Raw genomic sequence first — 40582 nt, forward strand, 5'->3', positions numbered from 1 at the left:
GAAATCGGTCGCCAATAACGATGGCGAACGCAATCAACAACAACCGCATTTTTACCCAGTCCGGGATAGAGGCAGAAGAATATTTAAATTCCCACAAATCGCCCAGTATTTTCTTTTTAATTATCGGACATTTGTCAATTCGAATTAAAGTTCAATGAACTTTAATTGACGACGTCGGAATACTCCGACGTCACCTCAGCAACTCCCTCACTTCCTCTGAATAAACTCCACCTTATACCCATCCGGATCGGTCACAAACGCAATCACCGTAGACCCATGCTTCATCGGTCCAGCCTCACGCACCACCGTCCCGCCCTGCTCCTTGATCTTCGCGCAGGCAGCGTAAGCATCCTCAACTTCAACCGCCAGATGCCCGAACCCTGTCCCAAGATCATACGAAGCCGTATCCCAGTTATGCGTAAGCTCGATCACGGTGCCGTCGCGCTCGTCCGTGTACCCGACGAAGGCCAGCGTGAACTTGCCATCGGGGTAGTCTTCGCGGCGCAGCAATTTCATGCCGAGCAGTTCGGTATAGAACTTGATCGAGCGATCGAGGTCGCCGACCCGGATCATCGTGTGCAGAAGGCGCATGGTGTACTCCGTTATGCCGTCGTCAAAAAGCGGACTGTACCAAAAACACGCCGGCTCTGCCGACGCCGGCAAGGTGCGCCGATTTGCTCTAGCATGAACGCCATTCCGAAATTGCCCACGGTAATTTCGATAAACGCAAGCAACGAGGAGTAGACATGCGAATTCTGGTAGTCGGAGCGGGGGCGACGGGCGGCTATTTCGGCGGCCGGCTCGCTGCTGCGGGGCGTGACGTGACGTTTCTGGTACGCGAGGCGCGCGCCGCGCAATTGCGCGAGGCGGGCCTCGTCATTCGCAGTCCTGCGGGCGATCTCACATTGGGCGACGTCAAGACCGTCACGCGCGAAGCGCTAGAGTCGCAGGGCGGCGAGCCGTTCGATCTCGTGCTGCTGAGTTGCAAGGCCTACGACCTGGACAACGCCATCGATTCGTTCGCCGCAGCCGTCGGCCCGCGCACGCTGATCCTGCCGCTACTCAACGGCATGCGCCATCTCGAAATCCTGCAGGCGCGCTTCGGCACGCAGGCGGTGCTCGGCGGCGTGTGCCTGATCGCCTCCACGCTCAACGAGAAGCGCGAGATCGTGCATCTGAACGACGTGCAAGCCATCACGTTCGGCGAACTCGGCGGCGGCGTGTCGGCGCGCGCGCAAGCCGTAGCGGATCAATTCGGCGATGCCGGTTTCCACGTGAAGGCGAGCGATCACATCCGGCAGGAGATGTGGGAGAAGTGGGTGTTCCTGGCGTCCCTCGCGGGCAGCACGTGTCTTTTCCGTGCGAGCGTCGGCGTGATTCTCGCCACGCCCGACGGCGCCGCGATCGTAGAGCGTCTCTTCGCCGAATGCCGCGCAATCGCAGCCCAACACGGCCACGCCGTGCGCGAGAGCTTCGTCGAGCGTTCGCGCGGCATGTTGTTCGCCAAGGGTTCGTCGCTCACCGCGTCGATGTTGCGCGACGTGCAGAACGGTTCGCGCATCGAGGCCGATCACGTGATCGGCGACCTGATCCAGCGCGGCGGCGCGGCACAGCATGCGTCGACCGAGCTTTCGGTACTGCGCGTCGTCTATAGCCAGCTCAAGGCCTACGAGGCGCAGCGCGGCGAGGCGTCCTGAGCGAAGGCGGATGCGCCGCCGGCATGGCGGCGCATTGCTGAGACCTCAAGCGCGCATCAAGCGCCGCCTGCCCCTTCCAGCGCCTGCGCGAGGCTCACATATTCCTCGACGCGCACTTCCTCGGCACGGCGCGCCAGATCGAATCCGAGCGCGTCGAAGTCGAGGCGTTCGCGGTAATCTCCGAGCGTATTGCGCAGCATCTTGCGGCGCTGCGAGAACGCGGCCGTCACGAGTTCGCCGAGCAGAGCGCCGTTCACCTTCGGCAGTTCGTGCGGCGCGTAGGGAATCATGCGGACGATCGCGGAATCCACCTTGGGCGGCGGCTGAAACGACTCGGGCGGCACATCGATCAGCTTGTCGATCACGTAGCGATACTGAAGCATGACCGTGAGGCGGCCGAACGCCTTGCTGCCCGGCTGCGCCACCATGCGCTCGACCACTTCGTTCTGCAGCATGAAGTGCTGGTCGATCACGCGGTCGGCGAACGAGACGAGGTGAAACAGCAGCGGGCTCGAAATGTTGTACGGCAGGTTGCCGACAATGCGCAGCGTGGGCTTCTCGCCCGGCGCCGCGAGCGAGCCGAAGTCGAACGCGAGCGCGTCGCCCGCATGCAGTTCGAGCAATGGTCCGAACTTTTTCGTGAGGCGCGCAATCAGGTCGCGGTCCAGCTCTACCGCGTGCAGCGGCGATTCGGGCGTGGCGACGCGTTCGATGAGCGGCTCGGTGAGCGCGCCGAGACCCGGCCCGATCTCGACCATGCGCTCCCCGCGCTGCGGCCGAATGACGTCGACGATCGAGTCGATCACGCCCATATCGACGAGGAAGTTCTGGCCGAAGCGCTTGCGCGCAAAGTGGCCCTGGTGCTGTCTGCTGCTGTTGGACATCTTCTCTGGATTCAGTCAGATAGCGCGCCGGTGGCGCGCCATCGAAACGGCGGTGTCGAGGGCGGCGATCAGGCTGCCCGCGTCCGCGCGGCCGGTGCCGGCGAGGTCGAGCGCGGTGCCATGATCGACGGAGGTGCGCACGATCGGCAAGCCGAGCGTGACGTTGATGCCTTCGCCAAACGTCGCGTATTTCAGGACCGGCAGGCCCTGGTCGTGGAACATCGCCAGCACGCAGTCCGCGTCCTTGAGGTAGCGCGGCTGGAACAGCGTGTCGGCGGGGTATGGCCCGCGCGCATCGATGCCTTGTGCTGCGGCGGCGGCCAGCGCCGGCGAAATCGTGTCGATTTCCTCACGCCCGAGGTAGCCGTTCTCGCCCGCGTGCGGGTTGAGGCCGGTCACGAGGATGCGCGGCAGCGGCACGCCGAAATGATGACGCAGATCATGGTCAATGATGCCAAGTGTTTCGACGAGCCCTTCGACCGTGAGCGCCGCGGAAACGTCCTTGAGCGGCAAATGCGTCGTGGCGAGCGCCACGCGCAACGGTCGCGCGCCGGTGCCCGCGAGCATCATGACCACGCGCGGCGTATGCGTGCGTTCGGCGAGATATTCGGTATGACCGGTGAACGGCACGCCGGCATCGTTGATGGTGCTCTTTTGCAGCGGCGCGGTGACGATCGCGTCGAATTCGCCGGCCAGCGCACCGTCGATGGCGCGATCGAGCAACGCCAGCACATAGGGGCCGTTCGCGGCATCGAGTTTGCCGGGCTTCGCGGGCGCGGCGAGCGACACGTGCTCGACCTGCACGGGCTGGTTCGCCAGCACCGCGCCCCACTCGACGCCGGCGGCTTTCGCGCGCGCTTCGAGCAACGCGCTGTCGCCGAGCACGACGAATTGCGCGTCGGGCCAGTGCGCCGAGGCGCCCGCCAGCGCGGCGGCCGTCAGCTCCGGGCCGACGCCGGCCGGCTCGCCCGTGGTGATGGCGATGCGGATCGGCCCCGCCCTCCGCGGAGCCGGCGACGACGATGCGGAGGCGTTCATGGCTCGATCCCTCGTGACTGCGCTTAGTTGTGCGGCGGCGTCATGCCCGCGATCTTGTAATCGACGTAGGCGCTGTCGCGCAGCTCGCGCAGCCAGTCGGCGTAGGCCTGCTCGGCCTTGCGCTGGCCGATGGCCTGACGCGCGAGTTCCATCTGCTGCGCGATCGAGCCTTCGGCGTCGCGGCGGCCCAGCACCTGGATCAGGTGGTAGCCGTACTCGGTGCGAATCGGCTCGCTCAACTGGCCGTCCTGCAGCGTGTTCATGGCGCGCTCGAATTCGGGCACCGTTTCGCCCGGGCTGATCCAGCCGAGGTCGCCGCCCTGCGAGGCCGAGCCGTCCTGCGAGTAGGTGCGCGCGAACTTGGCGAAGTCGCCGCCCGCCGCGATTTCCTGGCGGATTTCGAGCAGCTTCTGGCGCGCCTGCGGCTCGGACATGCCGTCGCCCACGCGCAGCAGGATGTGGCGCACGTGCGTTTGCACGAGCTTGGGCGCGTCGGCGGCCGTACCCTGCCCCTGGCGGCGCTCCACGAGACGCACGATCTCGAAGCCGTCGCTGGTACGGATCACCGTGGGATTCACCTCGCCCGGGCGCAGCGTGGAAGCGGCCGTCACCAGCTCGGGCGGCAGCTTCGACTGCGGCACAAAGCCCATGTCGCCGCCCTTGCTCGCGTCGCTCGCCTGCGAGTTCGACTTCGCGAGGCTTTCGAACTTGCTGCCCGACTGGGCTTCCTTGAGCAGCGCGTTGGCCTTCGCCTGCGCGGCTTCGATGTCGGTTTCCGAGGCGTTCAGCGGCGCCTTGATGAAGATGTGCTGGAAGTGCAGATCGCTCGACTGGCCCGCGTTCGGTCCGCGCTGGCTCGCGATGTAGTTCGCGACTTCGGCGTCGGACACCGTGACCTTGCTGTCCACTTCCTTCTCGCGCAGCTTCGAGAGCGTGAGTTCGGTGCGCGCATCGCGCATGAACGTGGTCCAGGGCACCCCGGCCGCCTCGATCCGCGCGCGATAGGTGGCGAGATCCATGCCGTTGGCCTGCGCGAGACGCTCCAGCGTGCGCTGCACAGCGGCGTCGTCCACGGTGATGCCGTCTTCCTTGGCCTTCTGAAGCTGAATGCGCTCGAGCACCATCTGGTTGAGCACCTGCGCGCGCAACTGGTCCTCGGGTGGCACCGGCGCGTTTTGCTGCTGCAGCCGGTGAGCGATCATTTCCGCGCGGCTATCGAGTTCGCGCTGCGTGATCACGCCGTCATTGACGACTGCGGCGATCGTATCGACCGTCTGGCCGTTGCCGGCCGGGAGACCTTGAGCTTGCGCCGGCGTGGCCGGCAACACGCCTGCGACGGCGAAGAGACTCGCAGCGTACGCTGCCAGGCGAAGCTTTTTCATGATTCCCACAGATACTCCAATGTTGGCGGGCACGCTTCGCCCGTCTCTATGCAACCGACACCGCGTTGCTCCGAAGCGCCTTCGTGAGGAAAGCGAACCGGATCACGCGTTATTGATAATCCGTGAAGCGCGAATCCGGCGGCGCCTGACCCGGTAGCTGCGTATACCCCGGCACAGCGGTCCTGAACGCGGCCACCAGCCCGTTGTCGACGTTCGAGAGTCCCTTGAGCGTGAGCTGCGCGAGAAACCGCGTTGACGAATTCGGCGTGCCCGACGTATTGAGGCCGTTCGCGTAACGCTGCAGGCCGACCCCGAGCACCCAGCAGTCGGCGTCGTACTGCATGCCGACCAGGCCGTCGACGATCCGATGGCCGTTCAGATCGTAGTTGAAGCGGCCCACGGCGTACACCCGGTGCGAGAACGGCCATTGAGCCGAGACCAGGATCTGGTTGATCGGCTGGTAGTCGAGCGTGGTGTTCGCGCGCGTGTAGCGGTAGGCCACGTTCAGCACGCGGCTCGTGCCCGGGCTGTACCCAAAACCGACGCTCGCCTTCGTGAGCTGGTTGTTGTCGGCATTATATTGGAACGCCGTTTCCGAAGCGAAACCGGCCCCGATTTTGAGCGCCGCGCCCGCGATCAGGTCCGAATGCGTCGCCTGACTCGTGCTTTCGCCCGAGTTGAGCGTAACGCGCTGGTCCTGGAAGTAGTACTGCTGCGCGATCACGAAGCGCGCGCGCTCGTCGCCCGATGCCGGGTCGATGAAGCGCGTGGTGAGCGCGGCCGTGATGCGGTTCGCGTCGGCGATGCGATCGTTGCCGACGAAGGTATTCGGCGTGAAGATTTCCGCGAGGCCGAAGTCCGACTCGGCGGTATCGAAAAGGGGCGCGAACTGCTGGTTGCGGTACGGCGTGTACACGTAGTACAGGCGCGGTTCCAGCGTCTGGATGTAATCCTGGCCGAACAGGTGGACCGAGCGGTCGAACACGAGGCCCGTGTCGAAGCTGAAGGTCGGAATCGATTCCGTGAAGCTCTTCGGCGTGCCGACGGGGGAACCGAAGGTCGTGCCCGCGGGCCCGATGTTGCTCAGGTTGTACGACGCGAAGTGCCACTGAACCTTCGGCGTGACGAAGTAACCCGGCCCCATCAACGAGTACGACAGGTACGGATTGAAGACGACGCGATCGCCTTCGGTCGCGTTCTCTTCCGTGATGCGGAAGCGCGAGTAGTCGGCTTCCATGCCGTAGTCGAAGCCGCCGACGTTGTACTTCGCGTACTTCACGTTCAACTGCGGCTCGCGGCCGTACGGCGGCGTCGACGACTCGACCACCTGCCAGTGCTGGTAGCGCCCCAGCACGGACCACGGGCCGTTGTTGTACGTGAGGCCGGCTTCCTGCTGATACAGTGTCTGCGTGCCGTTCAGGAACTGGTTGGCCGGCGACGACAGGTCCGACGGATAGGTATTGTCCGAGACCTTGTTGTAGTAGACGTAACCGCCGAACCCGTTGCCGAAGTTCTGGTTGTGCTGGATGAACAGCGCGTAGCGGTTCGTCTTCGTAATCGCGTCGTCGGGCAGGAACGTCCCGGTGATCGATCCCGAGTAGTTCGTCGAGAGATACCGGTAGTTGCCCTGCAAAAAGACGCCCCGCTTCGAGATGATCTCGGGCGTGAACGTGAAATCGCGGTTCGGCGCGATGTTGAAGTAATACGGCAGCGAGATTTCGTAGCCGTTCGTCGAGCTGACCGAGAACGTCGGCGGCAGCAGGCCGCTGCGGCGGTCGCCCGAAAGCGGGAACGACAGCCACGGGCTCGCGAAAACCGGCACGTCCTGGAAGAACAGCACGGCGTTGTGCGCGACGCCTTCGTCGCTGCCGGTATCGAAATCGAACTCGCTGCCCTTGATGTACCAGGCCGGATTGGCCGAGCAGCGGCACGCGGTGTAGGTGCCGTTCGTGAGCACCGAGCGCTCGCTGTCGAGCAGGTCGGCGCGCGCGGCGCTGCCGGAGCCGCCCGTGAGCGTGAAATGGTACTTCGGCGCGGGCATGAAGCCCTCGTTCGCCTCGACCTTCAGGTGCGCCTCGGGCCCCGTGAACGTCGTGCCGTTCTGCACGACCACGACATTGCCGTAGGCATTGGCCATGTCGGTGTCCTGGTCGTAGTGCAGGGCGTCGCCCTTTACCACGTTCGTGCCCTGGCGCAGTTCCCCCGCGCCTCTCACCGCGAGGTCGGTGTCCACCGTGCCGGTCGTCGAATAGCCGAGCACGAAGGTCGCCGGGTGCTGGCCCGACGCGTTAGGGTGATCCTCGAGTTGCGGGGCGAGCCGCAGGCCCGACGGGCCGTCGATCTGCTGGGGCTGCGCGGCCGCGCCCGAAAGCTGGGCGTGCGCGAACGCGGGCACCAGACCCGGCACGGTCAGGAGTGCCGCGATGAGCCGCCGCTTGCCCGGCACGCCGTCGTCACTAGGGGAGATCGTCTGGAAAAACTGTCTGGGCGGCATGTATGGTTTTGGCGAATCGGCCCGGCCGCCTGCCCTCTCCATGATGGTGGCCCGCCTGAGCACCCGCCTCCCGATGAACCGGATCGAGGCCGGGCTGCAAACAATTAATTACAATTCATCGAACCCTGGAGCGACGATGAATGGGGCGAGCGAACCGTCATGCGGGCTTTGGCGCGAGTCGCGTCAAAAAAGTCGTGGGGTATTATATGGCAAGACGTTGATCCACTGATTTTGCCTCTGGCTTTCATGACCTTTTCCGCCGCGCATTCCTCCGCCGCTTCCCAGACCGACAGCCGCCGCGACCTGCTCGCCGCCTGGCTCGGCAGCCACGCCGGACAGTACGTCCTCGACCTCGCCACGCTCGCCCCCGCCTCGGCCGATGCGAGCTTCCGGCGTTATTTCCGCCTCGGAAGCGCGGGCGCGCACGGCGCGACGCTGATCGCCGTGGACGCCCCGCCGCCCGAAAAGAGCCGCGAATTCGCCCAGATCGCGCAGTTGCTCGAAGCGGCCGGTGTCCACGTACCGCGCGTACTCGAAGCCGATTTCGACGCGGGCTTCATGCTTGTGACCGATCTCGGCACCGCGCCCTACCTGGCAACGCTGCAGCAAGCCGGCCCCGGTGCGCGCTCGCGCGAGCTGATGCGCGACGCCATCGACGCGCTGATCCGCTGGCAACTGAGTTCGCGGCCGGGCGTGCTGCCGGACTTCGACGAAGCCTTCATGCGCCGCGAAATGGAGCTGATGCCCGAGTGGTATCTGGAGCGCCATCTGGGCCGCAAGGTGGACGAAGCCACGCGCGGCGTGCTCGATCGCACCTTTGCGCTGCTCGTGGCGAGCGCTCGCGCGCAGCCGCAAACCTTCATGCTGCGCGACTTCATGCCCCGCAACCTGATGATCGCCACGCCCAACCCCGGCGTGCTCGACTTCCAGGACGCCGTGTACGGCCCCATCACGTACGACGTCGTGTCGCTGCTGCGCGACGCCTTCCTGAGCTGGGACGAGGAGTTCGAACTCGACTGCTTCGCGCACTACTGGGAGCGTGCAAAGAAGGCCGGACTGCCAGTCGACGCCGACTTCGGCGAGTTCTACCGCCAGCTCGAGTGGATGGGCCTGCAGCGCCACATCAAGGTGCTGGGCCTTTTCTGCCGCATCAATTATCGCGACAGCAAACCGCATTACATGGCCGACTTGCCGCGCTTTCTCGGTTACGCGAGCAAAGTCGCACACCGATATCGCCCGCTCGCGCCGTTCGCGCGGCTCATCGACGAACTGCAGGGCAGCGCCGTCGAAGTCGCTTATACCTTCTGAAAAACCCTCTGAAGCGGGCCGTCATGACCCAATCGAATCACACGGCCGCCCGGGCGAGTCACGGCCGCACCGCCATGATCTTCGCCGCCGGACGCGGCGAACGCATGCGCCCGCTTACCGACACCTGCCCGAAGCCGCTCCTCGCCGTGGGCGGCAAACCGCTCGTCGTGTGGCAGATCGAGAGGCTCGCCGCGGCGGGCTACACGCGCGTCGTCGTCAATCACGCGTGGCTTGGCGCGCAGATCGAAGCCGCGCTGGGCGACGGCGCGCGCTTTGGCGTGACGCTCCACTATTCGCCCGAGCACGACGCGCTCGAAACGGCGGGTGGCATTGCGCAGGCGCTGCCGCTCATCGAGTCGAACGGCACGCCCGAGGTGTTCCTCGCGGTGAGCGGCGACGTCTACAGCGCGTACGACTTCGCACACCTGAACGCGCACGCGCAAGCGCTGGCGGCGCAAGCGCAGCCCGGCATGCATCTCGTGATGGTGCCGAATCCGCCGTTCCATCCGAAGGGCGACTTCGCGCTGAACGCTGACGGCCGGCTCGCGCTCGAAGGCGCGCCGCGCTACACGTTCGGCAATATCGGCCTTTACGACACGCGCATGTTCCGCGATCTCGCTCCCGGCACGAAGCGCGCGCTCACGCCGTACTATCGCGAGGCGATCGCGCAAGGACGCGCGAGCGGCGAACTCTACGAAGGCGTGTGGGAAAACGTCGGCACGCCCGCGCAGCTCGAAGCGCTAGACGCAGCGCTGCGAAATCCGGCTCACGCGCACCAAGGCTAAAACCGGCAAACGGCGGCGCGCTTCAATCGCCGCCCGCGGCCGGCAACTCCACCTGTCCTCGCTCGGACTGCGGCGTCCCGGCCGCCCTCTGCTGCTGAAGCGCCCACATCTGCGCATAGTGACCGCCCGCGCGCATCAGTTCCGCATGCGTGCCGCGCTCGACGATGCGCCCATGGTCCATCACGATGATCTGCTGCGCGTGCACGACGGTCGAAAGGCGGTGCGCGATCACGAGCGTCGTGCGCTCGCGCGCGATCTGGTCGAGTTCGTGCTGGATGGCCCGCTCCGAGCGCGAATCGAGCGCTGACGTCGCTTCGTCGAACAGCAGGATCGGCGGATTCTTGAGCAGCGTGCGCGCGATCGCCACGCGCTGTTTCTCGCCGCCCGAAAGCTTGAGCCCGCGCTCGCCCACGGGCGTGTCGTAGCCCTTGGGCAGGCTCTCGATGAACGCGTGAATATGCGCCGCGCGCGCCGCCGCGATCACTTCCTCGCGGCTCGCAGTGGGCCGTCCATAGGCGATGTTGTAGTAGATCGAGTCGTTGAACAGCACCGTGTCCTGCGGCACGATGCCGATCGAAGCGCGCAGCGAGTCCTGCGTCACGTCGCGAATATCCTGGCCGTCGATGGTGATCACTCCGCCGCTTCTACCAGCTTCCGCACGGTCCAGATCGTAAAAGCGGAACAACAGCCGCGCGAGCGTGGACTTGCCCGAGCCGCTATGCCCCACCACGGCCGTCGTCGTCCCCGCCGCAATCGTGAAGCTCAGGTCGTGCAGAATCTGGCGCGACGGCTCGTACGCGAAGTTCACATGCGAGAAGCGCACCTCGCCGCCGCGCACCGCGAGCGCCTGCGCGCCGGGCACATCGGCCACTTCGCGCTCGACGGTGAGCAGCGTGAACATGCGGTCCATGTCGGTGAGGCTTTGCTTGAGTTCGCGATACACCACGCCGAGAAAATTCAGCGGAATGTAGAGCTGCAGCATGAACGTGTTGATGAGCACGAGGTCGCCGAGCGTGAGCCGCCCTGCCATCACGCCCTGCGTGGCGCGCCAGAGAATGAACACGAGCCCCGTGCCGATGATCGCCTGCTGCCCGAAGTTGAGCGCGGAAAGCGAATGCTGCGACTTGATCGCGGCCTGCCGGTAGCGGTGCAGGTTTTCGTCGTAACGCCTCGTCTCCCATTCTTCGTTGCCGAAGTACTTCACGGTTTCGTAGTTGATGAGCGAATCGATCGCACGCGCGTTGGCGCGCGAATCGAGCTCGTTCATCGTGCGGCGAAAATGCGTGCGCCACTCGGTCACCTTCACCGTAAACGCGATGTACGCCACGAGCGCGATGAGCGTAACGATCGCGTAATACGCCTCGTACTTCACCACGAAGAAGCCGAGCACGAGGCCGACTTCCACGAGCGTCGGCAGGATGCTGTAGAGCGAATACGAAATGAGCTGCGTGATGCCGCGCGTGCCGCGCTCGATGTCGCGCGACATGCCGCCCGTCTGCCGATCGAGGTGAAAGCGCAGCGAGAGCGCGTGCAGATGGCGGAACACCTTGAGCGCGAGCTGGCGCACGGCGCTCTCGGTCACTTTCGAAAAGAGGATTTCGCGCAGTTCGGTGAAGAGCGACGTCGAGAGACGCACCACCGCGTAAGCCACCACGAGCAGCCCGATGCCGCCCGCGAGCACGATGCCCGGCGCGTGCTCCGCGCGACCGAGCGCGGTGAGATGGCGCACGGAAGAAAGACCGTCGACGATGTGCTTCATCACGATCGGCACGCCGAGGTTGGCCACCTTCGCGCCGATCAGGCAGGTGAGCGCGAACGCCACGCGCCATCGGTAAGCGGTGAGGTAAGGCAGCAGCGAAAGAATCGTCTGCCAGTCGTTGCGCGGCCCGGCGGCGGGCAGCGCGGGTTCGGTGGAGGCGGGAAAGCGGCGCATGGGCGAGCAGCGGGAAACGTCCGATGCGGCGCGCGAAAGGCACGGCGCAAACGGCACGGCGAGTCATGTGGGGTTGATATGCGATTCCGGGCGACGGGTTTCGCGAGGGCGCTTTCCCGTACAATTCCTGATCGACGTATTGTCGCAGAAGGCGGCGCGCGCCGCTGAGCGTCCCGCGCCGCATCGCCATCCGCCGTTCGATCCCTTTTCATGGAAGCCCGATGACCGACTCCTTCCCGCTCCCCCAAAAATCGCCTGCGCTGCGCGTCGTGCCGCAGCCCTCGGACGCCAACGTTCACGGCGACGTCTTCGGCGGCTGGATCATGGCGCAGGTCGACATTGCCGGCTCGATTCCGGCGAGCCGCCGCGCCAACGGACGCGTCGCGACCGTCGCGGTGAACTCGTTCGTGTTCAAGCAACCGGTGTTCGTGGGCGATCTGCTGAGCTTCTACGCGGAAATCGTCAAGACCGGCAACACCTCGGTGACCGTCGAGGTGGAGGTGTACGCGCAGCGTATGCGGCTTCACGAAGACGTCGTGAAGGTGACGGAAGCCACGCTCACCTATGTCGCGACGGGCACGGACCGCCGCCCGCGCCAGTTGCCGCCGATCGAGTAACACACAGGCGAACGCCCGGCCGCCGCGCCGGGTTCAAACCGCCCACGCGAGCCCGGGCGCTTCCTCGTACGACGCGCTCGCGCGCAAGAGCGCAGCCGCCTCGTCGCCGGGCAGCGGCGGCGCGAAGAAGTACCCCTGCAACTCGTCGCACGCGCGCTCGCGCAAGAAGGCGAATTGCGCCGACGTCTCCACGCCTTCCGCGATCACCTGCAACTGCAACTCGTGCGCAAGCGCGATGATGGCCGCCGTGATCGTTTCGTCGTCGCCGCTCGTGCCGATATCCGCCACGAACGAGCGGTCGATCTTGAGCCGGTCCACCGGCAGACGCTTCAGGTAGCTCAGGCTCGAATAGCCGGTGCCGAAGTCGTCGATGGCAATGCCGATACCGAGCGCATGCAGCTCGTTCAGCATCGACACGGCTTCCTCGGCATTGCGCATGAGCGTGCTCTCGGTCAGCTCGATTTCGAGCCAGCAGGCTTGCAGCCCGGTTTCCTGCAACACGTCCTTCACGAGTTGCGCGATGTCGCGCTGATGAAACGTCTTCGCCGAGAAGTTCACGGAAACGCGCACGGGCGGCAGCCCCGCTAGCTGCCAGGCGCGGTTCTGGCGGCACGCCTCGCGCAGCACCCAGTCGGAGAGCGGGCCGATCAGGCCGCTTTCCTCCGCCACGGGAATGAACTGCGCCGGCGACACGAGGCCCACCTCCGGGTCGCGCCAGCGCACGAGCGCCTCCATGCCGATGATGCGGCCGCCCTCGATCTCCACCTGCGGCTGGTAGTGCAGCAGGAACTCGCTGTCGCGCAGCGCGCGGCGCAGGCGCCGCTCGAGATTCAGGCGTGCGCCAACGTTCGCGTTCATCTCCGGCTGGAAAAACTGGAACGTGTTGCGGCCCATGTCCTTCGCGCGGTACATCGCCACGTCGGCCTTCTTCATGAGCGTTTCGGCGTCGTTGCCGTCCTGTGGGAAAACGCTCGCGCCCATGCTGCAACCCACGTACAGCTCCGTGCCGTCGATCCACACCGGCTCCGAGATCAGCGCGCGCGCCCGTTCCATCCAGCCGATCAGCGACTTCTCGTCGATGGTCTCGGTGAGCACGATCACGAACTCGTCGCCGCCGTGGCGCGCGACCGTGTCGGTCGTGCGCGTGCAGCGCTGAAGCCGCTCGGCCACCACGCCCAGCAAACGGTCGCCCACGCTATGGCCCAGGCTGTCGTTGACGTTCTTGAAGCCGTCGAGGTCGATGAACACCACGGCCACGCCCGTGTCGTGCCGCTGCGCCGCGAGCAGCGCGTGCTGAAGCCGGTCGCGCAGCAGGTTGCGGTTGGGCAGCAGCGTGAGGCTGTCGTAGTTCGCCTGATATTCGAGCTGCTCCTGGTAGCGGATCAGCTCGGTCACGTCGTTGATGATGCCGATGTGATGCGTGATGCGGCCATCGAGATCGGGCACCGGCGCGATCAGCAACTGGTTCCAGAAGAGCACGCCGTCCTTGCGATAGTTGCGCAGCACGGCGCTCACTTCGCGGTTGGAGTGCAGCGCCTTGCGGATCGCGATGAGGCCGTCCTGTTCGCGATCGTCGCGTTGCAGGAAACGGCAGTCCTGACCGATCACCTCCGCCGGATCGAAGCCCGTGATGCGGCGAAACGCCGGATTCGCGTACTCGATCAGATTGCTGCCGCCCGGACCCGGCGCGGTGATGAGAATGGCGTTCACGCACGCATCGAGCGCGCGGCTTTGCAGGCGCAGCGCGAGATCGGCGCGCTTGCTTTCGGTGGTGTCCGAGTACGAGCCGAGCACGCCGATCACGCGGCCGTCGCCGTCGAGCAGCGGCAGCTTGCTCGTGAGCGTCGTGCGGTGCAGGCCGTCGATCGTGTGGTCGTCCTCGTAGTTGATGCGCGGCAGGCCCGACTCGATCACTTCGCGGTCCTGCTCGCGCATATCCCCGGCGTAGGCGCGCCACGGCAGATCGTCGTCGGACTTGCCGATGATCTGCTCGGGATAGGCGAGGCCCGCGTCGCGCGCGAACGTCATGTTGCAGCCGAGATAGCGCGAGTCGGCGTCCTTCCAGAAGATGCGCTGCGGAATGTTGTCGATCACCGACTCGAGCATCTGGTTCGAGCGCTGCGCCTCCGCTTCGGCCTTGATCTGCTCGGTCACGTCGTCGGCGAGCACGAACACGGCGTGACGGCCAAGAAACACGAGCGAGTGATGCGAGATGTCGGCGCTGATGATCGAGCCGTCGCGGCGGCGATGGTGCCAGATGCCGGCCATCATGCGCACGTTCTGCGTGAGCGTGTCCGAGCGTGTGAGATGTTGTTCGAGCCGCGAGACGTCCTCGACGGGACGGATGTCGCGAATCGTCATCGTGAGGAACTCTTCCTCGCTGTAGCCGTACTGCTGGATCGCCGCGGTGTTCACGGCGAGAAAGCGCAGCGTCTCGCGGTCGAACACGTACATCGGCACCGGATGCGCGTCGAACAGCCCCTGAAAGCGCTCGCTGCGCAGGCGCATGCCGCTCACGGCGCGCAGCTTCTTGCGGGCGGCGCTTTCGCGAGCGCCGAACGTGTAGATGAGGAGCGTCGCGCCCGCGAGCATCGTCACGAACAACAGCACAAGGGCGCGGCCGCGCGCGCGCGCCGACTCGGCGAGCGCGGCGGCGAGCGCCAGATCCTGCGCGCGTTGCAGCGCCGCGAGCCGTGCGTCGAGCTGGTTCACGACGCTGTCGATGCGAATGTATTCGCCGGCGAGCCACGCGGCCGTGGCGGGCGACGGCGGTTGACCGGCGGTTGAGGACACTGCGGTGGAGTTCCCGGCGCTGCTTGCTGCATCATTTGCCGCGCCGTTCGCACCCCGCGGCGCCGCCGTGAGCGTATCGAGTGTCACGGCGCTTGCCGCCGCATCGGGCGCCGCGTGCATCGGCAGGATCGTGCCGGTCACGACATGGCCGGCCATGTGTGCGTCTGCGGCGCTTCCGGCTTGGTCCGCCTGCGTTTTCGCGGCGGCGTCGCGCGCGCCCCATGGGGCCGCGGGCGAACGCGCGGCGTTTGCGGGCGTCGCCGTGCCGAATTCCTCGCTCGCCGAGCCGTCAGCCGGCACGGCCTGCTCCGCCGTGGGATCGCTAGCCGCAACGGCGGCCTGCCCGCGCTCGTCGGCCACGCGCTGTTCGGCGCGCGCAAGCGTCACGTCGATCTCGCCCGCAATCGCGCTGACCTGCGCCGCCAACGCATCGAAACGGGCTGCGAGGTCGGCATCGCCGGCCAGCTCCGCGCGCAGCGCGCGAGCGGTTTCGTCGAGCAAAGCGGCGCGCGCCGCGTGCGCGGCGGCCGGCTCCGGCTGGCCCTGCGCCGCGAAACGGCCCAGCGCGCCGACGCCGCTGCCGAGCGCGTCGCGATAGCGGTCGAGGTCGTGACGGACCGTGGCAGCCTGGCTCGCGCGCAGATCGATCTGGCGCTGACCGTCGATCTGCGTCCACGCGACAAACGCGTTCGCGCCCACGGCCGCCGCAACGACGGCCAGATTGATGAGTTGGCGCTTCGAAAAAAGGAGGTTCATGAATGCCGAGCGTCGTTCGCGCCCGCGCCGTGAGCGCGGGATGATGGGTCACGACTGCGCGCGACCGGTCGGCGCCTGACGCGCCAACCCGAAATAACGGCACGGCGGCCCGTGTCTTGAGGGCAAATGGGGAGAAAGCGGCGCGAAAATACGCGCGGCGAAAACGCGGCGGCGCGCGAGGCGGCTGCGGCCAGAGAGAATCAGCGGCTGAAAATCAACGCGGCACCGCCAGCCCAAACTCGCGCATCGCGGGCGCGAAGTCGTGATTGCTCTCGGGCTTGCGCGCGAGCTTGGCCAGCACGTAACGCTGGAACGGGGCGAGTTGCGCCCAGTCTTCCAGGCCGGGCGCCTGCAGGTTGGCAAGCTCGGCCTGCAGCGCAATGCCGCGCGGCACCGCGTTCACGTCGCGCCAGGCCGGCGCTTCTTCGGGCGCGAACCATTCCGGCTCGACGTTCGCGTGCGTGCGCATCATCTCGAAGAGCGCGTGGTCGAAATTGGGCTCGATCTGCGCGTCCTCGTCCACGGGGAAACACGCCAGCAGCCGGCGGTCCTCGTAGGGCAGCAATTGCCATTGCGCGAGCGAAATGCGCAGACCAAAGCGATCCAGATTGAAGCGCACGCACATCGGGATATAGGTGAGGTTTTCCGACGAGTCGACCTCGAACCGGAAAAGCAGCGGAGCTTCGTTCAATGCCATGGCGGTATCCTCGCGAGGCGGGCGTCGGCTCACATAAGCGCAGACAAGCGCGGGCAGCCCGCTTGAGGTATTTTAGAACCTTCCGCGCGCGGCGCGGCCCCGCTGTCCCCGGCGGCGCTGCGGTCCCGCGCCGCACAAGGACAGATGGAGTTTTTCGCTTGACGACACCGACCCGCACGCCAATCGCGGCAACGAATCCCCCGGAAACCGAAGGCCAGCCCGGCGCCATCGCGTTGCGCGTGCACCGGCATCGCGGCGGCGCCGTGGAAACGCGCGAGGATCACGTGGGCCAGGAATGGCCCGTCGCGCTCGTCTTCAACGGCATTTCGCACGCGGTCATGATGTGCACGCCACGCGACCTCGAAGCGTTCGCCGTGGGCTTCGCGATCTCCGAAGGCATTGTCGGGCGCAACGCCGACATTCAGGACATCGAGGTGTACTGGCACGACGAGGCGGATCTTCCGCACGCCGAGGTCCACTTGACCGTGGTGCAGCAGGCGTTCGTCGAACTCAAGGAAAAGCGCCGCGCGCTGGCGGGGCGCAGCGGCTGCGGCGTATGCGGCATCGAGAGCATCGACCTGCTCGATCTCGAACCTGAGCAAGTGCCTGACACGGGCTTCATCGCGCGCCTGGCGCCGGACGCCGTCGCGCGGGCCGCGCGCGAACTGCCGCAGCACCAGGCGCTCACGAAGCTCACGGGCGGCCTGCACGCGGCCGCGTGGTGCGACGAAAACGGCGCGATCCTGCGCGCGTTCGAGGACGTGGGCCGCCATAACGCGCTCGACAAACTCATCGGCCAGCTCGTGATGGAGCGCGCCGACACGCAGCAAGGCTTCGTCTTTCTCTCCAGCCGCGCAAGCTACGAACTGGTGCGCAAGGCGGCGCGCGTGGGCATTCCGATGGTCGCGACCATTTCGGCGCCCTCCTCGCTCGCAATCAACATCGCGAAGCGCGCCGGACTGCGGCTCGTGAGCTTTTGCCGCGAGTCCGGTTACGTCGATTACGAGACGGCGTGAAGCACGTCGCGAAGCCGCCGGCTCACACTCAATCGAACTGACGGAAGTCCGGCTTGCGCTTTTGCAGGAAGGCCGTGAACGCCTCGCGCGCTTCGGGCGCGAGCAGCATCTTGCCGAAGTGCACGGATTCCTCGCTCATCTGCTCCCTGATCTCCTGCGTGCCCGCGCGCTTCATGAGCGACTTGGTCGCGCGCAGCGACGAAGCGGGCAGCGCGACGAGCTTCGCCAGTTGCGCGGCGACGAACGCATCGAGTTCGGCCGCCGGCAGCACGCGATTCACGAAGCCCATGCGATATGCTTCCGCCGCATCGAAAGTCTCGCCGAGCAGCAGCTTTTCCGCCGCGGCCTGGTACCCGGCGATACGCGGCAGCAGCAGCGACGAAGCCGCTTCGGGGCACAGGCCGAGTTGCGCGAACGGCATCGCGAAACGCGCCGTATCGGCGACGTATACGAGGTCGCAGTGCAGCAGCATGGTCGTGCCCACGCCGACAGCCGCGCCCGCCACCGCCGCGACGAGCGGCTTCTCGAAGCCGGAGATGGCCGCCAGAAAGCGCATTACGGGCGAATCGGCGCCCGTGGGCGGCGTCTTCAGGAAGTCTTCGATGTCGTTGCCGGCCGTGAAGATCTCCGCCTGGCCGCGCAGCAGGACAGCGCGCACGCTGGCATCTTCCTGCGCCGACGCGAGCGCCGCATTGATCGCCTCGTACATCGCGGGCGTGAGCGCATTCTTGCGCTCGGGGCGGTTGATGGTGATCGTCAGCACGCCGTTGTCGCGCGCGGTCAGGATGTCGTTGCTCATTGCGATATGTCTCCTCGAGGCTCTCGCGTCAGCGCAAGCCGATATGAAAAACGGTTCGCAAACCGCGAGGCTTGCGAACCGTGTCTTGTGCGTAAGCGCTAAAGCGAAGCGCTTACAGCCGCTCGATGATGCCCGCCGCGCCCATGCCGGTGCCCACGCACATCGTCACCATGCCGTACTTGTAGTTGCGGCGGCGCAGGCCGTGCACGACCGTCGACGCACGAATCGCGCCCGTCGCGCCGAGCGGGTGACCCAGCGCGATCGCGCCGCCGAGCGGGTTGATCTTCGACGGATCGAGGCCGAGGTCCTGGATCACCGCCAGCGACTGCGCGGCAAACGCCTCGTTCAGTTCGATCCAGTCGAGGTCGTCCTGCTTCAGGCCCGCGGCCTTGAGCGCCGCCGGAATCGCTTCCTTCGGACCGATGCCCATGATCTCGGGCGGCACGCCGCGCACCGCGAAGCTCACGAAACGCGCGAGCGGCGTGAGGTTGAACTGCTTGAGGATCTTCTCGGAAACGACGATGAGCGCGCCCGCGCCGTCCGAGGTCTGCGAGCTGTTGCCCGCCGTGACCGAGCCCTTGTTGGCGAACACGGCGCGCAGCTTCGCGAGACCTTCGAGCGTGGTGTCGGCGCGCGGGCCTTCGTCCAGTTCGATCAGGCGTTCCTTCACCTTCACTTCGCCCGTGGCGAGATCGGGGAAACGTTCGACGATGGTGTACGGCGCGATCTCGTCCTTGAACTCGCCCGCCTGTTGCGCGGCCAGCGCGCGGCGATGCGATTCCACCGAGAACGCGTCCTGCGCCTCGCGGCTGATCTTCCAGCGCTCCGCCACCTTCTCGGCGGTCAGGCCCATACCGTAAGCAATGCCAACATCTTCGTTACGATCGAAGATGTGCGGCGAAAGCGACGGCTTGTTACCCATCATCGGCACCATGCTCATCGACTCGCAGCCGCCCGCGATCATCGCGTCCGATTCACCGACGCGAATGCGGTCCGCGGCCATGGCGAGCGCCGTGAGACCCGACGCGCAGAAGCGGTTGACGGTCACGCCGCCCACGCTCTGCGGCAAGCCCGCGAGCAGCGCGCCAATACGCGCCACGTTCAGGCCTTGCTCGGCTTCGGGAATCGCGCAACCGACGATGGCGTCCTCGATCACGCTCGTGTCGAGGCCGGGCACCTGCGCCACGGCCGACTTGATCGCGTGAACCAGCAGCTCGTCCGGGCGCGTGTTCTTGAACACGCCGCGCGGCGCCTTGCCGATGGGAGTGCGGCTCGCGGCGACGATGTAGGCGTCCTGCAACTGTTTGCTCATCTCTTACTCCAGTATCTGGTGTGCGTACGTCGTGCCGCTTAGTTGCGCACCGGCTTGCCGGTTTGCAGCATGCCCATGATGCGTTCCTGCGTCTTTTGCGTGCCGAGCAGATCGACAAAGGCGCGGCGCTCGAGCTTGAGCAGCCATTCCTCGTCGACAAGACTGCCCGCTTCGACGTCGCCGCCGCACACCGCTTCGGCGATGCGGCTCGCGATCAGGAAGTCGTGGTCGCTGATGAAGCGGCCGTCGCGCATGTTCACGAGCGACGCCTTGATGGTCGAGATCGCCGAACGGCCCGCCACCGGAATCTGCGTCGCGCGCAACGGCGCGCGATAACCGGCAGCGCTCAACGCGCGCGCTTCCTTCTTCGCCGTGTCGAGCAGTTCGAACACGTTGAACACGATCGTGTCCGAAGGCTTCAGGTAGCCCATCGCGCGCGCTTCGTGCGCCGAAGCCGACACCTTCGCCATCGCCGCGTTCTCGAACGACTTTTGCAGGAAGCGCAGCAGATCGCTCGGTACGGCGCCAATCGCCGCGGCGCCTTCTGCCGCGCGAATCGCCGCTTCCTTCAGGCCGCCGCCCGCCGGCACGAGACCCACGCCCACTTCCACGAGGCCCACGTAGCTCTCGACATGCGCGACACGTTTCGCGCTTTGCAGCATGATTTCGCAGCCGCCGCCGAGCGCGATGCCCGACACCGCCGTGATAACCGGCACGTTCGCGTACTTCACGCGCAGCATCGTGTCCTGGAACTTCTTCACGAACGGTTCGATGCCCTTCGCGCCGCCCATCATGAACGCCGGCATGGCTTCTTCGAGGTTCGCGCCCGCCGAGAACGGACCGCCCGGCGCGCCGAGCTTCAGCGACGTGGGTTGCCAGATCACGAGGCCCTTGTAGCCTTCCTCGGCGATGTCGATGGCCTTCACGAGCGAGTCGAGCAGGCCCGGACCCATCGTGTTCATCTTGCTCTTGTACGAGACGATGACGACGTCGTCCTCGCCCGCGCGGTCGTCCACCCAGGCGCGCAGGTTTTCGTTCTCGAACAGCGTCTTGCCGTACGCCTTCGGATCGCGAGCGTTGCTCTCGCCGAACAGCGCCGCGCGGAACACCTGACGCTCGTACACCGGCAGATTCGAACGCGGCACGAAGCGTTGTTCAGCAGGCGACCACGAACCTTGCGCGCCATGCACGCCGCCGTTTTCGGCGACGGGGCCTTCGAACACCCAGGCGGGCAGCGGCGCATTCGACAGCGCCTTGCCGGCGTCGATGTCTTCCTTCACCCACTCGGCGATCTGCTTCCAGCCCGCGGCCTGCCAGCCTTCGAACGGGCCTTCGTTCCAGCCGAAGCCCCAGCGGATCGCGAGATCGACGTCGCGCGCGTTATCGGCGATCGATTGCAGATGCACGCCGATGTAATGGAACACGTCGCGGAAAATCGACCAGAGGAATTGCGCCTGCGGATGCTCCGATTCGCGCAGCAGCTTCAGACGCTCCGCGGGCGGACGCTTGAGAATGCGGCCCACGAGTTCGTCGGCCTTGCCGCCGCCGTCCACGTACTCGCCCGTGTTGGCGTCGAGCACCTTGATGGCCTTGCCTTCCTTGCGATAGAAGCCGCCGCCCGTCTTCTGGCCGAGCGCGCCCTTCGCGACGAGCCCCGCCAGCACGGCCGGCGTTTCGTACACGGGGAAGAACGGATCGTCCTTGAGGTTGTCCTGCATCGTCTTGATGACGTGCGCCATCGTGTCCAGACCCACAACGTCAGCAGTCCGGAACGTCGCCGACTTCGCGCGGCCAAGGCGCGCGCCCGTGAGGTCGTCGACTTCGTCGAAACGCAGGCCGAACTTCTGCGCCTCGGCGATCACGGCGAGGATCGAGAACACGCCCACGCGGTTCGCGATGAAGTTCGGCGTGTCCTTCGCGCGCACCACGCCCTTGCCCACCACGCTCGTCAAGAACGATTCGAGCTGGTCGAGAATTTCGGGCTGCGTTTGCGCGGTCGGGATCAGCTCGACGAGGTGCATGTAGCGCGGCGGGTTGAAGAAGTGCACGCCGCAAAAGCGCGCCTTCAACGCATCGTCGAAGCCATGCGAGAGTTCGGTGATCGAGAGACCCGAGGTGTTGGTCGCGAAGATCGCCTTCGGGCCGATGTGCGGCGCGACCTTCTTGTAGAGGTCGTGCTTCCAGTCCATGCGCTCGGCGATCGCCTCGATCACCACGTCGCATTCCGCGAGCTTGGCGATGTCGTCTTCGTAGTTCGCGGGCGTGATGTACTGCGCGTCGTCCTTCACGCCGAACGGCGCGGGCGAAAGCTTCTTGAGCGTTTCGACGGCCTTGAGCGCGATGGCGTTCTTCGGGCCTTCCTTCGCGGGCAAGTCGAACAGCAGCACGGGCACGCGGGCGTTGATGAGATGCGCGGCGATCTGCGCGCCCATCACGCCGGCGCCGAGCACGGCCACCTTGCGAATATTGAGGTTGCTCACGTTGTTCCTCCAGCGGGTATGCAATGTCGAGCGGATTGAGGTGTGAAGGCGGCGCGCCGCAAGTGATGCAACGTCGCCGCTTCTGGACATCGTGTTGAGCGGGCGCGCCTTTGCAAAGCGCGCCCGTTGGCTTTTAGAACAGCGCTTCGTCGACTTCCATCAGCGTCTTCGAACCCGCGCGCGCCTGGCGGATCGACGTGGCCGTTTCGGGCAGCAGCTTCGCGAAGTAGAAGCGCGCCGTGGCCAGCTTCGACTTGTAGAACGGATCGCCTGAGCTTTCCTTGTCGAGCGCGATGCGCGCCATGCGCGCCCAGAAGTACGCGAACACCAGATGCCCCGCCGTGCGCAGATACGGCACCGCAGCGGCGCCGACTTCGTCGGGGTTCTGCATCGCCTTCATGCCGATTTCCATCGTGAGCTTCTGCATCTTGTCGCCGATGTCGGCGAGCGGGTTCACGAACTCCTGCATCTCCGTCTTGATGCCTTCGGCTTCGACGAACTCGGTCACGAGCTTGCCGAACTTCTTGAGCTTCGCGCCCATGTCGCCGAGCACCTTGCGGCCCAGCAGGTCGAGCGACTGGATCGTGTTTGTGCCTTCGTAAATCTGGTTGATGCGCGCGTCGCGCACGTACTGCTCCATGCCCCACTCGGAGATGAAGCCGTGGCCGCCGTACACCTGCATGCCGAGGTTGGTGCTCTCGAACGCGTTGTCGGTGAGGAAAGCCTTGATGATCGGCGTGAGGAGCGCGACGAGATCGGCGGCTTCCTTGCGCTCGGTCTCATCGCCGTGCGACAGCTCCTTGTCGATCTGCAGCGCCGACCAGTACGTGAAGGCGCGCGCGCCTTCGGCCCAGGCTTTCTGCGTGAGCAGCATGCGGCGCACGTCCGGATGCACGATGATCGGGTCCGCGGCCTTTTCGGGCGCCTTCGGGCCGGTCAGCGAGCGCATTTGCAGGCGCTCCTTCGCGTACGTGAGCGAATTCTGGTAAGCGATTTCGGTGAGACCGAGGCCTTGCATGCCCACGCCCAGACGCGCCGCATTCATCATCACGAACATGGCGTTCAAGCCCTTGTTCGGTTCGCCGACGAGCCAGCCCTTCGCACCGTCGAGATTCATCACGCAGGTCGCGTTGCCGTGAATGCCCATCTTGTGCTCGATCGAGCCGCACTTGATGCCGTTGCGCTCGCCCACTTCGCCCGCTTCGGTCGGCAGGAACTTCGGCACGATGAAAAGCGAGATGCCCTTGGTGCCTTGCGGCGCGTCCGGCAGACGTGCGAGCACGAGGTGGACGATGTTCTCGGCCATGTCGTGTTCGCCGCTCGAAATGAAGATCTTCGTGCCGGTGATCGCGTAGGAACCGTCGCCGTTCGGCTCGGCCCTGGAGCGCAGAATGCCGAGGTCGGTGCCGCAATGCGGCTCGGTCAGGCACATCGTGCCGGTCCACACGCCTTCGACGAGCTTCGGCAGATAGGTCTTTTGCAGTTCGGGCGTGCCGTGCGCATGCAGACACTCGTAGGCGCCGTGCGAGAGACCCGGATACATGGTCCACGCCTGGTTCGCCGAGTTGAGCATTTCGTAGAGCGCGTTGTTCACGAACGCGGGCAGGCCCTGGCCGCCGTATTCGGGATCGCAGCCGAGCGCGGGCCAGCCGGCTTCGACGTACTGCCTGTACGCTTCCTTGAAGCCAGTGGGCGTGGTGACGACGCCGTCGCCGGCATACGTGCAGCCTTCACGGTCGCCGGGCTGGTTCAGCGGAAACAGCACCTCGGAGCAGAATTTGCCGGCTTCTTCCAGCACCTGGTTGATGGTGTCGGCGTCGAGGTCGGCGTGCTTCGGCATCTGCTTCACTTCGCCTTCCACGTTCAGCAATTCGTGCAGAACGAACTGCATGTCGCGCAGCGGCGCGGTGTACTGTCCCATGTCTTCTCTCCAAAAATTCGAGCTTCGGGTCCCTCGCGCGCCGCCGCGACTTCGATGTTGCGGCCTGGACGCTACTGGGTCTCGCTCTGATACGAAACAATCAGCTTCTCGAACGCGGCCCACGTATGCTCGACCGCGTCCGGCAGATGCAGGAAGCGGCCGTCATGATGCAGGCCGAGCGTCACGCTATACAGTTCGAAGAGCATCAGCGCGGGATCCGTCTCCTTGCGCAAATGGCCTTCCTCTATTGCCTGCGAAATGGCCCTCAGGAGCGCCGCGCGCCACATCGACACGCTCGCCACGAGCGTCTCGCGCACCTGGCTGTCCGCGCGGTCGTCGTACTCCACCGCGCCGCTGATGTAGATGCAGCCGGTCGTGACCTCGTGGATGCGCTTCTCGAACCATCGCGACAGCATCGCACGCAAGCGCGGCAAACCGCGCGGCTCGCGCAAGCTCGGAAAGAAGACTTCTTCCTCGAATCGACGGTGGTACTCGCGCACCACCTCGACCTGCAGGTCTTCCCGAGACCCGAAGTGAGCGAAGACGCCACTCTTGCTCATCTGCATGCGCTCGGCGAGCAGGCCAATGGTCAGTCCTTCCAGCCCATCGCGACCTGCCAGGTCGAGTGCTGCATCCAGAATGGCGGCTCGTGTCTGTTCGCCTTTTCGCATAGCTTTCTTTACCGTAACGATGTGGCCGCGATGTAGCCTTCAACTGCTTGCATCTGGGCCGGAATTAAATCGAACGGCCGTACTATTGTTGAGGACAGCCGTCCGTGAAACAAGGAATTTATTAGAAACCGATTTCTAACCGGTACTCTAATTTTCGGGGTTCGGGCGCCGCGCACAAGCCGACATTTTCTCGATTGCACTTGCGCCGATTCGTATGGCAGGGGTTCGCGCCGGGAACCGCCATGTCATCTGTGGCCGCGTTCTGTTTCTAGTCGTAGCCGCCCACGGTGATGAGCTTCATAAGCGCACGATAAAACGCCCACGCGAGCCAGTTCACGGCCCGCACCTGCCATGGGCGCGCCTCGTAGCGCGCGCGGTCGATCTGCGCGGCGTCGGCGAATGCCGTGAGAATCTCGTCGCGCAGTTGTTCGATTTGCGGATGCTGCACGAGCAGGACGTTGGCCTCGTTGTTGAGCACGAGGCTGAGCGCATCGAGGTTCGAGGAACCCACGGTGCCCCAGGTCGAATCGACCACGGCCACCTTGCCGTGGAGCATCGTTTTCTCGTACTCCGCAATCTGCACGCCGGCGCTTAGAAGCTGGTGGTACAGGAACGGCACTCCGTAGTCGAGCACCTTGAATTCCTTTCGTCCGACCAGAAGCCTGACCGCCACGCCGCGCTCCGCGGCGCTCACGAGCGCGCGGCGCAGCCGCCGGCCCGGCATGAAGTACGGATTGGCGAGCAGGACTTCCTTGCGCGCCTCGCCGATGGCGTCGAGATAGGCCTTTTCGATGGCGCGCCGGTTCACCACGTTGTCGCGCGCAACGAACGCCACGCAGGGCACGTGCGCCGTGCGCGGGTCGCGCACGCTCGCGCGCAGACGTTCGCGCAGCCGCGTGAAGATGCCCCTCGCGCGCGACGAGCGCACGGTGGGCGCCAGCGCGCGCAACGCGTCGTCGACGATCTGCGTGGGACGCCCCACCGTGTGGCCGGTGGGATGCGGCGACATGAAGCCCGCACTCGCGGGCACGCCCGGCGCAAGCTGCTGGGGCAGCGGCGGCCGGTAGCCGAGCCGGATACGCCGCCACTGCTGCTCGATCGCAAGCCGCACGTCCACGACCACGGGGCCGTGCAGTTCGACGGCGAAATCCCAGCGCGAATACGGCAGCCGGTGGCCGTCCTGCTCGAAATCGTCGATCACGTTAATGCCGCCGCAATACGCGAACTGGTCGTCGATCACGGCGAGCTTGCGGTGCGTGCGCGAAAAACCGAAGCGCCCGAAGATATGCGGGTTGTAGACGCGATGTTCGACCCCGGCGCCCGACCACGGCGCGAAGAGCGTGAGGCGCGGCGTGCCGATGCCGTCGGTGATGACGCGCACGCGCACGCCGCGCGCCGCCGCGCGCATGAGTGCCTCGGAGAGCGCGCGGCCGATGTCGTCGTCGCAGAAGATATAGGTTTCGAGCGCGACGTCGCGTTCGGCGGCGTCGATGCGTTCGATCATCGCGCCGAACAGTTGGGCGCTCGAGTCGAACAGACGCACATCGTTGCCGCTCGTGAAGCGATAGCGCGAACGATAGCGCCGGCCGAGCAGCGCCTCGCGCAGCCTCACCACGCGCTGCGATTCGATGCCGGGATCGGTACTGGTTTCGCTCATGGTCGGTTCATTTTCCGATCACCCGCGTGCCTCGCGCCCTTCGCGCAGGCGCTCGGGCAACTGCAGGATGGCCTCGCGATTCGACCACGAGAAGCACTTCGCGGCCGCCTGCTCGTAGGGCAGCCACACGTAAGCCGTATGCTCGCGCGGCGCGAGCGTGACGACTGTGCCCGCGGGCACTTCCAGGCTGAACCAGTGCTCGGTGTTGCGCACGACGCCGGGCGCATAACGATGACGCCACACGGGGTAGATTTCGTACTCGATCTCGTGATGCCAGTCGAGCAGCGCCGCCTGCGGCACGCCCGGGCCGCCGACGGCAATGCCCGTCTCCTCGCCCACCTCGCGCGCCGCGGTTTCGGCGAACGGCTCGTCGAGGCGATCCTTCGAGCCTGTGACCGACTGCCAGAAACCGGGCCGGTCAGCGCGTTCGATGATCAGCACCTCCAGTTGCGGCGTATGGATGACGACGAGTACGGATTCCGGAATCTTCGGCGGCTTCTGCATGGCGATGGAGCGTGGGGAGGAACGCGCGCTGCGCGCTTGCGGCGCGTCTAAAGGTAATTTAACGCAAAAAGCAAAAAAGGCGCACGATGCGCCTTTTCTGTTGTTGCAATGCGAAAGCCCAAGGGCCTTCGCAGCAGGGGATGGCTTACTGCGCCGTCTTCTGCTCGGGCTGACGCAGACGGATGTGCAGTTCGCGCAGTTGGCGCTCGTCCACCGGGCTCGGCGCCTGGGTAAGCAGACACTGCGCGCGCTGCGTCTTCGGGAACGCGATCACGTCGCGGATCGAGTCGGCGCCGGCCATCATCGTGACGATGCGGTCCAGACCGAACGCGATACCGCCGTGCGGCGGCGCGCCGTATTGCAGCGCGTCGAGCAGGAAGCCGAACTTCGCGCGGGCTTCTTCGGCGTTGATCTTGAGCGCGCGGAACACCTTGCTCTGCACGTCTTCCTGATAGATACGCACCGAGCCGCCGCCGATTTCCCAGCCGTTCAGCACCATGTCGTACGCCTTCGCGAGGCAGCGGCCGGGGTCCGTTTCGAGGTATTCCAGGTGCTCGTCCTTCGGGCTCGTGAACGGGTGGTGCGCGGCCACGTAGCGGTTTTCTTCCTCGTCGTATTCGAACATCGGGAAGTCGATCACCCACAGCGGCTTCCAGCCCTTCTCGACGAGACCATTGGCCTTGCCGAATTCCGAATGGCCGATCTTCAGGCGCAACGCGCCCAGGCTGTCGTTCACGACCTTCGCGCGGTCGGCCGCGAAGAAGATGATGTCGCCATCTTGTGCGCCGGTGCGCTCGAGGATCGCGGCGATCGACGCGTCGTGCAGGTTCTTGACGATCGGGCTTTGCAGACCGTCACGGCCCTTCGCGACTTCGTTGACCTTGATCCAGGCGAGGCCCTTCGCGCCGTAGATGCGCACGAATTCCGTGTAGCCGTCGATGTCGCCGCGCGAGAGTTCGCCGCCCTTCGGCACGCGCAGTGCGGCCACGCGGCCGTCCTTGCTGTTGGCCGGCGTGCTGAACACCTTGAAATCCACGTCCTTGACGGCGTCCGTCAGTTCGGTGAATTCGAGCTTCACGCGCAGGTCGGGCTTGTCCGAACCGAAACGGCTCATGGCTTCCGAGTACGGCATGATCGGGAACTTCGCGTCGAGTTCGACGCCGATCGTTTCCTTGAACACGTGACGCGCCATGTCTTCGAACAGATCGCGGATTTCCTGCTCGCCGAGGAACGACGTTTCGCAGTCGATCTGCGTGAATTCGGGCTGACGGTCGGCGCGCAGGTCTTCGTCGCGGAAGCACTTGACGATCTGGTAGTAGCGATCGAAGTTCGCCACCATCAGCAACTGCTTGAAGAGCTGCGGCGACTGCGGCAGCGCGAAGAACTGGCCCGCGTTCACGCGCGACGGCACGAGATAGTCGCGAGCGCCTTCCGGCGTGCTCTTGGTGAGCATCGGCGTTTCGATGTCGATGAAGCCGAGCGAGTCGAGATACTTGCGCACGGCCATCGTCACGCGGTAGCGCAGACGCAGGTTGTGCTGCATCTGCGGACGGCGCAGGTCGAGCACGCGATGCGTGAGGCGCGTGGTTTCCGAGAGGTTGTCGTCGTCGAGCTGGAACGGCGGCGTGACCGACGCGTTGAGCACCACGATTTCGTGGCACAGCACTTCGATCTTGCCGCTCGTGAGACTGGCGTTGACCGTGCCTTCCGGACGATTGCGAACGAGACCTTTCACCTGCACGCAAAACTCGTTGCGCACGCCCTCGGCGGTCTTGAACATTTCCGCGCGGTCCGGGTCGCAGACGACCTGAACGAGGCCCTCGCGGTCGCGCAGGTCGATGAAGATGACGCCGCCATGGTCGCGGCGGCGCTGCACCCAGCCGCACAGCGAAACGGTTTGGCCCAGCAGCTTTTCGGTCACCAGACCGCAGTATTCAGATCTCATCGACATGATGTTCGTCTTTCGTTATGCATGAATGAACGGGCGCGGCGCGCGCTCGCGCGTCGTCCGGTATTTAAAGCGGAGGATCGATGGGGCGGCGTGGAGAGGTTGCCGGCGCGACCACGCCCATCGAAACAATATACTTGAGCGCGGCGTCGACGGTCATGTCCAGCTCGACCACCTCGCTCTTTGGCACCATCAGGAAAAAGCCCGACGTGGGATTCGGCGTAGTCGGCACATATACGCTCACGTGATCTTCCTGCAAGTGGTTGACCACGTCGCCGCCGGGAATGCCGGTGAGAAACGCGATGGTCCACGAACCCTTGCGCGGGTACTCGATCAGGAGCGCCTTGCGAAATGCGTTACCGTTGCTCGAAAGCAGTGTATCGGAAACCTGCTGGATACTGCCGTACAGCGGTCCGATGATGGGAATACGCCGCACCAGCGCGTTCCACCACTCCACCAGCTTCTGGCCGATGAAGTTGTGCGTGAGCAGGCCGACCCCGAAGATGAATGCAAGCGTGAGCACGGCGCCGAGGCCCGGCAGGCGCAGGCCGAACACGCGCTCCGGCCGCCACGAATCGGGCAGCAGCAGCAGCGTCTGATCCATCGTGCCGATGACGAGGTTCAGCACCCACAGCGTGATGGCCAGCGGCACCAGCACCAGCAGGCCGGTCAGGAATACCGATTTGAACGTCGCTTTCTTGATCGTCATTTACACCGCCAAACGCGGCGCTTCTCCCCGGAAATGCAGGAATCGCGCCGCAGGTTTTTCAGGTCGAGGCTGCCGGGGTGGACGGGCTCGCCGGCGCGCTTGCCGGCGTGCTCGCGGCTGCGCCCGAGTCGCCGGAACCGCCAGCAGCGCTTTCGGCCGCCGGCTTGCTGCCTTCTCCCGACGACGCGTTTTCGCCAGCCGCCTTCGCGCCAGCCTCAGCGCCGCCGCTCTTGCCGCCGTTGCCGCTGTTGCCGCCGCGGAAATCGGTGACGTACCAGCCCGAACCCTTCAACTGGAAGCCCGCCGCAGTGACCTGCTTGCGAAATGTGTCCGCGCCGCAGCTCGGGCACTGCGTCAGCGGCGCATCGCTCATCTTTTGGAGGACGTCCTTGTCGAAGCCGCACGACTCGCAGCGATAAGCGTAGATCGGCATGATCTCTATCCTGATGAAAATCTGATAATTGCTTGCAAAGCCTTGAATTATAGCCGCAAACCAGGATCGCCCCTGGCATTTACCGGGGTTGGGCGTCGAGCGGGTAGCGTCGATGGGTTGCGGCCGCCCCCGCTCACATGAGGGCAGCTTGCGCGCGCATCAAGAGCGCGGGCGGCGGCGCGGGCGGCGAGCGCATGGCGCGCCCGCGCGAAGCCGCTCAAACGCGGCTCAAACCTGCGGCGGCGCGACGTCGTTGCGGCGCCACACGAGCCAGCGCTCGCGCCCCGCGAACACGGACAGGGAATCGGCGACCGGCCGATCGTCGGCCAGCGTGAAGTACGGCGTGAGCAAGGCGTCGAGTTCGTCGCGCGCGATGGCGAACGGCGGCCCCTTGGGCGTCTCGCCGATGAAGAAGTAGCCCGCCAGCAGCGCGCCCGGCTGCAACAGCCCGGCCATGCGGGCGGCGTAGCTCGCGCGCTGCGCCTTGGGCAGCGCGCACAGGAACGCGCGCTCGAACACCCAGGCCGGCGTGAACGGCGGCGTGTAGGCGTAAAAGTCCGCCTCTTCGACCACGTCGGCATATTGGCCCAGCGCTGCGCGCGCGCTCGCGACCGCGGCCGGCGCGAAGTCGACGGCGCGCACCGTGCGGCCGCGCTCGGCGAGCCAGCGCGCCTCCCAGGCGTTGCCGCAGCCGGGAATCAACACGGCCGCCTCGGGGTGCGCCGTGGCGAAGGCCTCGAACTGGCGCTGCACGCCCGCCTGGTCCCAAGGCGTGAAGCCGCGCTCGAAGCGCTCGTCCCAGAACGAGGGCGACGCCGGGTCGCGGGTTTCGAACTCGGGCACGTCGCCCGGTTGCGGCGGCAGGGTCGGGTCGCTCATCGCCTCACTCCTTGTTCTCGTGGTCCGTCAGCCGCCGTAGGCGAACGCGAGCCATACCCGCGCCGCCACCATGCCCACGCCCACGGCCACGCCGAACACCAGCAAGCCTTGCAGCAGGCGGTTCGTGCGGCGTTGCTCGGCGAGCATCGCGCGGATCGTCTCGTCGTTTGCGAAACCGCCCGGTTCCTGGCGGTGCAGCAGCGCCTGATGCACGAGGCGCGGCAGTTGCGGCAGCGTCTTGCTCCATTGCGGCGCCTCGATCTTGAAGCGCTCGTACCAGCCGCGCAGGCCGATCTGCTCGGTCATCCAGCGCTCGAGATAAGGCTTCGCCGTTTTCCAGAGATCGAGTTCCGGGTCGAGCGAGCGCCCAAGGCCTTCGACGTTGAGCATGGTCTTTTGCAGCAGCACGAGCTGCGGCTGGATTTCCACGTTGAAGCGCCGCGAAGTCTGAAAGAGACGAAGCAGCACCTGGCCGAGCGATATGTCCTTCAGCGCGCGATCGAAATACGGTTCGCACACGGCGCGAATCGCGCTTTCCAGTTCTTCCACGCGCGTATGGGGCGGCACCCATCCCGACTCGATGTGCAGCGTCGCCACGCGATGGTAGTCGCGCTTGAAAAACGCGAGAAAGTTCTGCGCGAGGTAGTTCTTGTCGAAATCCGACAGCGCGCCGACGATGCCGAAATCCAGCGCGATATAACGGCCGAAATGCGCGGGGTCGAGGCTCACCTGGATGTTGCCAGGGTGCATGTCGGCGTGGAAAAAGCCGTCGCGGAACACCTGTGTGAAGAAGATCTCCACGCCTTCGCGCGCGAGCTTTGGAATGTCCACGCCCGCCGCGCGCAGCTTGTCCACCTGGCTGATCGGCACGCCGACCATGCGCTCCATCACGAGCACGTTGGCGGTGCTGAATTCCCAGTACATTTCCGGCACGAGCAGCAAGTCGAGGCCCGCGAAATTGCGGCGCAACTGGCTGCCGTTGGCGGCCTCGCGCATGAGGTCGAGTTCGTCGTGCAGGTACTTGTCGAATTCGGCCACCACTTCGCGCGGCTTCAGGCGCTTGCCGTCGGCCCACAGGCGCTCGGCCCATACGGCGATGTCGCGCAGCAGCGCGAGGTCGGAGTCGATCACCGGACGCATGTTCGGGCGGAGCACCTTCACCGCCACCGGCTTGCCCGCGTGCTGCCCCGACTTCACCTTGGCGAAGTGCACCTGCGCAATCGACGCGCTCGCCACCGGCACTCGCTCGAACTCGTCGAAAATCGTGTCGACCGGCGCGCCCAGCGACTTTTCGATCAACGCGATCGCCACGTTCGAATCGAACGGGGGCACCTGGTCCTGAAGCTTCGCGAGTTCGTTGGCGATGTCGGGCGGCAACAGGTCGCGGCGCGTGGACAGCACCTGGCCGAATTTCACGAAGATCGGACCGAGGCTTTCCAGCGCGAGCCGCAAGCGCAGCCCGGGCGGGTCGTCGAAGCGACGGCCGATCGTGGTGATGCGCAGGAGCAGCGCCACCCGCCGGTCGTTGATCCGGCTCAACATCATCTCGTCCAGGCCGAAGCGGATGACGGTGAAGAAAATCTTGAGAAAACGCAGAAAACGCATGTCTGGGGGGCCTGTTGACTAGCGCGAGCCGCGCGGTGCGGCGCTCTGGCTCCCGCCGCTAGCCTGTGATTTTTGTTCGAGCCGCTCGAGGCGCTTTTCCACGCGCGCCAGCGCATCGCGTGCGCGCGACAGCTCGTCGTTAAAGCCGTCGAGTTCGGCGCGCCGCACGAGTTGCGGATTTTCGTCGAGCAGATATTCCGTGACCGAGCCGAGCACGTTGCGGCCCGTGCGCAGCGCCTGTTCGCTCGCGGCGCGCGCGAGCGTGGCGATGCGCGAAGCCGGCGCGTCGCCGATCAGCTTTGCGAGGTCCTCTTCGGGCTCCCAGCGCAGATGCTCAGCCAGCTTGCCGATGACCTGCGCGAACTCCGCATCGCCCTCGATCTTCACGTGCTTCATCACGGCCGCCTGGCCGCCCTGCACGAACGACGAAAGCGCGCCCGCGGGCAACGACAGCGTCACGTCGACGTCGCCCGCCTCGTGGTCCTCCACCGCGCCCAGATAGCCGTCCGGCTGCACGAGCAGCGTGAGCACGACAGGCGGGCATGTGAGGCGCGCCGTCTTGCCGGCGTACGGTGCGAGACGCTCTCGCGCCCACGTTTCGCGGGCGAGGAGGTGATTGACGGCAGCAGCGAAGGGCTTGGCGGCAAGAGTCATCGGCGTGGAATAAGAAAACCCGCACGGGCACCGGCCCGGGCGGGTTCCTATTGTAGCGTTCGAGCCGTAGGATCGCGCCGCCATCCTGTCCTGCACAACGCGGTGCGGCGGCTGCCTGGCGTTGCGAACTCAGTGAGAGTCGACTTGCTGGATGCCCGCGAGCAGCCAGCCTTCGCCCGACGTGCGCGACTTCGAAAGATTCCATACCTCGACGAACGGCTCGGCCGGCGCGCCCGCGGTTTCGCGAATCAGGCCAGAGAAACGCACGCTCGCAAGGTATTCGTTGCCGCGATCTTCCACGCCGAGCAGGTCTGCGTTGAGTTGCACGACGTCGGTCTGGTTGGGCTGTGCGCCGCGCCCCGCGAGGTCCACACGGATTTCGGCGAACATTTCGGGCGTTGTGAATTCGCGGATGTCGTCCATGTTCCCGGCGTCCCACGCGGCCTGCAAACGCACGAAATAGACCTTCGCGTTGCGCACGAAGGCTTCGGTGTCGAAGCCAGCGGGAATCGACGCGGGCGCGGCCGCGGGCGTCTCGATGCTCGGCGTGCTGAGCGGATTGGCTTCAGGCGCGAGGTATGGCCCGGTGGGCGGCGCGGTGTAGCGCGGCTCCTGCGGCTGATAGCCGCCCGACGACGCGTTCAGGCTGTTCGACGAACCGTAAGCGCCGCCGGTCTGGTACGCGGGTTCCACGGCGCGGCGGCGGCTCATGAACTTGCGGATCAGCCACACGGCGATAAAGGCGATGATCGCGATCACGATCATGTTGGCCATCATGCCGGCGAACGCCTCGCCGAGACCGAAGTGCGACAGCAGCGCGGCAATGCCGAGACCGGCCGCGAGGCCTGCGATAGGGCCGAGCCAGCGGTTGCGCGCCGGTGCGGCTGCGGGCGTGGGGGCCGGCGTGCCGGGCGCGCGCTGGGCGCCCGCCTGCTGGGCGGGATTGGCAGGGCTGGGCTGCGCCGGGGGCGGCGTGGTGCTGCGCTGCGTAGCCGTTGACGACTGCCTGCCGAAACTGCGGCCGCCACCCATGCGGCGAGCCTCCGCGTCGAACGACGCGAGGCTGCCCGCGATCATCACGCCGGCAAGGGCCAGTACGCCGATTCGTCTGGCCCACGATGTTGAAAGCTTTCTGGAAGCATCGATTCGGGGCTCAGACATGATGAAAAATCCTTTAAAGACAGAGAGTTGGGAACACTAATACTTTGTGCCGACGTGTAAGGCTACCACGCCAGCTGACAAATTGTAATATTTGACGGCATCGAGGCCGACTTGTTCCATCATCGTCTTGAGTGTTTCCTGGTCCGGATGCATGCGGATCGATTCCGCGAGGTACTGATAACTCTCCGCATCCTGGGCGAAGCGCTTGCCCAGCCACGGCAGCACCTTGAACGAATACACGTCGTACGCCTTCTTGAGCGGCTCCCAAACCTTCGAGAATTCGAGCACCATCACGCGGCCGCCCGGCTTGAGCACGCGGCGCATCTCGGCGAGCGCGGCGTCCTTGTGCGTCATGTTGCGCAGGCCGAACGCCACGGTCACCACGTCGAAGTAGTTGTCCGGGAAGGGAATCTTCTCGGCGTCGCACAGGAGCGCCGGCGTGATCACGCCGTTGTCGATGAGGCGGTCGCGGCCGACGCGCAGCATCGACTCGTTGATGTCGGTGTGCCAGACCTCGCCCGTCGGGCCCGCTTTCTTCGCGAACGCCATGGAAAGGTCGCCGGTGCCGCCCGCGATGTCGAGCACCTTCGCGCCCGGCCGGATGTTCGCCTGGGCGATCGTGAACGCCTTCCACGCGCGGTGCAGCCCGCCCGACATCAGATCGTTCATCAGGTCGTAGTTCGAGGCGACCGAGTGAAACACGCCGGCCACCTTCTTCGCCTTGTCCTGTTCGTCGACTGTCTGATAGCCGAAGTGGGTTTTGCTCATCGCGCTCGTCCTTTGGCGGAAAGGTGTTCTATTGAGGTGCTGCGCCGCGTCTGTCAGAGAAGCGGCGGGGCAGGATCGTAACAGGAAGCGTCAGTGGCAGTGGCCATGCGCGGCAGGGGGCGCCGCCATCGGTGCGTCGCGCTCGACGCCCGCCGCCTTCAGTCTGGCGAAATAGTCGGCCCAGAGTTCGTCCTGGCGCGTGGCCAGGTCGTAGAGCTGGTCCCACGAATAGATGCCGGTGTTGTGGCCGTCGGAGAACGTGGGCTGCAACGCGTAGTTGCCGACGCCTTCCAGCGCCGTAATCGTCACCTCGCGCTTGCCCGTCTGCAGCGTTTCCTGGCCGGGGCCATGCCCGCGCACCTCCGCCGAGGGCGAACACACGCGCATCAGCTCGAACGGCACGCGGTAGCTTTCGCCGTTCGCATACTGGAGTTCCAGCACGCGGGAGACGGCGTGCACCACGACGCCCGTTGGCACCGGCGTATCGGATTTCAGTCCACTCATGATCGTTTCCTGCTGTTGACCCTACAGTTGGCCCCACGGTTGGACCCACGGTTGGCCGCCTGCCGCCGCGCCCTCAGGCCAGCGCCTGATCCATTTCCTGGCGCACCGCGTCGCGCAGCAGCGTGGCCTGCGCGCGGCGCTGGCCCAGCATCGCCTCGGACACCGTGCGCTGGCGCGGCGCCCACACGGGCAGCGGGAAATGCGCGTCGTTCGTGAAGCGCGGGATGACGTGCCAGTGCACGTGCGGCACCTGGTTGCCGAGGCTCGCCAGGTTCACCTTCGAAGGCTGCATGACACGGCGCAGCGCACGCTCGACGGCGTAGACGGCCCGCATCAGATGTTCCCGGTCGGGCGCGCCCAGGTCCGAGAATTCGGCGACGTGCGCATTCCAGATGACCCGGCAAAAGCCCGGATAGTCGGCCTCGGCAGTCGCGAGCACGACACGCATGCGCTCGTCCTGCCACAGCACATCGCCGCCTTCCTCACTGCAGAATACGCATGTCATCGTCGTCCCCGAACCGGTTCACCGAAAATTGAGCGCTGCCATTAGACCAGCACGCGCTCGATTCCGCCATTGTTCGCGTTCTGAACGTAGTCCGCCATCCAGTTTTCGCCAAGCACGTGTCGGGCGATTTCCACCACGATGTAGTCGGCTTCGATGTTGGCGTCCTCGTTGTACCGCGACAGACCCTGGAGGCACGACGGGCAGCTCGTCAGAATCTTGACGTCCTGCGTCGTACCCTGCCCGCCCGCTTCCTGCGCCGTGGCCGGCTGCACGCCGTTGGCGCCGCTTACGCCAGTCGCCACGACCGGAATGCCGCGCAGCTTCGCCGCGCCCTTGCGGATTTCCTCTTCCTTGCGAAAACGCACCTGGGTCGAAATGTCCGGGCGCGTCACGGCCAGCGTGCCCGATTCGCCGCAGCAGCGATCGTTCTTCTCGATCCTGTAACCGTCCTTTTCCGAACCCATGAGTTCGTTGACGAGCTTGACCGGGTCGATCGTCTTGATCGGCGTGTGGCACGGGTCGTGGTACATGTAGCGCGTGCCCGACACGCCATCGAGCCTGATGCCCTTCTCCAGCAGAAACTCGTGGATGTCGATGATGCGGCATCCCGGGAAAATCTTGTCGAATTCATAACCGGCGAGCTGGTCGTAGCACGTCCCGCACGACACCACTACCGTCTTGATGTCGAGGTAATTGAGCGTGTTCGCGACGCGGTGGAACAGCACGCGGTTGTCCGTGACGATCTTCTCGGCCTTGTCGTACTGGCCCGAGCCGCGCTGCGGATAGCCGCAGCACAGGTAGCCCGGCGGCAGCACCGTCTGCACGCCCGCTTCCCAGAGCATGGCTTGCGTGGCAAGACCCACCTGCGAGAACAGACGCTCCGAACCGCAACCGGGGAAGTAGAACACCGCTTCCGAATCCACATTCGTCGTCTTCGGATTGCGGATGATCGGCACGATCTTGTTGTCTTCGATGTCGAGCAGCGCGCGCGCCGTCTTCTTCGGCAGGTTGCCCGGCATCTTCTTGTTGACGAAGTGGATCACCTGCTCGACCACGGCCGGCTTGCCCGTGGTCGCGGGCGGATGCGCCGTCTGCTTCTTCACGAACTTCTTGAGCACGTCGTTGCCGAGGCGCTGCGCCTTGTAGCCCACGCCCATCATCGCGGTGCGCGCGAGATTGATGGTCTGCGGGTTCGTGGCGTTCAGGAAGAACATGCCCGCCGCGTTGCCGGGGTTGAACTTCTTCTTGCCCATCTTGCGCAGCAGATTGCGCATGTTCATCGTCACGTCGCCGAAGTCGATCTTGACTGGGCACGGCGTCACGCACTTGTGGCAGACGGTGCAGTGATCGGCCACGTCGTTGAACTCGTCCCAGTGCTTGATCGATACGCCGCGGCGCGTCTGCTCTTCGTATAGGAACGCTTCCACCAGCAGCGAGGTGGCGAGAATCTTGTTGCGCGGGCTGTACAGCAGGTTCGCGCGGGGCACGTGGGTCGCGCACACCGGTTTGCACTTGCCGCAGCGCAGGCAGTCCTTCACCGAATCGGCAATGGCGCCGATATCGGACTGCTGCATGATGAGCGATTCGTAACCCATCAGGCCGAACGACGGCGTGTAGGCGTTGCGCAGATCGGCGCCTTCGAGCAGCTTGCCCGCGTTGAAGCGGCCCTGCGGATCGACGCGCTGCTTGTAGGCGCGGAACCCGGCGATCTCGTCGTCGGTGAGGAATTCGAGCTTCGTGATGCCGATGCCGTGCTCGCCCGAGATCACGCCGTCGAGCGAACGCGCGAGCTTCATGATGCGCGCGACCGCGTGGTGCGCGTCCTGCAGCATCTCGTAGTTGTCCGAGTTGACCGGCAGGTTCGTGTGCACGTTGCCGTCGCCGGCATGCATGTGCAGCGCCACGAACACGCGGCCGCGCAGCACTTTCTTGTGGATCGCCTGGGTCTCGTCGAGGATCGGCTTGAATTCGCCGCCGTTGAAGATCTTGCGCAGTTCCGCGCGGATTTCCTGCTTCCACGAGATGCGCACCGTGCGGTCCTGGGCCACGTGAAAGACGTTGGCGTCGCCTTGCGCGTCCACGCGGTCGGCGAACTTTTCGGCCAGCGACTCGTAGCCCAGTTGCACGAGGTAGTGCTGCGCCTCGCGCAGCGGCAGGTCGAGCTTCTCGCCCACGAAAGTCCAGCGCTCGCGCACGCGCTTGAGCAGGTCGAGCGCCTGCTGCACGCGGTCTTCGAGCAGTTCCGCCGAGGGAATTTCGTTCGCGTCGTCGGTCTTGCCGAGCGGCAGCTTGCCTGCCTTGAAAAACGCTTCGAGCGCATCGACCAGTTGCAGCTTGTTCTTGATCGACAGTTCGATGTTGATGCGCTCGATGCCGTCCGTGTACTCGCCCATGCGGTTGAGCGGAATCACGACGTCTTCGTTGATCTTGAACGCGTTGGTGTGCTTGGCGATCGCGGCCGTGCGGCTGCGGTCGAGCCAGAAGCGCTTGCGCGCCTCGGCGCTCACCGCCACAAAGCCTTCGCCGCTCTTGCCGTTGGCCATGCGGATGACTTCCGAGGTCGCGGCGGCCACGGCATCGGCATCGTCGCCGACGATGTCGCCGATCAGCACCATCTTCGGAAACGCGTTGCGCTTGCTCTTGGTCGCGTAGCCCACGGCGCGCAGATACCGTTCGTCCAGATGCTCCAGACCCGCGAGAATCGCCCCGCCCTGCTTCGACGTTTCGAACAGATAGTCCTTGATCTCGACGATGCTCGGAATCGCCTCGCGCGCCTGGCCGAAGAATTCCAGACACACCGTGCGCGTATGCGCGGGCATCTTGTGCAGCACCCAGCGCGCGGACGTGATGAGCCCGTCGCACCCTTCCTTCTGCACGCCCGGCAAACCGGCGAGGAATTTATCGGTGACGTCCTTGCCGAGCCCTTCCTTGCGAAAACGCTTGCCTTCGATTTCGAGCGACTCGGTGCGCAGCAGCTTTTCGCCCGGCGCGTATTCGCCGTCGAACCACTTCAGCTCGAAACGCGCCACGGGAATGTCGTGGATCTTGCCCATGTTGTGGTCGAGGCGCGTGACTTCGAGCCAGTTGCCCTGCGGGTCGACCATGCGCCACCAGGCGAGATTGTCGAGCGCGGTGCCCCACAGCACGGCCTTCTTGCCGCCCGCATTCATCGCGACGTTGCCGCCGATGCACGACGCGTCGAGCGAGGTCGGGTCCACGGCGAACACGAAGCCCGCGGCGTCGGCGGCCTCGGTCACGCGGCGCGTGACCACGCCCGCGCCCGAGAAAATGGTCGCCACCCTGCGGTTCACGCCCGGCAGGTCGGTCATCTCGACCGGGCCGAGCTGTTCGAGCTTTTCGGTGTTGATGACGGCCGAGAACGGCGTGAGCGGCACCGCGCCGCCCGTGTAGCCCGTGCCGCCTCCGCGCGGAATCACGGTGAGGCCGAGTTCGAAGCAGGCCTTGATGAGGCCGGCGATTTCGGCTTCCGTGTCGGGCGTCAAGACGACGAACGGATATTCCACGCGCCAGTCGGTCGCGTCGGTCACGTGCGAGACGCGCGCGATGCCGTCGAAGCGGATGTTGTCCTTCTGCGTGCGCTTGCCCAGTACCTTGACGGCGCGGCGGCGCAGGTCGGCCATCTTCTCGAATTCGCCCGCGAAAGCGTCGATGGCACGGCGCGTCGCGCCGACCAGTTTTTCCACGCGCGCGGCGCGGTCCACGCCTTCCTTGTCCGTATGCTCCCGGAGGTCGGCGCGGCGGCGCTTCTCGATTTCCGCGAGGCGGTGATTGAGCGCCTCGATCAACAGCGCGCGACGCTTCGGGTTGTCGAGCAGATCGTCTTGCAGATACGGATTGCGGCGCACGACCCAAATGTCGCCCAGCACCTCGTAGAGCATCCGCGCCGAGCGGCCGGTGCGGCGCTCCGCACGCAGTTCGGCGAGCGCATTCCACGCCTCTTCGCCCAGCAGGCGGATGACGATTTCGCGGTCCGAAAAGGACGTGTAGTTGTACGGAATCTCGCGCAGGCGCGGTTCGATGTCGGCGGCCAGGGCGGTGGCGGCGCCGTGAGGATCGAAAACTTGAGGTGCGTTCATGGTTGGACGACTCTTTGGGCCAGTTCCGCGCACGGCTCGCGGCCGCTGCGACGGATTCTGACGGGGCGCGTGGGGCGCTATTCTGAAATCGTGTCCGCCTGTGGCTGGCTACGGACGAAAGGGGTGGGGAGGCACATGGCGGCAACGCTCACGCCGATGGTTCCCCGGCGCTCGGATTTAGCGACACGATCGTGCGTGGCGGGCGTGCCGCTGCGCCGCCGGGCGGGTCACGCGCCGCGCGGGCATCAAATGGGCTGTCCGAGGTTGCCAGTGCATCATCCGATCCTTGTTTCGAAAAAGGATTTTACCGCATGATCCGCGCCCGCGCTGAGGCTGCGTGGGAAGGAGGCGAACGCGCAAGATTCCCTTGCGTTGGCGTGTGGTTAGCGCCGGATCAGGCGTGCTTTGACGATCATTTGCCTTCCCGACGGTCGGCGAATGGCGCTGGCGCGTTGCGCGCCAACCGCCTGGCCGCGCCGCCAGAGCGGGAGCCGTTGGCGCTATCATTTACGCTTTCCCGCCCTGAACCCGCGCCTGGCGCGTCCTCGCATGGCCTCCCACGACGATTACCTGAA

At 65.5% G+C, this 40582-nt stretch carries 31 protein-coding genes; 5 read left to right on the forward strand and 26 right to left on the reverse strand.

What is annotated here, in order from left to right:
- Positions 1 to 207: 207 nt before the first annotated feature.
- On the reverse strand, positions 208 to 591 hold the full coding sequence (gene gloA / locus U5768_RS21745; protein ID WP_322032451.1) for a lactoylglutathione lyase: 384 nt from the start codon (positions 589 to 591) through the stop codon (positions 208 to 210).
- 155 nt (positions 592 to 746) lie between these two features.
- Between gloA and panE the strand changes: the two genes are divergently transcribed.
- Positions 747 to 1697: a 2-dehydropantoate 2-reductase gene (panE, locus tag U5768_RS21750; RefSeq protein WP_322032452.1), complete on the forward strand. Its 951-nt coding sequence runs from the start codon at positions 747 to 749 to the stop codon at positions 1695 to 1697.
- Between the two features lie 56 nt (positions 1698 to 1753).
- On the opposite strand, the gene rsmA is transcribed toward panE, so the two are convergent.
- The 4 genes from rsmA to U5768_RS21770 form a co-directional block, all read right to left on the reverse strand.
- Complete coding sequence (rsmA, locus tag U5768_RS21755; RefSeq protein WP_322032453.1) at positions 1754 to 2581, reverse strand: 16S rRNA (adenine(1518)-N(6)/adenine(1519)-N(6))-dimethyltransferase RsmA; 828 nt, start codon at positions 2579 to 2581, stop codon at positions 1754 to 1756.
- Between the two features lie 15 nt (positions 2582 to 2596).
- On the reverse strand, positions 2597 to 3619 hold the full coding sequence (pdxA, locus tag U5768_RS21760) for a 4-hydroxythreonine-4-phosphate dehydrogenase PdxA (protein ID WP_322032454.1): 1023 nt from the start codon (positions 3617 to 3619) through the stop codon (positions 2597 to 2599).
- Positions 3620 to 3642: 23 nt separating this feature from the next.
- On the reverse strand, positions 3643 to 5010 hold the full coding sequence (locus tag U5768_RS21765; RefSeq protein WP_322032455.1) for a peptidylprolyl isomerase: 1368 nt from the start codon (positions 5008 to 5010) through the stop codon (positions 3643 to 3645).
- A 100-nt stretch (positions 5011 to 5110) separates the two neighbouring features.
- The gene (locus U5768_RS21770; protein WP_322032456.1) at positions 5111 to 7495 is read right to left on the reverse strand and encodes an LPS-assembly protein LptD; all 2385 of its coding nucleotides are present in this window, start codon (positions 7493 to 7495) and stop codon (positions 5111 to 5113) included.
- A 246-nt stretch (positions 7496 to 7741) separates the two neighbouring features.
- On the opposite strand from U5768_RS21770, the gene U5768_RS21775 reads away from it, so the two are divergent.
- A complete protein-coding gene (locus U5768_RS21775) occupies positions 7742 to 8803 on the forward strand; it encodes an aminoglycoside phosphotransferase family protein (protein ID WP_322032457.1) in 1062 nt (353 codons plus the stop codon).
- 74 nt (positions 8804 to 8877) lie between these two features.
- Positions 8878 to 9588, forward strand: a complete 711-nt coding sequence (murU, locus tag U5768_RS21780; protein WP_322032485.1) for an N-acetylmuramate alpha-1-phosphate uridylyltransferase MurU — start codon at positions 8878 to 8880, stop codon at positions 9586 to 9588.
- Between the two features lie 22 nt (positions 9589 to 9610).
- On the opposite strand, the gene U5768_RS21785 is transcribed toward murU, so the two are convergent.
- The gene (locus U5768_RS21785) at positions 9611 to 11521 is read right to left on the reverse strand and encodes an ABC transporter ATP-binding protein/permease (RefSeq protein ID WP_322032458.1); all 1911 of its coding nucleotides are present in this window, start codon (positions 11519 to 11521) and stop codon (positions 9611 to 9613) included.
- 221 nt (positions 11522 to 11742) lie between these two features.
- Between U5768_RS21785 and U5768_RS21790 the strand changes: the two genes are divergently transcribed.
- Positions 11743 to 12138, forward strand: coding sequence for an acyl-CoA thioesterase (locus tag U5768_RS21790; RefSeq protein WP_322032459.1), 396 nt, complete (start codon positions 11743 to 11745; stop codon positions 12136 to 12138).
- A gap of 33 nt (positions 12139 to 12171) precedes the next feature.
- On the opposite strand, the gene U5768_RS21795 is transcribed toward U5768_RS21790, so the two are convergent.
- Entirely contained in the window at positions 12172 to 15687 is a 3516-nt protein-coding gene (locus U5768_RS21795) for an EAL domain-containing protein (protein ID WP_322032460.1), read from the reverse strand.
- 214 nt (positions 15688 to 15901) lie between these two features.
- Positions 15902 to 16384 (reverse strand): nitrate reductase associated protein, encoded by a 483-nt coding sequence (locus U5768_RS21800; RefSeq protein ID WP_322032461.1) that lies wholly within the window; start codon positions 16382 to 16384, stop codon positions 15902 to 15904.
- 158 nt (positions 16385 to 16542) lie between these two features.
- Between U5768_RS21800 and fdhD the strand changes: the two genes are divergently transcribed.
- A complete protein-coding gene (fdhD, locus tag U5768_RS21805) occupies positions 16543 to 17400 on the forward strand; it encodes a formate dehydrogenase accessory sulfurtransferase FdhD (RefSeq protein ID WP_322032462.1) in 858 nt (285 codons plus the stop codon).
- Between the two features lie 28 nt (positions 17401 to 17428).
- Here fdhD and U5768_RS21810 read toward each other — a convergent pair whose 3' ends face one another.
- The 18 genes from U5768_RS21810 to U5768_RS21895 all read right to left on the reverse strand — a co-directional run bounded on the left by U5768_RS21810 (position 17429) and on the right by U5768_RS21895 (position 40007).
- On the reverse strand, positions 17429 to 18199 hold the full coding sequence (locus U5768_RS21810; RefSeq protein ID WP_322032463.1) for an enoyl-CoA hydratase: 771 nt from the start codon (positions 18197 to 18199) through the stop codon (positions 17429 to 17431).
- 112 nt (positions 18200 to 18311) lie between these two features.
- A complete protein-coding gene (locus U5768_RS21815) occupies positions 18312 to 19511 on the reverse strand; it encodes an acetyl-CoA C-acyltransferase (protein ID WP_322032464.1) in 1200 nt (399 codons plus the stop codon).
- Positions 19512 to 19549: 38 nt separating this feature from the next.
- Positions 19550 to 21991 (reverse strand): 3-hydroxyacyl-CoA dehydrogenase/enoyl-CoA hydratase family protein, encoded by a 2442-nt coding sequence (locus U5768_RS21820; RefSeq protein WP_322032465.1) that lies wholly within the window; start codon positions 21989 to 21991, stop codon positions 19550 to 19552.
- 133 nt (positions 21992 to 22124) lie between these two features.
- On the reverse strand, positions 22125 to 23912 hold the full coding sequence (locus U5768_RS21825; RefSeq protein ID WP_322032466.1) for an acyl-CoA dehydrogenase C-terminal domain-containing protein: 1788 nt from the start codon (positions 23910 to 23912) through the stop codon (positions 22125 to 22127).
- A 71-nt stretch (positions 23913 to 23983) separates the two neighbouring features.
- Positions 23984 to 24583 (reverse strand): TetR/AcrR family transcriptional regulator, encoded by a 600-nt coding sequence (locus U5768_RS21830; protein ID WP_028206015.1) that lies wholly within the window; start codon positions 24581 to 24583, stop codon positions 23984 to 23986.
- A 268-nt stretch (positions 24584 to 24851) separates the two neighbouring features.
- The gene (gene clsB / locus U5768_RS21835) at positions 24852 to 26240 is read right to left on the reverse strand and encodes a cardiolipin synthase ClsB (protein WP_415913954.1); all 1389 of its coding nucleotides are present in this window, start codon (positions 26238 to 26240) and stop codon (positions 24852 to 24854) included.
- Between the two features lie 18 nt (positions 26241 to 26258).
- Complete coding sequence (nudB, locus tag U5768_RS21840) at positions 26259 to 26744, reverse strand: dihydroneopterin triphosphate diphosphatase (protein WP_322032467.1); 486 nt, start codon at positions 26742 to 26744, stop codon at positions 26259 to 26261.
- A gap of 145 nt (positions 26745 to 26889) precedes the next feature.
- Positions 26890 to 28695: an aspartate--tRNA ligase gene (gene aspS / locus U5768_RS21845; RefSeq protein ID WP_322032468.1), complete on the reverse strand. Its 1806-nt coding sequence runs from the start codon at positions 28693 to 28695 to the stop codon at positions 26890 to 26892.
- A gap of 64 nt (positions 28696 to 28759) precedes the next feature.
- Positions 28760 to 29401 carry a DUF502 domain-containing protein gene (locus tag U5768_RS21850; RefSeq protein WP_322032469.1) on the reverse strand — a complete coding sequence of 214 codons (642 nt, stop codon included), beginning with the start codon at positions 29399 to 29401 and terminating at the stop codon, positions 28760 to 28762.
- A 58-nt stretch (positions 29402 to 29459) separates the two neighbouring features.
- The gene (locus U5768_RS21855) at positions 29460 to 29834 is read right to left on the reverse strand and encodes an FmdB family zinc ribbon protein (RefSeq protein WP_322032470.1); all 375 of its coding nucleotides are present in this window, start codon (positions 29832 to 29834) and stop codon (positions 29460 to 29462) included.
- A 228-nt stretch (positions 29835 to 30062) separates the two neighbouring features.
- On the reverse strand, positions 30063 to 30713 hold the full coding sequence (locus U5768_RS21860) for a methyltransferase domain-containing protein (RefSeq protein WP_322032471.1): 651 nt from the start codon (positions 30711 to 30713) through the stop codon (positions 30063 to 30065).
- Positions 30714 to 30740: 27 nt separating this feature from the next.
- A complete protein-coding gene (ubiB, locus tag U5768_RS21865; RefSeq protein ID WP_322032472.1) occupies positions 30741 to 32318 on the reverse strand; it encodes a ubiquinone biosynthesis regulatory protein kinase UbiB in 1578 nt (525 codons plus the stop codon).
- An 18-nt stretch (positions 32319 to 32336) separates the two neighbouring features.
- On the reverse strand, positions 32337 to 32972 hold the full coding sequence (locus U5768_RS21870) for an SCP2 domain-containing protein (protein WP_322032473.1): 636 nt from the start codon (positions 32970 to 32972) through the stop codon (positions 32337 to 32339).
- A 129-nt stretch (positions 32973 to 33101) separates the two neighbouring features.
- Positions 33102 to 34133, reverse strand: a complete 1032-nt coding sequence (locus U5768_RS21875; protein WP_322032474.1) for a Tim44 domain-containing protein — start codon at positions 34131 to 34133, stop codon at positions 33102 to 33104.
- Positions 34134 to 34169: 36 nt separating this feature from the next.
- Positions 34170 to 34901 (reverse strand): bifunctional demethylmenaquinone methyltransferase/2-methoxy-6-polyprenyl-1,4-benzoquinol methylase UbiE, encoded by a 732-nt coding sequence (gene ubiE, locus U5768_RS21880; RefSeq protein WP_322032475.1) that lies wholly within the window; start codon positions 34899 to 34901, stop codon positions 34170 to 34172.
- A 90-nt stretch (positions 34902 to 34991) separates the two neighbouring features.
- On the reverse strand, positions 34992 to 35405 hold the full coding sequence (locus U5768_RS21885) for a DUF971 domain-containing protein (RefSeq protein WP_322032476.1): 414 nt from the start codon (positions 35403 to 35405) through the stop codon (positions 34992 to 34994).
- 73 nt (positions 35406 to 35478) lie between these two features.
- Positions 35479 to 35910 (reverse strand): HIT family protein, encoded by a 432-nt coding sequence (locus tag U5768_RS21890; RefSeq protein WP_322032477.1) that lies wholly within the window; start codon positions 35908 to 35910, stop codon positions 35479 to 35481.
- Between the two features lie 41 nt (positions 35911 to 35951).
- The gene (locus tag U5768_RS21895) at positions 35952 to 40007 is read right to left on the reverse strand and encodes an FAD/FMN-binding oxidoreductase (protein WP_322032478.1); all 4056 of its coding nucleotides are present in this window, start codon (positions 40005 to 40007) and stop codon (positions 35952 to 35954) included.
- Between the last annotated feature and the right edge of the window lie 575 nt (positions 40008 to 40582).

The organism is Paraburkholderia sp. J76 (assembly GCF_905220295.1).
Classification (GTDB): domain Bacteria; phylum Pseudomonadota; class Gammaproteobacteria; order Burkholderiales; family Burkholderiaceae; genus Paraburkholderia.

Excerpts from the sequence above, each read along its gene's own strand:
- gloA (WP_322032451.1), bottom strand. The coding sequence starts at position 591 with ATGCGCCTTCTGCACACGATGATCCGGGTCGGCGACCTCGATCGCTCG.
- panE (WP_322032452.1), top strand. The coding sequence starts at position 747 with ATGCGAATTCTGGTAGTCGGAGCGGGGGCGACGGGCGGCTATTTCGGC.
- rsmA (WP_322032453.1), bottom strand. The coding sequence starts at position 2,581 with ATGTCCAACAGCAGCAGACAGCACCAGGGCCACTTTGCGCGCAAGCGC.
- pdxA (WP_322032454.1), bottom strand. The coding sequence starts at position 3,619 with ATGAACGCCTCCGCATCGTCGTCGCCGGCTCCGCGGAGGGCGGGGCCG.
- U5768_RS21770 (WP_322032456.1), bottom strand. The coding sequence starts at position 7,495 with ATGCCGCCCAGACAGTTTTTCCAGACGATCTCCCCTAGTGACGACGGC.
- U5768_RS21775 (WP_322032457.1), top strand. The coding sequence starts at position 7,742 with ATGACCTTTTCCGCCGCGCATTCCTCCGCCGCTTCCCAGACCGACAGC.
- murU (WP_322032485.1), top strand. The coding sequence starts at position 8,878 with ATGATCTTCGCCGCCGGACGCGGCGAACGCATGCGCCCGCTTACCGAC.
- U5768_RS21785 (WP_322032458.1), bottom strand. The coding sequence starts at position 11,521 with ATGCGCCGCTTTCCCGCCTCCACCGAACCCGCGCTGCCCGCCGCCGGG.
- U5768_RS21790 (WP_322032459.1), top strand. The coding sequence starts at position 11,743 with ATGACCGACTCCTTCCCGCTCCCCCAAAAATCGCCTGCGCTGCGCGTC.
- U5768_RS21795 (WP_322032460.1), bottom strand. The coding sequence starts at position 15,687 with ATGAACCTCCTTTTTTCGAAGCGCCAACTCATCAATCTGGCCGTCGTT.
- U5768_RS21800 (WP_322032461.1), bottom strand. The coding sequence starts at position 16,384 with ATGGCATTGAACGAAGCTCCGCTGCTTTTCCGGTTCGAGGTCGACTCG.
- U5768_RS21810 (WP_322032463.1), bottom strand. The coding sequence starts at position 18,199 with ATGAGCAACGACATCCTGACCGCGCGCGACAACGGCGTGCTGACGATC.
- U5768_RS21815 (WP_322032464.1), bottom strand. The coding sequence starts at position 19,511 with ATGAGCAAACAGTTGCAGGACGCCTACATCGTCGCCGCGAGCCGCACT.
- U5768_RS21825 (WP_322032466.1), bottom strand. The coding sequence starts at position 23,912 with ATGGGACAGTACACCGCGCCGCTGCGCGACATGCAGTTCGTTCTGCAC.
- U5768_RS21830 (WP_028206015.1), bottom strand. The coding sequence starts at position 24,583 with ATGCGAAAAGGCGAACAGACACGAGCCGCCATTCTGGATGCAGCACTC.
- clsB (WP_415913954.1), bottom strand. The coding sequence starts at position 26,240 with ATGAGCGAAACCAGTACCGATCCCGGCATCGAATCGCAGCGCGTGGTG.
- nudB (WP_322032467.1), bottom strand. The coding sequence starts at position 26,744 with ATGCAGAAGCCGCCGAAGATTCCGGAATCCGTACTCGTCGTCATCCAT.
- aspS (WP_322032468.1), bottom strand. The coding sequence starts at position 28,695 with ATGTCGATGAGATCTGAATACTGCGGTCTGGTGACCGAAAAGCTGCTG.
- U5768_RS21850 (WP_322032469.1), bottom strand. The coding sequence starts at position 29,401 with ATGACGATCAAGAAAGCGACGTTCAAATCGGTATTCCTGACCGGCCTG.
- U5768_RS21855 (WP_322032470.1), bottom strand. The coding sequence starts at position 29,834 with ATGCCGATCTACGCTTATCGCTGCGAGTCGTGCGGCTTCGACAAGGAC.
- U5768_RS21860 (WP_322032471.1), bottom strand. The coding sequence starts at position 30,713 with ATGAGCGACCCGACCCTGCCGCCGCAACCGGGCGACGTGCCCGAGTTC.
- ubiB (WP_322032472.1), bottom strand. The coding sequence starts at position 32,318 with ATGCGTTTTCTGCGTTTTCTCAAGATTTTCTTCACCGTCATCCGCTTC.
- U5768_RS21870 (WP_322032473.1), bottom strand. The coding sequence starts at position 32,972 with ATGACTCTTGCCGCCAAGCCCTTCGCTGCTGCCGTCAATCACCTCCTC.
- U5768_RS21875 (WP_322032474.1), bottom strand. The coding sequence starts at position 34,133 with ATGTCTGAGCCCCGAATCGATGCTTCCAGAAAGCTTTCAACATCGTGG.
- ubiE (WP_322032475.1), bottom strand. The coding sequence starts at position 34,901 with ATGAGCAAAACCCACTTCGGCTATCAGACAGTCGACGAACAGGACAAG.
- U5768_RS21885 (WP_322032476.1), bottom strand. The coding sequence starts at position 35,405 with ATGAGTGGACTGAAATCCGATACGCCGGTGCCAACGGGCGTCGTGGTG.
- U5768_RS21890 (WP_322032477.1), bottom strand. The coding sequence starts at position 35,910 with ATGACATGCGTATTCTGCAGTGAGGAAGGCGGCGATGTGCTGTGGCAG.
- U5768_RS21895 (WP_322032478.1), bottom strand. The coding sequence starts at position 40,007 with ATGAACGCACCTCAAGTTTTCGATCCTCACGGCGCCGCCACCGCCCTG.